Source organism: Streptomyces sp. NPDC054887, from assembly GCF_053610585.1.
In genome coordinates, this window is sequence record NZ_JBSGYQ010000018.1 from 1 (window position 1) to 56581 (window position 56581).

The 56581-nt window shown below is 69.1% G+C and carries 50 protein-coding genes and 4 pseudogenes (1 of these 54 cut by a window edge); 35 read left to right on the plus strand and 19 right to left on the minus strand.

Annotated elements, in window-relative coordinates:
- From ACWGH0_RS12890 to ACWGH0_RS12950, 13 genes and pseudogenes are all read left to right on the plus strand, one after another.
- The coding region (locus ACWGH0_RS12890; RefSeq protein WP_453404210.1) for a hypothetical protein at positions 1 to 256 on the plus strand (256 nt) is incomplete at its 5' end.
- A 48-nt stretch (positions 257 to 304) separates the two neighbouring features.
- Positions 305 to 1564 carry an NAD(P)/FAD-dependent oxidoreductase gene (locus ACWGH0_RS12895; RefSeq protein WP_453404211.1) on the plus strand — a complete coding sequence of 420 codons (1260 nt, stop codon included), beginning with the start codon at positions 305 to 307 and terminating at the stop codon, positions 1562 to 1564.
- Positions 1558 to 2318, plus strand: a pseudogene (locus ACWGH0_RS12900) (DUF1365 domain-containing protein). Before ACWGH0_RS12895 ends, ACWGH0_RS12900 begins: the two are co-directional and overlap by 7 nt.
- Positions 2315 to 3619 (plus strand): class I SAM-dependent methyltransferase, encoded by a 1305-nt coding sequence (locus tag ACWGH0_RS12905; RefSeq protein ID WP_453404212.1) that lies wholly within the window; start codon positions 2315 to 2317, stop codon positions 3617 to 3619. The pseudogene ACWGH0_RS12900 and the gene ACWGH0_RS12905 overlap by 4 nt, the downstream one beginning before the upstream one ends.
- Positions 3616 to 4911 carry a class I SAM-dependent methyltransferase gene (locus ACWGH0_RS12910; RefSeq protein WP_453404213.1) on the plus strand — a complete coding sequence of 432 codons (1296 nt, stop codon included), beginning with the start codon at positions 3616 to 3618 and terminating at the stop codon, positions 4909 to 4911. Before ACWGH0_RS12905 ends, ACWGH0_RS12910 begins: the two co-directional genes overlap by 4 nt.
- Complete coding sequence (locus tag ACWGH0_RS12915) at positions 4908 to 5738, plus strand: DUF1295 domain-containing protein (protein ID WP_453404214.1); 831 nt, start codon at positions 4908 to 4910, stop codon at positions 5736 to 5738. Before ACWGH0_RS12910 ends, ACWGH0_RS12915 begins: the two co-directional genes overlap by 4 nt.
- Entirely contained in the window at positions 5735 to 6490 is a 756-nt protein-coding gene (locus ACWGH0_RS12920) for an alpha/beta hydrolase (protein WP_453404215.1), read from the plus strand. Before ACWGH0_RS12915 ends, ACWGH0_RS12920 begins: the two co-directional genes overlap by 4 nt.
- Positions 6491 to 6739: 249 nt before the next feature.
- Positions 6740 to 7249, plus strand: a complete 510-nt coding sequence (locus ACWGH0_RS12925; protein ID WP_453404216.1) for an SRPBCC family protein — start codon at positions 6740 to 6742, stop codon at positions 7247 to 7249.
- Between the two features lie 797 nt (positions 7250 to 8046).
- Entirely contained in the window at positions 8047 to 9612 is a 1566-nt protein-coding gene (locus tag ACWGH0_RS12930) for a DUF4331 domain-containing protein (protein WP_453404217.1), read from the plus strand.
- Between the two features lie 359 nt (positions 9613 to 9971).
- Complete coding sequence (locus tag ACWGH0_RS12935; protein ID WP_453404218.1) at positions 9972 to 11063, plus strand: tetratricopeptide repeat protein; 1092 nt, start codon at positions 9972 to 9974, stop codon at positions 11061 to 11063.
- A gap of 32 nt (positions 11064 to 11095) precedes the next feature.
- Positions 11096 to 12751: a nickel transporter gene (locus ACWGH0_RS12940; protein WP_453404219.1), complete on the plus strand. Its 1656-nt coding sequence runs from the start codon at positions 11096 to 11098 to the stop codon at positions 12749 to 12751.
- A 179-nt stretch (positions 12752 to 12930) separates the two neighbouring features.
- Positions 12931 to 13458: a cupredoxin domain-containing protein gene (locus ACWGH0_RS12945; protein WP_453404220.1), complete on the plus strand. Its 528-nt coding sequence runs from the start codon at positions 12931 to 12933 to the stop codon at positions 13456 to 13458.
- A 139-nt stretch (positions 13459 to 13597) separates the two neighbouring features.
- On the plus strand, positions 13598 to 13954 hold the full coding sequence (locus tag ACWGH0_RS12950; RefSeq protein WP_453404221.1) for a hypothetical protein: 357 nt from the start codon (positions 13598 to 13600) through the stop codon (positions 13952 to 13954).
- 221 nt (positions 13955 to 14175) lie between these two features.
- Here ACWGH0_RS12950 and ACWGH0_RS12955 read toward each other — a convergent pair whose 3' ends face one another.
- Positions 14176 to 14823, minus strand: coding sequence for a fasciclin domain-containing protein (locus tag ACWGH0_RS12955; RefSeq protein ID WP_453404222.1), 648 nt, complete (start codon positions 14821 to 14823; stop codon positions 14176 to 14178).
- A gap of 75 nt (positions 14824 to 14898) precedes the next feature.
- The gene (locus ACWGH0_RS12960) at positions 14899 to 16476 is read right to left on the minus strand and encodes a molybdopterin-dependent oxidoreductase (RefSeq protein WP_453404223.1); all 1578 of its coding nucleotides are present in this window, start codon (positions 16474 to 16476) and stop codon (positions 14899 to 14901) included.
- 924 nt (positions 16477 to 17400) lie between these two features.
- On the opposite strand from ACWGH0_RS12960, the pseudogene ACWGH0_RS12965 reads away from it, so the two are divergent.
- A pseudogene (locus ACWGH0_RS12965) lies at positions 17401 to 18072 on the plus strand (hypothetical protein); the annotation flags it as partial.
- Between the two features lie 404 nt (positions 18073 to 18476).
- Here the strand turns inward: ACWGH0_RS12965 and ACWGH0_RS12970 are convergent.
- From ACWGH0_RS12970 to ACWGH0_RS12980, 3 genes and pseudogenes are all read right to left on the minus strand, one after another.
- Positions 18477 to 18612, minus strand: a pseudogene (locus tag ACWGH0_RS12970) (IS5/IS1182 family transposase); the annotation flags it as partial.
- Positions 18613 to 18667: 55 nt separating this feature from the next.
- The gene (locus tag ACWGH0_RS12975) at positions 18668 to 19567 is read right to left on the minus strand and encodes an alpha/beta hydrolase fold domain-containing protein (protein WP_453404224.1); all 900 of its coding nucleotides are present in this window, start codon (positions 19565 to 19567) and stop codon (positions 18668 to 18670) included.
- Positions 19564 to 20121, minus strand: coding sequence for a quercetin 2,3-dioxygenase (locus ACWGH0_RS12980; protein WP_453404225.1), 558 nt, complete (start codon positions 20119 to 20121; stop codon positions 19564 to 19566). The genes ACWGH0_RS12975 and ACWGH0_RS12980 overlap by 4 nt, the downstream gene beginning before the upstream one ends.
- A gap of 754 nt (positions 20122 to 20875) precedes the next feature.
- On the opposite strand from ACWGH0_RS12980, the gene ACWGH0_RS12985 reads away from it, so the two are divergent.
- The 4 genes from ACWGH0_RS12985 to ACWGH0_RS13000 all read left to right on the plus strand — a co-directional run bounded on the left by ACWGH0_RS12985 (position 20876) and on the right by ACWGH0_RS13000 (position 25578).
- Positions 20876 to 21553 (plus strand): IclR family transcriptional regulator, encoded by a 678-nt coding sequence (locus tag ACWGH0_RS12985; RefSeq protein ID WP_453404226.1) that lies wholly within the window; start codon positions 20876 to 20878, stop codon positions 21551 to 21553.
- Between the two features lie 338 nt (positions 21554 to 21891).
- Positions 21892 to 23247, plus strand: coding sequence for an MFS transporter (locus ACWGH0_RS12990; protein ID WP_453404227.1), 1356 nt, complete (start codon positions 21892 to 21894; stop codon positions 23245 to 23247).
- Positions 23248 to 23271: 24 nt separating this feature from the next.
- Positions 23272 to 24336 (plus strand): Rieske 2Fe-2S domain-containing protein, encoded by a 1065-nt coding sequence (locus ACWGH0_RS12995; protein ID WP_453404228.1) that lies wholly within the window; start codon positions 23272 to 23274, stop codon positions 24334 to 24336.
- Between the two features lie 270 nt (positions 24337 to 24606).
- Complete coding sequence (locus ACWGH0_RS13000; RefSeq protein ID WP_453404229.1) at positions 24607 to 25578, plus strand: PDR/VanB family oxidoreductase; 972 nt, start codon at positions 24607 to 24609, stop codon at positions 25576 to 25578.
- A gap of 68 nt (positions 25579 to 25646) precedes the next feature.
- Here the strand turns inward: ACWGH0_RS13000 and ACWGH0_RS13005 are convergent, their stop codons facing one another.
- Together ACWGH0_RS13005 and ACWGH0_RS13010 are read right to left on the minus strand one after the other, a co-directional pair.
- Positions 25647 to 25901, minus strand: a complete 255-nt coding sequence (locus tag ACWGH0_RS13005; protein WP_453404230.1) for a DUF1427 family protein — start codon at positions 25899 to 25901, stop codon at positions 25647 to 25649.
- A complete protein-coding gene (locus tag ACWGH0_RS13010; RefSeq protein WP_120720850.1) occupies positions 25898 to 26044 on the minus strand; it encodes a DUF1427 family protein in 147 nt (48 codons plus the stop codon). The genes ACWGH0_RS13005 and ACWGH0_RS13010 overlap by 4 nt, the downstream gene beginning before the upstream one ends.
- 573 nt (positions 26045 to 26617) lie before the next feature.
- Between ACWGH0_RS13010 and ACWGH0_RS13015 the strand changes: the two genes are divergently transcribed.
- The 3 genes from ACWGH0_RS13015 (at position 26618) to ACWGH0_RS13025 (ending at position 31253) form a co-directional block, all read left to right on the plus strand.
- On the plus strand, positions 26618 to 27772 hold the full coding sequence (locus tag ACWGH0_RS13015) for an acyltransferase family protein (protein WP_453404231.1): 1155 nt from the start codon (positions 26618 to 26620) through the stop codon (positions 27770 to 27772).
- 426 nt (positions 27773 to 28198) lie between these two features.
- Entirely contained in the window at positions 28199 to 30178 is a 1980-nt protein-coding gene (locus tag ACWGH0_RS13020; RefSeq protein ID WP_453404232.1) for an amino acid transporter, read from the plus strand.
- Positions 30179 to 30269: 91 nt separating this feature from the next.
- A complete protein-coding gene (locus ACWGH0_RS13025; RefSeq protein ID WP_453404233.1) occupies positions 30270 to 31253 on the plus strand; it encodes a tetratricopeptide repeat protein in 984 nt (327 codons plus the stop codon).
- A gap of 88 nt (positions 31254 to 31341) precedes the next feature.
- Here ACWGH0_RS13025 and ACWGH0_RS13030 read toward each other — a convergent pair whose 3' ends face one another.
- From ACWGH0_RS13030 to ACWGH0_RS13040, 3 genes are all read right to left on the minus strand, one after another.
- A complete protein-coding gene (locus ACWGH0_RS13030; RefSeq protein ID WP_453404234.1) occupies positions 31342 to 32763 on the minus strand; it encodes a CynX/NimT family MFS transporter in 1422 nt (473 codons plus the stop codon).
- 26 nt (positions 32764 to 32789) lie between these two features.
- Entirely contained in the window at positions 32790 to 33761 is a 972-nt protein-coding gene (locus tag ACWGH0_RS13035; protein WP_453404235.1) for a hypothetical protein, read from the minus strand.
- 404 nt (positions 33762 to 34165) lie between these two features.
- Positions 34166 to 34759: a cysteine hydrolase family protein gene (locus ACWGH0_RS13040; protein WP_453404236.1), complete on the minus strand. Its 594-nt coding sequence runs from the start codon at positions 34757 to 34759 to the stop codon at positions 34166 to 34168.
- Positions 34760 to 35060: 301 nt separating this feature from the next.
- Between ACWGH0_RS13040 and ACWGH0_RS13045 the strand changes: the two genes are divergently transcribed.
- Positions 35061 to 36050 (plus strand): GlxA family transcriptional regulator, encoded by a 990-nt coding sequence (locus tag ACWGH0_RS13045; protein WP_453404237.1) that lies wholly within the window; start codon positions 35061 to 35063, stop codon positions 36048 to 36050.
- Positions 36051 to 36240: 190 nt separating this feature from the next.
- Here ACWGH0_RS13045 and ACWGH0_RS13050 read toward each other — a convergent pair whose 3' ends face one another.
- Both ACWGH0_RS13050 and ACWGH0_RS13055 read right to left on the minus strand, forming a co-directional pair.
- Complete coding sequence (locus ACWGH0_RS13050) at positions 36241 to 37455, minus strand: cation:proton antiporter (RefSeq protein ID WP_453404238.1); 1215 nt, start codon at positions 37453 to 37455, stop codon at positions 36241 to 36243.
- 621 nt (positions 37456 to 38076) lie between these two features.
- Positions 38077 to 39759, minus strand: a complete 1683-nt coding sequence (locus tag ACWGH0_RS13055; RefSeq protein WP_453404239.1) for a tetratricopeptide repeat protein — start codon at positions 39757 to 39759, stop codon at positions 38077 to 38079.
- 358 nt (positions 39760 to 40117) lie between these two features.
- On the opposite strand from ACWGH0_RS13055, the gene ACWGH0_RS13060 reads away from it, so the two are divergent.
- From ACWGH0_RS13060 to ACWGH0_RS13070, 3 genes are all read left to right on the plus strand, one after another.
- A complete protein-coding gene (locus tag ACWGH0_RS13060; protein WP_453404240.1) occupies positions 40118 to 40660 on the plus strand; it encodes a GNAT family N-acetyltransferase in 543 nt (180 codons plus the stop codon).
- 371 nt (positions 40661 to 41031) lie between these two features.
- Positions 41032 to 41457 carry a hypothetical protein gene (locus ACWGH0_RS13065; RefSeq protein WP_453404241.1) on the plus strand — a complete coding sequence of 142 codons (426 nt, stop codon included), beginning with the start codon at positions 41032 to 41034 and terminating at the stop codon, positions 41455 to 41457.
- Positions 41458 to 41877: 420 nt separating this feature from the next.
- Positions 41878 to 42219 carry a HopJ type III effector protein gene (locus ACWGH0_RS13070; RefSeq protein WP_453404242.1) on the plus strand — a complete coding sequence of 114 codons (342 nt, stop codon included), beginning with the start codon at positions 41878 to 41880 and terminating at the stop codon, positions 42217 to 42219.
- 365 nt (positions 42220 to 42584) lie between these two features.
- Here the strand turns inward: ACWGH0_RS13070 and ACWGH0_RS13075 are convergent, their stop codons facing one another.
- From ACWGH0_RS13075 to ACWGH0_RS13090, 4 genes are all read right to left on the minus strand, one after another.
- Complete coding sequence (locus ACWGH0_RS13075; protein WP_453404243.1) at positions 42585 to 43388, minus strand: phosphatidate cytidylyltransferase; 804 nt, start codon at positions 43386 to 43388, stop codon at positions 42585 to 42587.
- A complete protein-coding gene (locus ACWGH0_RS13080) occupies positions 43385 to 45142 on the minus strand; it encodes an aminotransferase class I/II-fold pyridoxal phosphate-dependent enzyme (RefSeq protein WP_453404244.1) in 1758 nt (585 codons plus the stop codon). The genes ACWGH0_RS13075 and ACWGH0_RS13080 overlap by 4 nt, the downstream gene beginning before the upstream one ends.
- Before the next feature lie 704 nt (positions 45143 to 45846).
- Positions 45847 to 46704, minus strand: a complete 858-nt coding sequence (locus ACWGH0_RS13085) for an alpha/beta fold hydrolase (RefSeq protein ID WP_453404245.1) — start codon at positions 46702 to 46704, stop codon at positions 45847 to 45849.
- Entirely contained in the window at positions 46701 to 47324 is a 624-nt protein-coding gene (locus ACWGH0_RS13090) for a TetR/AcrR family transcriptional regulator (protein WP_453404246.1), read from the minus strand. Before ACWGH0_RS13090 ends, ACWGH0_RS13085 begins: the two co-directional genes overlap by 4 nt.
- Positions 47325 to 47383: 59 nt before the next feature.
- Between ACWGH0_RS13090 and ACWGH0_RS13095 the strand changes: the two genes are divergently transcribed.
- From ACWGH0_RS13095 to ACWGH0_RS13105, 3 genes are all read left to right on the plus strand, one after another.
- Positions 47384 to 47620: a hypothetical protein gene (locus ACWGH0_RS13095; RefSeq protein WP_453404247.1), complete on the plus strand. Its 237-nt coding sequence runs from the start codon at positions 47384 to 47386 to the stop codon at positions 47618 to 47620.
- A 557-nt stretch (positions 47621 to 48177) separates the two neighbouring features.
- Positions 48178 to 48552 carry a hypothetical protein gene (locus ACWGH0_RS13100; RefSeq protein ID WP_453404248.1) on the plus strand — a complete coding sequence of 125 codons (375 nt, stop codon included), beginning with the start codon at positions 48178 to 48180 and terminating at the stop codon, positions 48550 to 48552.
- 180 nt (positions 48553 to 48732) lie between these two features.
- Entirely contained in the window at positions 48733 to 49098 is a 366-nt protein-coding gene (locus tag ACWGH0_RS13105; RefSeq protein WP_453404306.1) for an ArsR/SmtB family transcription factor, read from the plus strand.
- A 73-nt stretch (positions 49099 to 49171) separates the two neighbouring features.
- Here ACWGH0_RS13105 and ACWGH0_RS13110 read toward each other — a convergent pair whose 3' ends face one another.
- On the minus strand, positions 49172 to 49465 hold the full coding sequence (locus ACWGH0_RS13110) for a hypothetical protein (protein WP_453404249.1): 294 nt from the start codon (positions 49463 to 49465) through the stop codon (positions 49172 to 49174).
- Positions 49466 to 50209: 744 nt separating this feature from the next.
- Here ACWGH0_RS13110 and ACWGH0_RS13115 point away from each other — a divergent pair.
- The 5 genes from ACWGH0_RS13115 to ACWGH0_RS13135 are packed head-to-tail and all read left to right on the plus strand — an operon-like array spanning position 50210 to position 54749.
- Positions 50210 to 50320 (plus strand): keywimysin-related RiPP, encoded by a 111-nt coding sequence (locus ACWGH0_RS13115; protein WP_453404250.1) that lies wholly within the window; start codon positions 50210 to 50212, stop codon positions 50318 to 50320.
- A 25-nt stretch (positions 50321 to 50345) separates the two neighbouring features.
- Positions 50346 to 52205 carry a lasso peptide isopeptide bond-forming cyclase gene (locus tag ACWGH0_RS13120; RefSeq protein WP_453404251.1) on the plus strand — a complete coding sequence of 620 codons (1860 nt, stop codon included), beginning with the start codon at positions 50346 to 50348 and terminating at the stop codon, positions 52203 to 52205.
- A gap of 29 nt (positions 52206 to 52234) precedes the next feature.
- Positions 52235 to 52489 (plus strand): lasso peptide biosynthesis PqqD family chaperone, encoded by a 255-nt coding sequence (locus ACWGH0_RS13125; protein WP_453404252.1) that lies wholly within the window; start codon positions 52235 to 52237, stop codon positions 52487 to 52489.
- Entirely contained in the window at positions 52486 to 52923 is a 438-nt protein-coding gene (locus tag ACWGH0_RS13130) for a lasso peptide biosynthesis B2 protein (RefSeq protein ID WP_453404253.1), read from the plus strand. Before ACWGH0_RS13125 ends, ACWGH0_RS13130 begins: the two co-directional genes overlap by 4 nt.
- Positions 52920 to 54749 carry an ABC transporter ATP-binding protein gene (locus ACWGH0_RS13135; RefSeq protein ID WP_453404254.1) on the plus strand — a complete coding sequence of 610 codons (1830 nt, stop codon included), beginning with the start codon at positions 52920 to 52922 and terminating at the stop codon, positions 54747 to 54749. Before ACWGH0_RS13130 ends, ACWGH0_RS13135 begins: the two co-directional genes overlap by 4 nt.
- 268 nt (positions 54750 to 55017) lie before the next feature.
- On the opposite strand, the gene ACWGH0_RS13140 is transcribed toward ACWGH0_RS13135, so the two are convergent.
- Positions 55018 to 55332, minus strand: a complete 315-nt coding sequence (locus ACWGH0_RS13140; protein ID WP_453404255.1) for a hypothetical protein — start codon at positions 55330 to 55332, stop codon at positions 55018 to 55020.
- Between the two features lie 51 nt (positions 55333 to 55383).
- On the minus strand, positions 55384 to 55869 hold the full coding sequence (locus ACWGH0_RS13145) for a hypothetical protein (protein ID WP_453404256.1): 486 nt from the start codon (positions 55867 to 55869) through the stop codon (positions 55384 to 55386).
- Between the two features lie 180 nt (positions 55870 to 56049).
- Between ACWGH0_RS13145 and ACWGH0_RS13150 the strand changes: the two are divergent.
- Positions 56050 to 56379, plus strand: a pseudogene (locus tag ACWGH0_RS13150) (hypothetical protein); the annotation flags it as partial.
- Positions 56380 to 56396: 17 nt separating this feature from the next.
- Positions 56397 to 56581, plus strand: the 5' portion of a protein-coding gene (locus tag ACWGH0_RS13155) for a YdcF family protein (RefSeq protein WP_453404257.1). 481 nt of this gene lie beyond the right edge of the window; only the first 185 of its 666 coding nucleotides appear in the window; its start codon is at positions 56397 to 56399; the stop codon falls past the right edge of the window.

Genomic DNA, 56581 nt, shown 5'->3' on the forward strand with positions numbered 1-56581 from the left:
GGCTGGTCCCTGCGCAGGCAGGGACCAGCCGGCGGGCGCCTGCTGCCTTGTGGCGAGCGGCGGACGCGGCCTGTTCATCGTGGACACGCTCGCCACTCGCCGGGGCGACGACCACTCCGGCGCCGGGCACACGGTGCGGGCCGCATCGGACGTCAAGCCGCACACCGGCGCCCCTTCCGCGCCCGAGTGGCACGTCACAGCGGCGAACCCGATCCAGGACCGATCCGATCCACCCGGTGCCGCGAACAGGTGCTGACCCGGCCGCAGTCGGTGACGCGACACACACAACGAACGACGGAGAACCATGCAGCGGCGGAACATAGCAGTGGTGGGCTCAGGCGTAGCCGGCCTGACCGCGGCGTACATTTTGCAGAAAACCTGTGACGTGACTTTGTACGAGGCGGACACCAGGCTCGGTGGCCACGCGCACACGCACGAGCTGCGCTCGCGGGACGGCCGGCCGCTCCGCGTCGACAGCGGCTTCATCGTGCAGAACGAACGGACTTACCCGCTGCTGCTCCGCCTGTTCGCCGAGCTCGGGGTCACCACCCAGGACTCCGACATGAGCATGTCCGTGCGCTGCCAGGGCTGCGGCCTCGAATACGCCGGAGCGCGCGGCCTGGCCGGTCTGCTCGCCGGACGCAACGCGGTGCGCGGGAGCTTTCTCAGGCTGCTCGCGCAGGTACCCGTCTTCCACAGGCAGGCCCGCCGCGTCCTCGCCTCGGGCAGCGAACCGGCTCACACCCTGGGCCAGTTCCTCGACGACGGCGCCTACACGGCCTACTTCGTCTCCCACTTCGTCGTACCGCTCGTATCGGCGGTCTGGTCCTGCCCGCCCGAGACTGCGATGCAGTACCCCGCCCACTACCTGTTCCGCTTCCTCGAACACCATGGCCTCCTGTCCGTCACGGGCTCCCCGCAGTGGAAGACGGTGACCGGCGGGTCCGTGGAATACGTGGACCGGATCGCCAAACAGCTCACCACCGTGCGCACCGGCACCCCCGTACGAGGTGTGCGGCGCTTCGCGGACCGTGCACGGGTGACCACTGATGACGGCGACGCCCAGGACTACGCCGCCGTGGTGATCGCCGTCCACCCCGATCAGGCGGTGCGGCTGCTCACCGACCCGACGAACGACGAGCAGCGGCTGCTCGGAGCGTTCCGCTACTCCCGCAATCCGACGGTGCTGCATACCGACACCGCACTGCTGCCCCGTTCCACCGCCGCACGGGCGTCGTGGAACTACTTCATGCCGTCCTGCGACTCGCCTGCTGACGCCGTGCAGGTCAGCTACGACATGAACCGACTGCAGCACCTGGGCGCCGGCAACGACCACCTCGTCACCCTCAACGGAGACGGGCGGGTCGATCCGGCGAAGGTGGTGGCACGCATGGTGTACGAGCACCCCGTCTTCACGCCCGAGTCCATCACCGCGCAGCAGGGCCTGGCGCGGCTGAACACGGACGTGACCGCGTTCGCCGGGGCTTACCACGGCTGGGGGTTCCACGAGGACGGCTGCCGCTCGGGGGCCGAAGCCGCAGCCGCCCTGGGGGCGCGGTGGTGACGGCGACGTCCGGTTCGGCAGTCCTGCCAGTGGTGCCCGCACTCTACGACTGCGTCGTCTCCCACGCTCGCACCGCGCCCTTCAGCCACAGCTTCACTCACCACACGTACATGTGGCTGGTGGACCTGGACCGCATGCCAGTGCTGCCGCGCCTGCTTCGTCCTCTCGCCTGTTTCGATCCACGCGACCATTTCGCTGGGTCGGCCACCTCCATCCGTGACGGGCTCGGTGCCTACCTGGCTGAGGAAGGGGTGTGCTTGGACGGAGGCCGGGTGCTGATGCTCGCGCACGCGCGCGTGCTCGGGTACGTCTTCAACCCGATCACCGTGTATTGGTGCCACGACCGCACCGGCGCTCTCGTCTGCGTGGTCACCGAAGTGCACAACACCTACGGGCAGCGACACTGCTACCTGCTGCGGACCGACGAAGCCGGCAGAGCCGAGGTGTCGAAGGACTTCTACGTCTCGCCGTTCTTCCCCGTCGACGGCTCCTACCGCATGCGCCTGCCCCTCCCGGGCCGGCACCTCGACCTCACCGTCCAGCTGCGCCGCGGCCCCGCGCGCCCGTTCACCGCGAGTGTCCGCGGAACACACCGGACGGCGACGACCCGGCGGCTGCTGGGGGCCTCCCTGCGCCGCCCCTGGTCCACCGCCGCCGTCTTCGCCGGCATCCGCCGGCACGGCCTGCACCTGCTCCTGCGCGGACTTCCCGTACAACCCCGCCCCCTCTCCGGACGCAAGAAGGCGTGAAGTGACAGCTCCGACCACCCGTGACATCAACCGCGTCGCTCTGCCGGCGCAGCGGACCAAGCCGATCGAGACGAGCGACGGCACTCCTTGGCCGGACATCACCCGCCTGCCGCACACTTCACGTGCGCGGACCGCCGCCGCCCGCCTGATCCTGAACAGCGCCTTCGAGCGACTGCCGCTCAGGGTCCGCCTGGGGCATCAGCCCGTCCCCTCCGGAAGCGGGCCACTGCTGCACATCAAGGATCCCGACGCGTTCTTCCGGCGCATCGGCGCCGACGGGTTGATCGGGTTCGGCGAGTCGTACATGGCGGGGGAGTGGACCGCGGACGATCTCGTCGACGTCCTCACCGTTCTCGCAGCGCACGTCGACGACCTGGTGCCCGGACCTCTTCGGCGGTTGCGCCGCCTGTGGGCCCGGCGCCGTCCAGCCGACCAGGGCAACAGTCTTGCCGGGGCCCGTGACAACATCCGCCGCCACTACGACCTGTCGAACGACCTGTTCGCCCTGTTCCTCGACCCGACGATGTCGTACTCCTCAGCGCTCTTCCCCGCTCTTCCGGCGACGAGCGAGAGCTTCGCCGCGGCCCAGCACCGCAAGATCGACCGGCTGCTCGACCTGGCGGGCGTAGGCCCGGGAACCCGCCTGCTGGAGATCGGTACGGGGTGGGGCGAACTGGCGCTGCGCGCCGCGGAGCGCGGCGCCCGGGTGACGACCGTGACGCTCTCCGCCGAACAACAACGCCTGGCCCAGGACCGCATCCGGGAGGCGGGGGTGGCTGAGCGGGTGACCGTGGATCTGCGCGACTACCGCCAGGTGCGAGGCACCTTCGACGCGGTGGTGAGCGTGGAGATGATCGAGGCGGTCGGCGCCGACTACTGGCCCGTCTACTTCGCCACCCTGCGCGAGCGCCTGGCCCCGGGGGGCCGGATAGCGCTGCAGGCGATCACGATGCCCCACCAGCGGATGCTGAACACGGCCCGTACCCACACCTGGATCAGCAAGTACATCTTCCCCGGCGGCCTCATCCCCTCGATGACGGCCATCAGCCGAGAATCCGGGCAGGCCGGCCTGCGTATCGCCGCGGACCACGGTTACGGCGAGCACTACGCGGAAACGCTGCGGCTGTGGCGCGAACGCTTCCAGCAGCAGACCGAGCATGTGCAGGCCCTCGGCTTCGACGCCGTCTTCCGCCGCATGTGGGAGCTGTACCTGGCGTACTCGGAAGCCGGCTTCCGTGCCGGCTACCTGGACGTCCGGCAACTGATGCTGACCGAGAGCACGACCACCCGGGGAGAAGCCCGATGACGTCCGTCGCCAACCGTCTGTTCCCGCTCCTCGGGCGGTACTTTCCCGGCCCCGTGCCGGTACGGCTGAGGGCCTGGGACGGCAGTGAGGCAGGCCCGCCGCATGGCCCTCTGATCGTCCTGCGCTCCCGCCTGGCCCTGCGCCGACTGCTGTGGCGACCGGACGAACTCGGGCTCGCCGAGGCCTACATCGCCGGGGACATCGACGTGCGGGGAGATCTGGCGGACGGCCTGAGCGCGGTATGGCAGCAGGTACGCGAACAAGGGCGCCGGATCCCCAGGCCCCGCCCCACGGACCTGGCCGAAGTCGCCGCGACCGCGCTGCGCCTGGGAGTCGTCGGCCCCCGCCCGCCCGCTCCGGGAGCGCCGCGAGCCCGGCTGCGGGGCCGGCTGCACAGCGCGGCACGCGACCGGGCCGCCATCAGCCACCACTACGACCTGTCCAACGACTTCTACGCGATGCTGCTGGACGACTCGATGGCGTACTCCTGCGCCTACTGGACCCGTCCGGACGACCCGGACTACCACCTGGCCGACGCCCAGCACGACAAGCTCGACCTGATCTGCCGCAAGCTGGGGCTCAGCGCGGGTATGCGGCTGCTGGACGTGGGCTGCGGGTGGGGAGCACTGGCCCTGCACGCCGCGCGCGCGTACAAGGTGCAGGTCACCGCGGTGACGCTGTCGCGTGAGCAGCGCGACTTCGTCGCCGCACGGATCGACGAACAGGGCCTCTCCGGCCTGGTGGAGGTGGAGCTGCGCCACTACCGGGACATCGAGGGCGGCGGCTACGACGCCGTCAGCGCGATCGAGATGGGCGAGCACGTCGGCGACGCCGAGTACCCGGCGTTCGCCGCGCGTCTGCACAGCCTGCTACGACCGCGCGGCCGCCTGCTGATCCAGCAGATGTCCCGCGGCACACACACCCCGGGAGGCGGGGCGTTCATCGAGACCTACATCGCGCCCGACATGCACATGCGCCCCGTCGGCCGCACGATCGACCTCCTCGAAGCAGCAGGGCTCGAGGTCCGTTCAGTGCAGGGGCTGCGCGAGCATTACGCCACAACCATCGCCGCCTGGCACCGCACCCTCGAAGCCCGCTGGGACGACATCGTGGCCATGGTCGGCGAGCCGACCGCCCGCGTCTGGCGCCTGTACCTCGTCGGCAGCGGACTGGCGTTCACCGAACGCCGCATGGGCGTCGACCAGATCCTCGCCGTCCGCCCCACACGCGACGGCGACGCCGGCATGCCCGCCCACGGGTACACCGAATACGCGCCGCGGGCGTCGTCATGAGCGGATACCCGTGGTCGGCCTTCACGGAGAACCTGGCACCCGCCGCCGGCGCCGCGCTCGCCGTCATGCTCATCACCTTCGCCCTGGCCGCCGCCAAGGGAACACACCGGCTCGTCGACGTTGCCTGGGGCATCGCCTTCACCTCGGTGGCCGGTGTCTCGTACGTCCTGTCCGCGGACCACGGTGACGACACGAGACGCCTGCTCATCACCGTGGCGACCGCCGTATGGGGTGTGCGGCTCGCCGCCCACATCGCCTGGCGCGGACGCGGCCACGGTGAGGACCCGCGTTACGACCGGATGCTGGCCAAAGCCCCGGGCAACCGCGATCTGTACGCCTTCCGCAAGGTGTACCTGCTCCAGGCAGCGCTGGTGTGGTTCGTCTCCCTGCCTGTCCAGGCCGCCCAGTACGTGCCCGGGCCGATCGGGGCACTGACCGTCCTCGGCGCGCTGATGTGGGCGGTCGGCCTCGTCTTCGAAGCGGTCGGCGACTTCCAGCTCGCCCGCTACAAGGCCGACCCCGCTCACAGCGGACGCATCATGGACCGGGGCCTGTGGAGCTGGACACGCCACCCGAACTACTTCGGCGACTTCCTCGTCTGGTGGGGCCTGTTCCTCATGGCCTGCGGCACCTGGCAGGCTGCGGCCATCTCATTCGTCTCGCCCGTGGTGATGACACTCCTCCTGACCAAAGGCAGCGGCAAACGACTTCTGGAGGAGCACATGGCCGACCGGCCGGGGTACGCCGAGTACGCGGCACGCACCAGCGGATTCCTCCCGCGCCCGCCGCGCCGGTCCGACCACCACGAACAGCGAGGCGCACGATGAACACTCCAGGAGCCCCCCACCGCGAGCGACGCCGCACTGGCCACCACTCCCTTCGACTACGGGTCGCGCCGCCCGCCTCCACGGGAGCGGTCCTGCTTCTGCACGGTGGCCGCTCGGACGCCCTGACGCCGCCTCCCCTGCTCAATCTGCCGAGCGCGCGCATGCGGCCCTTCGGCACCGCGATTCTCAAAGCGACAGCCGGACACGAGGTGATCCTGGCCTCCGTTCGCTACCGCTTTCGGGGTTGGAACGGATCGCGCAGCGATCCCGTCCACGACGCGCAGGAGGCCCTCGACGAGCTGAAACTGCTGAACCCGCTCAAGCCGGTCGTCCTGGTCGGCCATTCGATGGGCGCGCGAGCTGCGCTGCGCGTGGCCGGACACTCCCACGTCAGCGGCGTCGTGGCCCTCGCACCATGGTGCCCGCCGGGCGAACCCGTCGGACACTTGCAGAACAAGCGGCTGATCGTCCTGCACGACGAAGAGGACCGCGTCACCCATGCCCGCGACTCCTGGGAGTTCGTGCGCAGCGCCCGGCGCGCCGGAGCACAGGCGTGCGGCATCACCATGCCCCGCGGTGGCCACGCCATGCTGCGCGACGCGGGCACCTGGCACCGGCTCACAGCGGCCCTGACCGCGGGCATCCTCGGGGCACAGTCCCTGCCGTCCTGCTTGACCAAGACGTCGGCCGGCGACAGTCCGGTCCTCAGTGCGCACCGCGTTATCAAGGACATCCAAGGTACGGGAGGTTGACCAAGGCGTGACCTGTGCCCGCACCTGTGCTCGGTCGAGCAGCGTGCCGGTTTCTCCGTCGCGGTTCAGGGAACCACCGCCTACTCGCGAGCCGCCCACGGTCGGCAGACGGCGTTCCCTCAACACGCGGTAAGGCCCTAGAGCGGCGCACCCAACGGGCAGCTCCACCAGCACACAGCAGCCGGCGAGAGGGCACCGCCGATGTCGCGGAAACCGGGCTGTACCTTCTGTACCGAGGATTGGAGTTCCATGGCTCGCACGTTCAGCGTCTCCGACAGCGTCATCATCGAGGCCACCCCTTCAACGGTCTATCAACACGTCTGCAATCCGGCATTGATGGGCCGCTGGAGCCCGGAGAATCTCGGTGCCACTCTCAGGGACGAGCAGGGACCGGCTCGCGTCGGCATGGTCTTCGACGGCCACAACAAGCGCGGCTCGCTCCGCTGGACCACCCGATGCACGGTGACCGCGGCCGAGCAGGATGAGCTCTTCCGGTTCCGGGTCCACGCCATCGGCCTGAAACAACCGCGGCTGCGAGGTCCCATCGCCACATGGGAGTACCGGTTCGAGCCGAGCCCCGGGGGCACCAAGGTGACGGAGACGTGGACCGACGACCGTCGCTCCTGGCCCGACTTCGTGGCGAACTTGTTCGACAAGGCCGCAACACGTGGCTCCACCTTCGCGGACTTCCAGCGCACCAACATCCGCATCACCCTGCGCAACCTCAAAGCGGCGCTGGAAGCCGCCCCGACTGGGTGATCGCGTTCGATCCGTTCACAGGCCCTCAACCTCGGAGCGCACCTGCCGGACGGAACCCTTGTGTGGAAGCACACTTCCTCTTCGTAATCCGCTTCCCCGCCTCCGGAGTGCTTCCTCGGCTCATGGCGGATGTGCAATCCATGTGAGAACGCGCTCCGAAACGTGCTGCTTCTCTTGGGCGTTACACGCGAAGAGGTGTCGGACGTTCTCCTGAAGCCGCCGGATGTGCTTCCTCACCGGTTTCCCAGCGCTGCAGCGACTCGTTGAGGGGCACCTGCACCATGCTCCTGTCCTCCACTTCCGGTCCGCAATTCTGCGGAACGTACAGCGGAATGACTACATGGCATTCTTCTTGAACGACAAATGGGGCAGGATTCTCGTGCAGTCCGGCGTTTCGCGGTCTTGGTCTCCTTATTGTGAGTGGATCGAAATGAGCTGGGGTGGCTCCCAAGTGGCCTAACGGTGGCGTGTCGTGTCGCCGTAAATTGCATGCCCAACGGTCGCGTAATGAGTGCCTCGACCTGCGGTTGCACTGAGAACCGCTGTTACCGGCGCCACCCGAACGGGTAGATGCTGCCCACGACATTCCGTTTCTCGTGATTTCATGCCGCTTGCGCATTGATGCGCGGTGATGCGCACGACCGGCGAGGGCCTTGTCCTCGTGGAAGCCGCCCGGACACGTTCTGATGTCCCGCCCGCTGGGTCGATCGATTCACCGCCGTTCGCCCTGTGATGAACCCACGCTGCCCGCCTCGCCATGTCGGCACCGGGCGGGTTCGCAGCCGAGAGGACCAGGTATGACGTCCCTTACCCGCAAGCCCCGCAAGCGGCGCGCCCTCGACCAGTCACTGGTCGTTCTGGGGGCCGGCGCACTGGCCACGGGACTGGCCGCGATGACACTCGCACCAGGGACCAGCGCCGCCTCCAGTCACCGCGAAGCTCCGCTGATCGCGGGGGACCCGCGGGCGGACAACACGGACGTGTACGCGTACACGAGCCCGGACCGCCCTGACACGGTGACACTGGTCGCCAACTGGATCCCGTTCGAAGAGCCCAACGGCGGCCCGAACTTCTACCCCTTCGCGGACGACGCCCGTTACCACATCGAGATCGACAACACGGGCGACGGGCGCGCCGACGTCACGTACACCTGGCGGTTCAAGAACAGGATCCGCGACGCCGCTGATCAGTTCCTGTACAACACCGGGCCGGTCACCTCGCTCAACGACCCGGACCTGAACTTCCGGCAGTTCTACGACCTGACGGTCACCACTTCGCGCGGCACGTCCACGCTGTTGCGCAACGTGCCTGCGGCACCCTCACGCACCGGTGAGGCGTCGATGCCCGACTACGCGAGCCTGCGTGCGCAGGCCGTGCGCAACCTGCCCCGAGGCGGGAAGGCGTTCGCCGGGCAGGCGGAAGACCCGTTCTTCGCCGACCTGCGGGTCTTCGACCTCCTTTACGGCGGAGACCTGTCCAAGCGTGGCCAGGACACGCTGGCCGGCTACAACGTCAACTCCGTGGCGCTGCAGATCCCCAAGCGGCACTTGGCCCTGCGCGGCAACACGGCGCGCAACCCGGTCATCGGGGTGTGGTCGACGACGGAACGCCGCGGGGTCAACGTCACCGACAGCCGCAACAAGAAGACGAACAGCGGCTGGCGCCAGGTGTCGCGCCTGGGCAACCCTCTGGTCAACGAAGTCGTCGTCCCGCTGAAGTTCAAGGACGCCTTCAACAGCATCTCCCCGGACCAGGACCGCACCGTGCAGCCGGTCGTGGACAAGGTCTACGACCCGATCCTGCCGAAGCTCATCGAGAAGGTGTACGGCATCCCGGCGCCCCCGGCGCCGCGTGACGACCTCGCCGAGATCTACCTGACCGGGATCTGCGAGGCGTGCGGCCCGATCAAGGCCGACCTCAACGCCCACCGCCTGAACAAGGACGCGCCTCGCCGCAGGATCGTGCCGGCCGAGGAACTGCGCCTGAACATGGCAGTGCCGCCGAGCGGCAATCCGCAGCGACTGGGCGTCCTCGCCGGCGACCTGGCGGGCTTCCCCAACGGCCGTCGTCTCGCCGACGACGTCATCGACATCTCCCTCCAGGCTGTCGAGGGCGCCGCGCAGACCGGCGAGCTCGTCCAGGCGCTGGCCGAGGGCGACAAGGTCGACACCAATGAGGTGCCGTTCGGGAGCCGGTTCCCCTACCTGGCGCTGCCGCACACCAAGAACGTCAACAGCGGCGGGGGCGACGGCCTCCAGCAGACTGCGAAGAACACCTCGCACGCGTCCGTGATCGGCGCGGCGGGCGTGCTGATGCTCGGTACCGGTGGGTTCCGCCTCTGGCGACGCCGCACCACCAGCTGACCGACCTTGCCTGACCTGGTGGGCGGGGGAGCGACACCCTTCGCCCACCAGGGCCTCCGTTCCCGAACAGCGAACGTTCATCATCCGACTGGGGAGAATGCGTGCCATGCCCGACCGCTGACCCCGCAAGCGCGCATCGCGGCCGCAGACGCCTGCGTAATACGGCGGTCGCCCTCGCCCTGGGTGCGGCGATGTTCACGGCCGGGGCCGTTGGCCTCTCGCCGGACCGTCCCTCACCCGCCTCCTCCTCTGCCTCCCAAGGCCGACCCGGCACAGCAGCGGGGAGGGGGTCCATCGAGGCGCTTCAGCAGCACGTGCAAAGACTGCCCCGGGATCCGACCGGGTGGGCCGGTCTCGGCATGGCCTACGTCCAACAGGCCCGTGCGACCGCGGACCCCGCCACCTACGCCCGGGCGCAGTCCGCGCTGCAACAGTCGCTGAAGCTCCAGCCGGCCGACAACTATCAGGCCCACACCGGCATGGGTGCTCTTCAGGCCGCCCGCCACGACTTCGCCAGCGCTCTTGACTGGGCCAAGAAGGCCACAGCCAGCAACCCCTCGAGCCCTGCGGCCCACGGTGTGCTCGCCGACGCCTACACCCAGCTCGGTCAGTACGAAGCCTCCTACCGCGCCGTGCAGCGCATGACCGATCTCAGGCCGGACGCCGCCTCACTCGCCCGCGCCTCCTACGCATGGGAACTGCGCGGAGAGACGCACCGGGCGCGCGAGTTGATGAGCAGGTCTCTCAAGGCGGCCTCAGCCACGGCGGACAAGTCCTTCGCCCGCACGCACCTCGCACTCCTCGCCCTGGAAACAGGAGATCCGACCACAGCACTGCGGGAAGCGGAAACCGGGCTTCGCGCGGCGCCCCGCGACTCCGCGCTTCTGGAAGCGCGCGCCCGAGCCCACACCGCTCTGGGCAACACGCGCCAAGCCGTTGACGACTACACCGCCGCCATCGCGATTGCACCCCTGCCGCACTACCTCCTCGGGCTCGGCGAACTCCAGCAATCACGGGGCCGCCATGAAGAGGCCGAAGCGCAGTACGAGCTGCTGCGCGCCCACGACAGGCTTCGCACCGCCAGTGGGGCCCCTGCGGATGTGGACGCGGTCCTCTTCGAGGCCGATCACGGCAGTCCGCGCCGAGCCGTCGCCATGGCCGCAGCCGCGTGTCGCACCAGACCCTTCATCGCCGTGCACGACGCCTACGCCTGGGCCCTCCACAAGGCCGGGCGCCATGCGCAAGCCCTCGAACACGCCAACCAGGCCCTTGCCCTGGGCACGCACAGCGCTCTGTTCCACTACCACCGAGCGAAGATCCACCAAGCTCTCGGCGATACGAGCGCCGCCCACCGGGATCTGAAGCGCGCGCTGGCCATCGACCCGCACTTCCACCCGCTGCACGCGCCCGACGCGCACACCACGCTCCGCAGAAACGGCGCCACCCGATGAACCTGACCCTTTGCCGCGTCCTTACCGGCGCCATGACGACGCTGCTTCTCAGCAGCGCCGCGCTCGCCACTGCCCCAACCGCCACCGCACATCCCCTGGGAAACTTCACGGTCAACTACTCCACCGGGCTGACCCTTCATCCCGAACGCGTCGACGCCGCAGTGGTCGTCGACCGGGCCGAGATCGCCGCAGCCCAGGAAAACCGACTTGTCGACGTCGACCACAACAACAGCATCAGCGCGACCGAAGCCCGAACGTATGCGCACCGCAGCTGCGCCCAGCTCGCCGGCCAACTGCAGGTCACCGTCGGCGAAGGCCGCCCGCTCACCTGGAACCGGTCCGGCGCCACCCTGACCCACCACCCCGGTGAAGCAGGGCTCAAGACCAGCAGGCTGTTCTGCACCCTGACAGCCAGGGCCGATCTGCGAGCTGCCTCCGACCTCAAGGCACGCACCTCGTACGACAGCAGACGAATCGGCTGGCGCGAGATGACAGCCCGCGGTCAGGGCATCGCCCTCACCGTTTCCGACATCCCCGCCCGCTCGGTGACCGACCAACTGCGCCGCTACCCTCAGGACCCGTTGGCAGCCCCGCTCGACCAGCGCACAGCCAGCTTGCGCATCAAACCCGGCCAGGGAAGCGCGGCCTCCGCCGTACAGGAGTCACTGGCCGGTACCGGCCCGCTGGGGACCGCTCTGGGAAAGGTCTCCGATGCCTTCGACTCGGTCGTCGGATCGCGTGAGCTGACCATGCCCGTCGGAATGCTGGCACTCTTGCTCGCAGTAGTGCTGGGGGCCTCCCACGCCGCTCTGCCCGGCCACGGCAAAACGATCATGGCGGCCTACCTCGCCGGGCGCAGAGGGACCCCCAGGGACGCCGTCACAGTCGGAGTCACCGTCACCCTCACTCATACGGCAGGCGTCCTGGTCCTCGGTCTCGCCCTGCCTCTCGCCACCCATCTGGCCGGCGAGAGGGTCCTGACCTGGCTCGGACTGGCCAGCGGCTTCCTCGTCACGGCAATCGGCCTGTGGCTGCTGCACTCCGCACTGCTCAACCGACCCACCCATCACCACCATCACCACCACGGCCATCACCACGCGCACGGCCACGGCCACGGCCACGAGGACCACGGCCACGGACATGATCACAGCGACCATCCGCACCTCAGTGACGGTCGTCATCCTGACGATGCGGATGCCCGCGTGTCGGCCGTGGCTACGGCCCCTGCACACCGGCATACCCATGGGGGAGTGGACGGCGACAGCTCCGTAAGCCTGCTGATCAAGGACGACGCCCACCCCGCACACCCGCACCCGGACCCCGCCCGCGCGTCCCGCCCGCCCGGGAGCGCGACCCGCGGTGGTCTGATCGGCATGGGGATCGCAGGAGGGCTGGTCCCAAGCCCCTCTGCGCTCGTCGTCCTCCTCGGAGCCATCGCCCTGGGCCGCACGGCTTTCGGGATTCTCCTGGTCCTCGCCTACGGCCTGGGCATGGCCGCCACCCTCACCCTGGCCGGCCTGCTGCTCGTACGGCTGCGCGACCGCATTGAGGTGGGCATGCGTACCTCGTCGGCGACCCGGTGGGCGCCGCTCAAGCGACTGGCACGCGTCGGCCCGATCGCGACGTCCACCCTCGTCCTGATCGTCGGCATCGGACTCACGGCCCGCGCGGCCGTCGGCCCGTGGTGAGCCCCCCCGGCGCGGTACCGCGACCTTGGCGTGTTGCCCGGCACGCATACCCGGGTGTTCACCCGGTGAATGCGCCGTCTGGGCCATTCGGACCGTCACAAGGGGTGCCTCCGAGCTTCCTGCTGAAGCCTGGGACCAGACGCCAGCGCCGTCCGGCACGGTGAAGGAGGCAGGACGCGATGGAAGCAGAACGCAGCATCATGGACGCGGCAGCCGAGACAAGCTTCCTGACCCTCTTGATCCGGGGCCAGGACCGGACGCTTACACGCAGCGGACCCCACCCGACAGCGAAACAGCCCTCCGGGAGACAACCCATGCTTTCGCGCCCCCGCAGACCGCGGGCAGCGGTAGCTGCCGCTGCCCTGTGCCTGCTGGCCACCACCGGTTGTTCAGACAGCAAAGGGTCACCGGAGTCCCCTACTTCCGCCGCGTCCGTCTCCCCCTCCCTCCCGAAGGAAGCACGGATCACGATCAAGGATTTCACGTTCAAGCCCGCCGACCTGGCCGTCAGGCCCGGCGCGAAAGTCACAGTGGTCAATGAGGACTCCTCCCCTCACACGGTGACCGCCACGGGCAGCAAGGCCTTCGACACCGGCGACATCGCCGCTGGTAAGACGCTGACCTTCACCGCACCCTCGAAGAGCGGGAAATACGCCTACATCTGCACCATCCACCCGTCCATGAAGGGCTCCCTCACCGTGCGATGACCTCGCCACCGACGGCCCTCGCCGGGGAAGGGAAAACCAGAAGACCATGCCGTTCGATCGCTCCGACTCCTCACCTGACCGACCAGCTCACCGGCCCCTAAGGGCAGCAGCGCGTGTCCTGGCGGCAGTCGGACTGGCTGTGGACGCCTACATCCACGCCCACCTGGCAGACCGCTACGACGCGGTCAGCGCGACAATCAGCCAAGGCACACTCTTCCGGATCGAGGCAGCGCTCGCCGCACTCGCAGCCCTGCTCGTCCTGGCGTGGCGCCGCGCACCGGCTGACGCTTTCGCCTGGCTGGTAGCCGCAGGAGGGCTGGCCGCCGTGCTGGTCTACCGTTACGTGGACGTCGGCGAACTCGGGCCGCTGCCCAATATGTACGAGCCGATCTGGTTCGGAGACAAAACGATCGTCGTGATCGCCCAGGCCCTGACCATCGCCGCCACCACAGTGCTCCTGCTCACCGACCGGCGCCGTCGGCGCCGGTTCGCCTGAAGTAGCGGCCGATGATGCCTCCATGATTGCGGCTGGTGGGCGCCGCCGCCGTGCTCGGCTGCTGCGAGTACTGCGAGTGCAATACCGATGTGTCGCTCGGCGACTCGCTGGAGCGCGCGAGGAGACCGCTGCAACGGCCCCCAGCCGGGGCCGTGCAACGGTCTCCTCGCACGATAGGTCGTGCTGTGCCAGTGGGGTCCCGATGGGACCGGGACTGTCGCCTACTTGGGCATGAGGACCGTGTCGACGATGTAGACGGTGGCGTTGGCGGTGGGGACGTTGCCGCAGACGACGTTCGAGGTGTCGTTGACCTTGTAGGACTCGCCCGAGCCGGAGGTGGTCAGCTTGCTCTTCTGCAGCGTTTCGTAGGACCCGTTCTCGAGCTGCTTGGGGGTGAGCTTCTCGCCGACGACGTGGTAGGTGAGGATCTTGGTGAGGGTGGCCTTGTCGGCCAAGACCTTGTCGAGGTCGGCCTTCGGGATCTTGGCGAACGCGTCGTTGGTGGGGGCGAACACCGTGATGTTCTCGGCGTTGTTGAGGGTGTCGACCAGGCCGGCCTTCTTGACCGCGGTGACCAGGGTGGACAGGGCGGGGTTGTTCGACGCGGCCGTGGCCACCGGGTCCTTCGCCATGCCGTCGAAGCTGCCAGCGCCGTCCTTGGGAACCGATGCGCATCCGGGGCCGAACGGCTTGTCCGTCATCGCGGTGTCGTCAGCGGGGGTCGACTCCTTAGGGGCGGAGGCGGCTGCTGAGGAGCCGCTGTCCGACGCGGAGTCGGAGCTGTTGTCAGAACACGCGGTCAGGGCCAGGGGCAGAGCCGCGGCAGCGGCGACGGCGACGGCGGCGCGACGGAAGCGAAGGGTGTTCACGATGTCTCCTTGGGTGATCAGACAGTTATTGCAGGCAAGAGCAGGGGCGAAGAGGTTGCTGTAGGCGGGTGGCGGTCAGTCGACGGTGACGACGACCGAGTGCCAGCCGCTGGCGCCGTCGGGGACGGTGCGGGTGCGCTTCTCGCTCTGCACGGCGCCGGTGCGGTCGGTGGCGCGCACGGTGAGGGTGTGGCCGCCGGGGGTGGCTTTCCAGGGAAAGGACCACTGGCGCCACGTGTCGACGGTGTGCTGCGCGGCGAGGTCGGCGGGCTGCCAGGGACCGTCGTCGACACGGACCTCGACCCGCTCGATGCCCCGGTGCTGGGCCCACGCCACGCCGGCGACCATGACGGTGCCGGCCTTGGGGCGGGCGAAGGGCTTGGGGGTGTCGATGCGGGACTGGGTCTTGATCGGTGCCCTGCGGGCCCACTTGCGCTTGACCCAGTACGGGTCGTAGTCGTCGAACGTAGTGAGTTCGATGTCCTCGATCCACTTGCACGCCGAGACGTACCCGTACAGGCCGGGGACGACCATCCGTACGGGAAACCCGTGCACGAAGGACAGCGGCTCGCCGTTCATGCCGACCGCGAGCATCGCGTCACGACCGTCCATGACGTCGTCCACCGGTGTGCCGAGCGTCATGCCGTCCACCGAGCGGGCGATCAGCTGATCGGCAGGGCCGCCCCGGGAGGGCGGCTTCACACCCGCCTCGCGCAGCAGGTCCGCCAGCCGTACGCCGATCCACCGCGCACTGCCCACGTACGGGCCACCCACCTCGTTGGACACACACGTCAGGGTGATGTCGCGCTCGATCAACTCCCGTTCCAGCAGGTCCTGGAACGTCACCGTCAGCGGACGCTTGACGCCCTTGCCGTGGATCCGCAGCTTCCAGCTGTTGGCGTCGACCTTCGGTACCACCAGGGCGGTGTCGACCCGGTAGAACGTCTTGCTGGGTGTAGTGAAAGAACTGACACCCGGAACGCGCAACTGGGCACCGGCCGGGACAGGTGCCGCCGCTGAAGCAGGCTTGGGAAGCAGTACTCCGGAACGCGATGCCACCGCGTCCTGGCCGCGACGGCCGTTCAGCGTCCGGCCCAGAGCGCCCGCACCGGTGGACGCGACCGCGGCTGCCGAGGCGGCGAGAAGGAACCCCCGCCGGTCCCAGCTGCTGTCCCTGGCCTCTACGGCTGCCGGCTCTTGCTGGGTCCTCAGCCTCCCGATCAACATGTACAGGAGAACAGCACCGACCAGCGCACCCACGAGCGACGGCAGACCGTCCACGATGCCGGACGAGTCGGGGCGGCTCACGGCCGCCGCAGCACCAACCACCCCGAAGAGCAGCACACCCGCCGAACCGATACGCCGGTATCGAAGCGCCACCATGCCCAGAACGAGCCCGAGAGCGGCGAGCGTTGCGAGGATGCCCAACTGCAGGACGAGCTTGTCGTCCTCGCCGAAGTTCCGGATCGCCCAGTCCTTCACCGGTGCCGGCGTTCGGTCGATCGCCGCACCCCCCACCGCGGTGACGGGCCCCGCCTCGGGCCGCACCGCCGCCGATACGAGCTCAGCGACGGCGAGCGCAGCGTAACCGGAGAGCAGGCCGCTGAGCGCAGCGAGCCCCCCACGGGCCAAGGTCGTACCGGAGATCCTCACGCCCCCATTCGGAACCGTCCCCCCACCGGATTGGTCCCTCGTCCAAGAAAGGTGAAAACTTCACCCGGCTGGGCTCCGCCGTCACCGTCACCGTCACCGAAAAGCAAGTAAGGGTCTTGACCTGCAAAAACAACAGGTCGCTGTCCCGGCAATAGGCCGCCGTACCAAGGAACCGATCCAGTGAGGGGCCCCGCTGCGCGGCTGGAGACTCTCAGTCCACCGAAGCTCGTCAGGCGTCAGGCATGCTGCTGGAACAGGCGGTTGCACCACGGCCAGGAGGTTGGAAGCCCTGCACTGAGGGCCAGCTCGAGCCTCTGTGAGCCGGTCGGCGCAGCCGAGCGCACGGTCCCAGGCCCGGCGACCCCGGCGCGGCCGGCCACGTCGACTCGACCACCGGGCCCGGCGCGTTTCAAGGGCTTCCCTCCCTGCGCCCGGGTGACGGATCTCCATACGCCGAAACGACCGCAGCAACGTCGTATCCACCGTCCAGGCCCCGCGGCAGTAAGACAAGAACTCGCTGCCCGACAGCCAGGTCTAGGCACCACAGACCCCCCGGCACTGCGCCTGGTCACCGGCGGAGGCTCTGACGACCGCCGGCGGGGCGAGTACGGCCACAACCGCGTCGCCTACGCCACACTCAAGGGCGCCGACTGACCGAGCCCACCACCGCCACGTAATGCCGGCGGAGCTCAACGCCCTCCAGGAGATGACTGGGCCGTACCACCCCCGTCGCGCTGGGCCCTTGCGTACGAGGGAGCGGCCGAGCCCCCGGGCGCTCCAGAACCCACTTCGGCGGTCTGGTCAAACCGGGGCGCGCGACCAATCCACATCGGATACCGCGACGAATAGAGGGCGAACGGGAAAAATACCCACAATGGAGCCGGTCTCCGGCCGGTGAACCTCCCCGGAAGGGGATGCATCGCAATGACAGTCAAGCGCTCAGCCCGTTTCACAGCCCTCATGGCACTGCCCGCAGCCTTCACCCTCGCCCTGGCCACACCAGTGCTGGCCCACGACGGGCGCGACAGTGGTTCCCAGGCCAAGCACGCCCGGGACTACCGGGTCGATCTGCGGCAGCTCAACGACTCAGGCGCCGGCGGCACCGCGCTGCTCAGCCTTCAGGGCCGGCAGCTCACGGTGAAGATCAACGCCCAGGGCCTGGTCCCCGGCCAGCCGCACGCCCAGCACATCCACGGTTCGACATCGGGGCACAACTTCCACTGCCCCGACGCCGGTGCGGACAAGAACGGTGATGGCATCGTCACGACTACCGAGGGCCTGCCCGCCTACGGCGATATCAACATCTCCTTGACCACCAAGGGCGACACAACCAAGGCCAGCGGATTGGCAGTCGACCGGATGCCGGTCGCGGACAGCAACGGCAACCTGTCCTACTCGCGCACGATCACGGTCTCCAAGGCCGTGGCGGACAACATCACCAACCTGCACGTGGTGCAGCACGGTATCGACCCCAACGGCAACGGGAAGTACGACTTCGGCAAGGGCAAGAGCGAACTCGACCCGAAGCTGCCCCAGGAAGCCACCGCCCCCGCCAGCTGCGGCATGCTGCAAGGCTCCACGGGCTCTGCGCCGATGACTCACGGCTGACCAGCAGGGCAAGAGCGGGGCACATCCGGCTGACCCGGCAACACCGCACGGCCGGCGTCGACACGACGCCGGCCGTGCGGTACGTCGCCATAGGCATGGGCAGGCACCGTGCCCCGGGCCAGTACGGAAGGGTGGTTGACCGCTGCGGCCGGCCCCTGTGGTGGCTCGCCAGGGTGTGCTGAGACGGCGGCACATGCCGTGATGCGGCAGGACGGGGGATGAGGCTCGACCAGCTGCGGACCGACATGCGCTTCGACGGGTGGCACGACGAAAGCCGACTTGAGCACTTTCTGACCAGCCTGGGCAAGGGGCAACCGCCATGCTCCTCCGCTGCACCCACTGCGGAGCCCACCTCGCCTACGCTGACGCGTCGTGAACTCCCATCAGAAGCTGTTCACCGAGTCGATAGCGCAGCGGGACCAGCCCAGCTCGCGACCGGACTTGAGCTCGTCGCGTACCAGGCGGTGCACCTTCGCGGGCCTTCCACTCCGTGAACCGCCGGTGAGCACTGCCCCCGACGCCCACCCCACAGCGGAGGTCACTGATCGCTGACACCGCCGGCCCAGGTGCGGGGCACCCGGGATCACAGCCTCCGGTCAGCCACGATACGACGGGCGAAGGCCAGGGTGAGGGTGAAGATCTCCTCCACCTGGGCATCGGGAAGCCCGTGCCAGCCGTGGTCGGCGCCGGGCACTGTCTGCAACTCCACGGGTGCCTGGGCGCCCTCCAGTGCCGTGGCGAGGGACTGGCTGTGTGAGCAGTGCACCATGGTGTCCTGCTCGCCGTGGACGAGGAGGAACGGTGGTGCGCCGGAATGGACGTGGGCGAGAGGGCTGGCTGCCCGGGCGCGCTCCGGGGCGGCTGACGGGGCCGCGCCGAGCATGAGTGCCTCGGGGGTGGCGGCGTTCTCCGGGGCGAAGCGGCCTCGTGTGGAGGTCAGGTCGCTCGGTGCGTACCAGATCACGGCGCCCGCCAGTGGCGGATCGGCGTGGGTCAGGGCGAGAAGCGAGGCCAGGTGTCCGCCGGCGGACTCTCCCCACGCCACTGTGCGCGCGGTGTCGATGCCGAGTTCTGCGGAGCGCAGGGTGAGCCAGCGCAGTGCGGCGCGCAGATCGTCCAGCGGGGCGGGGAAGGTGGCTTCACCGCTGAGTCGGTAGTCGACGCAGGCGACGGCGATACCGGCGGCCGCGATGCGTGCGAAGGGTCCGGGACTCCAGTGGCGCGTGCGCATCCCCATGTCGTCGCGCCGGCCGCGCCGCCAGGCGCCGCCGTGCACGAACAGCACCAGCGGAAGAGGCTCCTCCTGGACGGCCCCCGGCAACCACAGGTCGAGTTCCAGCGGACGGCTGCCCTCGACATCGGCGTAGGGGACGCCGCGCAGTTCTCGTACGCCGGCGTCGTGCGACGTGGCTGGCGGGAGAGGAGCGTGGTCGGGGTGGGGCGCGGCGATCAGTTCCCGCAGGGAGGGTTCGGTTGCCGTCATCGGGTCCGCCACTGGTGGTCGGGCAGGAACCGTACGTCGTACTGCTCGGGGACAGTGGCAAACTTGTGGGGTGCGGGGACGACCGGCTGGTGCGGCAGGCCGAGTTGCTCGGCAGGTGCGCCGAAGTTCTCGAAGAACCGCTCGAAGGTGCCTCCGGGGCCGGCGGCGACGCCGACCACCTGGCTGTGGTGGCGCTCCATGCGGTAGGCGTGGCGGCAGTTCTTGGGTACGAAGCCGAAGTCACCGGGCGTGAGCAGCTTTTCCTGCTGGTCGCCCTCGGTGTCCTCGACGAACAGCCGGACCGCGCCCTGGGTGATGTAGAAGACCTCGTGGGTGTCGGTGTGCAGGTGGGCCGGGATGAGGTCGCCCTTGGGGCCTTCGACGGTGAAGAAGTTGAAGGTGTTCTCGGTCTGCTCGCCCCCGGCGTAGATGGTGATCAGGTCGCCGAACAGATGGGCGCGGTCTCCCTCTCCTCTCTCGATGAAGTAGGGCTTCCCGGGGTCCGCGGGTATCCGGGATGCCTGCCGGTAGCGGGTGGCGTACTCGATGGTCATGTGTCCTCCGGTGATGGGACTCTGCCAAGCATGTCAGGTAGCCTGACATGGAAGAGTGCCGGTAATCAAGCGTTGGTACGAGCCCGGCCTCATGGTGAGAAAGAGGTGCAGTCCACCCACCGCAACCTGCCCCAGACGTAGTGGCGGCTCGGCGCACGGTCGATGGGCCGTGCGTGATCCGTTGTTCACCTGTCCGAGACCCTTGGCTCCCTACGGACATGCGGACGCCGAGGCCGGGCCGTACCAAATGCGTCCAGGGCGCGGTATGACTGGCCGTCACGTCACCACTGCCGCGCGATCACGACGCCCTCACCCCTTCCAGAACGGGGACCGTGTGCCCCCGGCCCGTGCGGTGGACCGTCCCGTCGGCAGGGCCGCTGCGGCCCTCCAGTCGTGCTCCGCGCTGCTCGCCTTCTGCGGCGAGGCCGCGACAGAGGCGTTTCGACGTCTCGACGTGGCCGCGACCTTCTTGCACACTGACCGCCACGGCGTCGGACGAGTCGCCCACGGGTCGTCCGTCCGCCGCGGGCGCGGCCGCGCGACGGCCGGTCGTAACGCACAGTCGGGAATGGGTGAGGGCGCCTTGGAAGACTCGCTCGTACACGAGCCGCAGCATGCCGATGGGGAGCCATCACCGGCGGCGGACGAAGGAGGCACCCCGGCGACCCGCCGCCGGAGCTCCCAGTCGGCCACCGGGCCCGTGCTGGGCCGCGCCCTCCAGATTCTCGGGGCGTTTAGCGCGAGCTGCCCGGAGATGACGTTGAGCGAGCTGTCCCGGCGGTCGGGGCTGCCGGTGTCGACTGTGCACCGGATGCTCGGTGAGCTCATCGCCTGGGGAGCGCTGGAGCGCGGTGACCAGGGTTGCTATCGCGTCGGCCTGCGGCTGTGGGAAGTCGCCTCCCTCGCGCCGCGCGGACAGGGCCTGCGCGAGCGGGCGTTGCCGTTCCTGGAAGACCTCTCCCAGATCACCCGGGAGAACGTTCAGCTCGCGGTCCGCGAGGGTACCGAGGTGGTCTTCGTCGAGCGCATCGCGGGGTCCGGTGCGGTGCCCGTGCTGACGCGCGTGGGCGGGCGCTTCGCCCTCACGGCCACCGGCGTCGGGCTGGTACTGCTCGCGCACGCCCCCACCGAGGTGCAGGAACAGGCGCTCGCCGGCCCCCTCGAACGCTTCACGCCACGCACGGTCACCGATCCGCGGGAGCTGCGTCGCATGCTCGCCGAGGCCCGCACCCACGGCTATGCGGTGAGCGACCGCCAAGTCACGATGGACGCCTTGTCGGTCGCCGCCCCGGTGCACGGCAGCGACGGTACGGTGATGGCCGCCGTCTCACTGGTGGTACGCCACGGCAGCACCTCCGCGCACGCGCTGGCCCGGCTCGTCTGTACCAGCGCCCGCGCGATCTCCCGCGCCATGATCACGCCGCAGGTCTGAACCCCGCAGTCCTGCGCCCGCACCTCCGTACCCACCCACGCCGCGTCGCGGGCCAAGCCCCTGCGGCCAGGCCCTGAGTCCGTCCGCCACGGCGGCGCGGCCGGCATTCCGCGAACGTTTCCCGGCATCCGGAAAGACCCCTGGTGACCCGGGGGCGCCGCCCCCACGATGGTCCGCACCGGTCGACGCCCCTCGGTCCGCCGGGGCCGCACCGCCCGCCTACGTCCTCCGGGGTGGGGGCCCCAGCGGAGCGGAGGGCGTCGACGACCATCACGCAGTCGACAACGGAGTGCTGCCATGGTTCTGCCACCCTTTTCTCCCCTTTCCGGAACCGTCCGGTGACCGGCCCCTCTCTGCGCGCCGCCCTCGACGAGGGGCCGATGAGCCGCTTCCAATGGGGCGCGATCGCGGTGTGCGTCCTGCTCAACATGCTCGACGGCTTCGACGTACTCGTCATGGCCTTCACGGGAAAAGCCGTGTCGGCGGAGTGGGAACTCAGCTCGTCCGAGCTCGGGCTGCTGCTCAGCGCGGGCCTCGTCGGCATGGCACTGGGCGCGATGTTCGTCGCCCCGTGGGCCGAATGGATCGGCCGCCGCCCGGTCATCCTCGGCTGCTTGGCGGTGGCCGCCACCGGGATGCTGCTCTCCTCGGTCAGCCAGTCACCCGTCCAGCTCGGACTGCTGCGGGTGCTCACCGGAGTCGGCATCGGAGGCGTCCTGGCGGCCAGCAACGTCATCGCCGGCGAGTACGCCTCCCGCCGCTGGCGCGGGCTCGCTGTCAGCCTCAATTCCACCGGCTACGCGGTCGGCGCCACCGTGGGCGGGCTGCTCGCGGTCGGCATGATCGGGCAGTTCGGCTGGCGCTCGGTCTTCCTGACCGGCGGCCTGGCCACCGCTGTCGCCGTCCCGCTGGCCTACTTCTGCCTGCCCGAGTCCGTGGACTTCCTGGCCTCCCGCAGGCCGAAGGGCGCCCTGGAGAGGATGAACGCCCTGGCGCGGCGCATGGGCCAACCGCCGCTGGAGCGCCTGCCCGAGCCCACCGCCGTACCGTCCGGAGTCGGGGCCGGATTCCGCGAACTGCTCTCACCCGCGCTGCGCCGTGCGACGCTGCTGCTCTGGTCCGCCTTCTTCCTCGTCATGGCCGGCTTCTACTTCGTGACCAGCTGGACGCCGACCCTGCTGGTCGAGGCCGGCCTGTCCGGCACCCAGGGCCTCACCGGCGGGACACTGCTCAACCTCGGCGGCATCTTCGGCGCGGCCGCGCTCGGGGTCCTCGCCGCCCGCTTCGCGCTCCGCTCCGTACTCATGGCCTACCTCATCGCCACAGCCGTGATGCTGTCGGCCTTCATCGCCTCCACGTCCTCGCTGGGGGCCGCCTTCGTCCTCGGGGCGGTGATCGGCCTGTTCGCCAACGGCTGCGTGGCCGGTCTGTACGCCCTCACCCCGGCCACGTACGGCCCGGGGATCCGCGCCACCGGACTCGGCAGCGCCCTCGCGGTCGGCCGCATCGGAGCGATCCTCGCCCCTACCGTCGCCGGCGGCATGCTCGACGCCGGCTGGAGCCCGCAGAACCTCTACCTGGCCGTCAGCCTGATCTTCCTCGCCACCGCGGCCATCCTCCTGCTGCTGCGCCCCGCCACGGCAGCGCATACGGAGCCCGCCGCCGCCACTCCGGCCGCCGGCACCACGCACTGAACGCCACACTCGAAGGAAACGATCATGACTGCATTCGTACGCGACCAGTGGTACGTCGCCGCCTATGTGCACGAGGTCGGGCGCGAACTGCTCGGACGCACCGTACTCGGCGAGCCGATCCTGCTGTACCGCACGGAGGACGGCCGAGCGGTGGCGATGTCGGAGCGCTGTGTGCACCGGCGCTTCCCGCTGTCGCAGGCACCGAGCCGGCTGGACGGCGACCGGGTGGTGTGCGGCTACCACGGATTCACCTACGGCACCGACGGCGGCTGCGTCTCCGTGCCGGGCCAGCAGCGCATCCCGCGCACCGCACGGCTCAAGACCTACCCGCTCGTCGAGCAGGACTCCTTCGTGTGGGTCTGGATCGGCGACCGCGAGCCGGGGGACAACCTGCCGCCCCGCGCCCCGTGGATGGACTCGCCCGACTACACCGTCGTGTCGGGAATGGAGCCGATCGACGCCGACTACGGGCTGCTCGTCGACAACCTCATGGACCTGTCGCACGAGACATACCTGCACGGCGGCTACATCGGCACGCCCGAGGTGGCCGAAACGCCCATCACCACCGAGGTCGACGACGCGGCCGGCATCGTCCACGTCAGCCGCCACATGGACGACGCCGAATGCCCTCCGTTCTACGCGAAGTCGACGGGCATCGAGGGCCGGATCACCCGCTGGCAGGACATCGAGTACCACGCGCCCTGCCTCTACCTGCTCCACTCGCGCATCGCGCCCGCCGGCGCACCCGGCCCGAACCCGGACGGCAGCGACCCGCACGCCTTCCACGTCGAAGTCGTCTACGGCATCACCCCGTCGACGGAGAAGACGACGTACGACTTCTGGGCCGTGGCCCGCGACTTCGCCCTCGACGACCAGGGGGTCACCGACTTCCTGCGCGGCAACAACCACACGGTGGTCATGCAGGACGTCGTGGCCCTCAACGTGCTGCAGAAGTCCCTGGACACCGAGCCGGCCGGCTACCAGGAGCTGAGCATCAACATCGACACGGGCGGACTCGCCGCCCGGCGCATCCTCGCCCGCCTGGCCCGGGAGGGGGCCGCGACGCAGGCCCGGACGGTGGCCGGATGACGCCGCTCCACCCACCCGTCCTGTCCGGCGAGAACGTCCACCGCATCCACTGGGTGCTCGGTACCGACCGGCTGCTGGCCGTCTGCCACTGCGGTGCGCGGCGGGAGTTCGAGGACCCGGTGGAGCTGTGGGACTGGCTCCAGGGCCATCCAGAGGGCCACCGTCCCGGCCCTGCCCCGGAGCCCGCTCCCGCGTCCACCCCCCGGTCCCGGCACGCGGTTTCGCCTGAAGCCGCGCCCGGTCCCGCCCCCGGTCCGAAAGAGAACCACCATGACGATCACGAGCCCGCAACGCACCGAGGTCGAGCTCGATCTGACCCTGGTGCGCAAGGAGCCCCTCGCCGAGGGCGTCGTCCGGCTCAGCCTCGCCCACCCCTTCGGCGAGCGGCTGCCGGCATGGAGCCCCGGCGCCCACGTCGACCTGGTGCTGGGCCCGGATCTGGTACGGCAGTACTCGCTGTGCGGCGACCCGTGGGACACCTCCCTCCTCCAGGTGGCCGTGCTGCGCGAGCCGCGGAGCCGGGGCGGCTCCCTCGCCGTGCACGACACGCTGGCCGAGGGAGACACCGTCCGGGTGCGCGGCCCCCGAAACCACTTTCCGCTGGTCGACGCACCCCACTACCTGTTCATCGCCGGCGGCATCGGCATCACCCCGCTCCTGCCGATGATCGCCGCCGCCGAGCGGCGGGGCGCCGACTGGCGGCTGGTGTACGGCGGGCGCAGTCGCGCCACCATGGCCTTCGCCGGGCAGCTCGCGGAGCACCATCCCCGCCGGGTGGCACTGCACCCCCAGGACGAGACCGGCCTTCTCGACCTGGACGGGCTGCTCGGCAGCCCTGCCCCCGGCACCCTCGTCTACTGCTGCGGTCCCGAGCCCCTGCTCGACGCGGTGGAGCGGCGGTGTGCCGCCTGGCCGGAGGGCACGCTGCACATGGAGCGGTTCACGCCCAAGTCACGGGAGGACGAAGCCCCTTCGGCCTCCTTCGAGGTGGAACTCTCCCGAAGCGGCATCACGGTGACCGTCCCCCCGGACAAGACCGTCCTCCAGACGGTCGAGGAGGCCGGCGTGCAGATCCTGTCCTCGTGCCAGGAGGGCACCTGCGGCACCTGCGAGACGCCGGTCGTCGAAGGGGTGGTGGACCACCGCGACTCCCTCCTCACTCCCGCCGAACAGGCCCGCAACGACACGATGTTCATCTGCGTCTCGCGCGCCGCCTGCCCGCGCCTCGTGCTGGACCTGTGACCCATCAGCATTGACGGGAGTCCACCGCACGATCCGGAGACGGCGGCCCCGTGGACCGGCTGCCGTCGTTACGGCGTAGGCGTACGTCCCGGGGCGGCACGCCGGGCGGCGGAACGGCGGCGTCGTACCCACCGTGCGCGGAGGGCCGTGGCGACCCGCTCGCCGAGGAGGATGCCCGCCAGTCCGCACAGGCTCAACAGGGGCGGCGCCGGTGCGGCGACGCCCAGTGCCCAGAAGACCGCGCCCATCACCGTTCCGGCGAGGAGTGAGACCGCCGCCCGCCGCGCGAATGCCGCCGCACGGGCCCTGCGCGGGGCGGTCACAGGGCTCCCAGGGCGGCCTGGCTCAGCAGCATGCCGAGCAGGCCGCAGAGCGCGACGGGCGGGGGAGCGGGGGCTTTCACTCGCAGTGCCACGTACAGAACCCCGACCACCATCCCGGCCAACAGCACCTTCACGTATGCCATCAGAACCAGCTCCCATCTGGTGGTTGGGCAGACCGCACGTCGCATAGCCGCGCCACGGCTTTTCGTAGCGCTCGCCCTCCAGCGGCTCCTAGGGCTTCTGTCAGGGTACCTGACACCATGTGCGGTGCGGCGCGCTGTGCCCTTGCCGCCCGGAGTGGCCGCGCCCCTCGATTCCGCCTGAATGCCGAGCGCCCCGCCGGCCAGCCACTGGAGCAGTGTGCGGGCTCGACGCCTACGGGAGCACGCCCCGGGGTGCAGTTCATGTGCCCGCCGCAAAGAGCGGCTGCGTCGAAGCCGTCGACGACACGGGCGCGATCCTGGACGCCGCGGCCGCGGCCAACCAGACCCGGTTGCTCGTACGCGATGGCGAGAGGTTCCTTGGCTCGGTGCACGCCCCCCTGTCCGTGCAAAGAAGGAGAGGCTGCGCCAGCCAAGGTGGAACCCAGTGAGCGACGGGTGTGACACACGCCATAAGGCTCCCGCGGTATCTCACCCCCGACGGGGTAAGCGCGCGATGGCAAAGTGCCAGGGCGACGTTCCAGGGCACCGACAGACGACACGAGGGTGCCTCAGATGTCACACGCTCCTCACGGACGCACAGCCCCGTACCCACCGTTCCGTGAGCCGCAGTTCCAAACCCCCCATGCACGGCCCGTCACGGCTACGCCCCGGCCCGGCGCCGCGAAGCAGCGGGACGCGTTCTTCGACAACGCGAAGTACCTGCTGATCGTGCTCGTGGGCGTGGCGCACATGTGGGAACCCGTGATGGACGGCAGTCGCGCGACCCGTGCGCTGTACCTCGTCGTCTACACCTTCCACATGCCGGCGTTCATCGTCATCTCCGGATACTTCTCGCGCGGTTTCGACATGAGCGCCAAGAAGATCCAGCGCCTGATCACCGGCGTTGCCGTGCCATACGTGATCTTCGAGACCGCCTACACCCTCTTCAGATGGTGGGCCGACGATTCCGACCAGCCGATCAGCCTGCTCGACCCCTGGTACCTGAACTGGTTCCTCATCGTCCTGTTCGTCTGGCGCCTGACCACCCCGGTCTGGCAGTCACTGCGCCATCCTCTGCCCGTCGCGCTCGGCCTCGCCGTACTCGCTTCCGTGACGCCCAACATCGGAGACGACCTCAACCTCCAACGCGTGCTGCAGTTCGCTCCGTACTTCGTGCTCGGCCTGCTGCTGAAGCCGGAGCACTTCCGGATGGTGCGCAGGCGTGAGGTCAGGCTGTTGGCCCTTCCCGTCGTACTGTGCACCGTCCTCTTCGCGTACTGGGTGGCACCCCGCCTTGAGCTCGGGTGGTTCTACCACAGCAGTGCCACTCAGGAGAGGGGGGTGCCGTGGTGGGTCGGGGCCGTCATGACGTTCGCCCTCTTCGGCTGTTCGCTTGTTCTGACGGCCTGCTTCCTGGCCTGGGTCCCCGGCCGCACGATGTGGTTCACGGTGCTGGGCGCGGGCACGCTGGGCGGCTACCTACTCCACGGCTTCGTGGTGAAGGGAGCGGTCTACGCGGGGGTGTTCGAGACGTACTCCTGGCTTTCCACCCCACTTGGATCGGTTCTGCTGACCATGGCGATGGCCGCCATGGTGACCCTGTTGTGCACGCCGTTCGTGTTGCGTCTGTTCCGCTGGGCAATGGAACCCAAGATGAACTGGGCATTCCGCCGCGACCCGGTCGACAACGCCCAACAGCGAGAACAGGCATCCCGCGACACTCGCTGAGCCCTCACCGCGTGGTGATCCGCAGGATGCGTGCATGTTCCCGTCCGGATCACAGCGGGTCCACCCTCCGGCGGAGGACCAGTGTCGCTGAGTGCAACGGCAGGCATTAGGGATGCGTAAAAGTTTCCAAGGCCGGGAGCTGCCAGGAAGCCCCCTGCGGTGCCTTCCGGGCGCGAGGCCGTGCAGGCCCGTAGGGAGGACCCCGCTGTTGTGCTGCGCCTCTGTACGTGGGTTCTTGAGGTGCTGGCACCGGTAGCCGGGGTGGCAGACAGTGCCGCGGCACAAGGTCAGGGCGGGTACCTGGAGCGACTGTGCGCGGAGCGGTACCGCGTCGTTGGCAGGCCCATACTCGGTGATCGTCGGGAGTCCCTGGCTCGTAGCCGTTGTGCGCGTGCGCTGAAGAAGTCGGAAGGGTTGATGGGGGATATGAGCGAAGCGGATCAGGCCGGGATGCCGGAGGTGGTGGAAAGCCCCGCCTTGCCGGCTCAGCCGTCAGGTGGCCTGGCGCGGTGGATGCTGCGGCACCAGGTACAACCCGTGGGGCCGGCCGCGGGTGAGGGGCACACCGCGCCGCACGCGTGGTGGAAGGTGATGTGCCTGACCGGTGTCGACTACTTCTCCAGCCTCGCCTACGTGCCGGCGATCGCCGCGCTCGCCGCAGGGGCGGTCTCCCCTCTGGCGACACTGCTGATCGTGGCTCTGACCCTGCTGGGCATGCTGCCGATGTACCGGCGGGTGGCGAAGGAGAGCCCGCACGGCGCCGGGTCGGTGGCGATGCTGGAGGACCTGCTGCCGTTCTGGTGGGGCAAGCTGTTCGTGCTGGTCCTGCTCGGCTTCGTCGCCACCTCGTGGATCATCACCATCACCCTGTCCACGGCCGACGCCTCCGTACACGTTGTCGAGAATCCCTTCTTCCCCGAGGTGCTCCATGGCCATGAAGTGGCCCTCACCGTAGGGTTGCTGCTGATCCTGGGAGGAGTGTTCCTTCTGGGGTTCAGTGAGGCCGTCAAGGTCGCCATCCCCCTCGTAGTGGTCTTCTTGGTGCTCAACGCCGTCGTCATCGTCGTCGGCCTGGCCCACGTGATCAGCACCCCGTCGGCATTCACTGCCTGGACCGACGCCCTCGGTCGAACCGGCGGCTTCGGGGATCTGGCAGCGCCGGCTCTGCTGGCGTTTCCGCTGCTGGTGCTGGGCCTCTCGGGGTTCGAGACCGGCGTGAGCATGATGCCGCTCGTCGCCGCCGACGGCACCGACCCCCGACAGCGGCTGCGCTCCCGCATCCGCAATACCCGCAGGCTGCTGACCACCGCCGCCCTCATCATGAGCGTCTACCTGCTGGCCGCCAGTTTTACGACCACCGTGCTCATCCCTGCGGAGGAGTTCGAGCCGGGCGGTGCGGCCAACGGACGCGCCTTGGCATGGCTGGCCCACGAGCACGTCGGCGAGGCGTTCGGCACCCTCTACGACATCAGCACCATCCTGATCCTCTGGTTCGCCGGCGCGTCCGCGATGGCAGGGCTCGTCAACATCGTTCCCCGCTACCTGCCCGACTACGGCATGGCCCCCGAATGGGGACGCGCGGTACGCCCCGTCGTCATCGTCTACACCGCTGTATCCATCGCCATTACCATCGCCTTCAACGCCGACGTCGACAAACAAGCCGGCGCCTACGCCACCGGCATCCTGGCCATGATGGTCTCCGGCGCCTTCGCCGTGACCGTCTCGGTGATCCGCCGCCGTCGGCGTATGGCGGGCGCCGGGTTCGCGGTGCTCACCGCGATTCTGCTCTACGCCTTGATGGCCAACATCATCGACAAGCCCGACGGCATCGCGATCTCGGGGGTGTTCATCGCCGGCATCATCGCCGTCTCCCTCATCTCCCGCGTCTCGCGCACCACCGAACTACGCGCCGACCGCATCGTCTTCGACGAGACCGCACGCCGGTTCATCACAGACACCCTCAGCCACGATCAGTCCATCAACATCATCGCGAACCGCCGCCAGGCAGGCGACGCCGCCGAGTACGCCGGCAAGGAGGACGAACAGCGGCACACCAACCCCGTCCCCGGGCGCGCCGACGTTCTCTTCCTGGAGATCGACGTGGTCGACCCCTCCGACTTCAGCGAAGCCCTGACCGTGCGCGGCGTCGAAGTCGACGGCTACCGGATCCTGCGCGCCGACGCCCCCGCGGCGCCGAACGCCATCGCCACGATCCTGCTCGCTCTGCGCGACGCCACGGGTGTGCAACCGCACTGCTACTTCGCCTGGGCCGAAGGCAGCCCCCTGGTCCACATGTTCCGCTACTTCCTCCTCGGCCGCGGCGACACCGCCCCCGTCACCCGCGAGATCATCCGCAAACACGAACCCGACCCCGACCGCCGCCCCGGCATCCACGTCGGCGGCTGACCTCCACCCGTACACAGCAACGCACCAGGCTCGTCACCGCCGTCCAAGCGGAAGTGCTCACAGAACCTTTGGCCATGGGTATTCTCGGGCGATGTCGAATCAGTCAGTGGCGGCGGGAGTCGGTCTCGCCGATGTGATGGCGCACTGCGGCGGGAGCCCGGTGGGCGCCGTGGAGCTATTGGTGGGGGCAATAGCCTCGGCGCCGGCGGCTCCGGAGCCCTATGCGGCCCTCGCCGAGTTGTGGATGGACCGACGCTCGGACCTGAAGGAGAGTCTCGAAGGGGACGGCTCCTTGAGCGCTGTGCTGGCGCAGGCGTACTTCCTGTTCCTTGCTGGGGACATGGACGACGCGGTGATGGCCCTTGGTTCGGTCACGGGTGTGCGACCCGACGTGGCATGGGGCGCCGCACCCTGGTTCGGCGATGCGCGCTTTCTCGGCGCGGTGAGTGCCGAGGCGCTGGCCGAGGCGTGTCTGCGGACGTTGGACTACGGCCACGATCTGGACACCGACGAGATGCGGGAGCGGTTCACGCCCTGGTTCCATGCCCTCGACGTGGTGTCCGAACGGAGTCCCGTACCGGAGTCGCTGGCCGCCATGGCCCGGTTGCCCCGGGCCTGCGGCCGGTACGAACTGTCCTTCACTCTCTGCGACCGCGCCGATGCCGTCGATCGGGTCATGTGGACGGCGGTCGCACGGGCGGCCACCTGGCGCGTGATGGGTGACCTGGATCAGGCTGCTGCGGCCTTCGAGTGCGCCGTGCTCCTGGACTCCGCCAACTGGTCCCTCTACCTGGACCTGGCGGACGTGCGTGCCGAACAGGGCGACTTCGCCGAGGCCGCCGCCCTCGTCGAACAGGGCCTGGAATACGAACCTCACGAAGTTTCCCTGCGCGCGGCGGGCGCCGCCTACCGCACGCGCCTTTCCGGCTCGTCCGACGACCTGAGGGCCCTGATCGCCCTGGCGCCGGATCTCGCGAACACCACCTACCGGAATCTGCTGATCGACTACGCATGTGCAGGGCCGAGGCTGCCTCGGAGACTCGTTGCCGAGGCCCACCGCCTCCGTAAGGACTAGAAAGGGCTCTCGCGCCAACTGGTGCCGGTCAGGGGGGTCTCCCGGCTTCCCGTCCCCTGATCCGCCGGACAGTGCCTTTGTGTGTGGATCACGAGCGTTGTTGACTGTTGTGTGTCTTGTCCGTGGTGAACACCTCCGGTGTTGCGGAGCGGTCTGGCGCTGCACCGCACACACTCACGTCGACAGAGCCGGCGGGTGGGCGTGGGGCTGGGATGTGGGCTCGTTGGGCTGGGATTCTTACCTGCGCCCGGCCGGTGGGGAGGTGCCCCGGGCGGGCGGAGTGGAGCCCGGCTACTGCCTCGGGGATGAGGAGCAGGAGAAGGAGGAGAAGGGGGATCTTCCAGCTGCCGGTGAGATCGCGCAGGAGGCCGAGGGCGAGGGGGCCGAGGCTGGCAAGGAGGTAGCCGAAGGTCTGGGCCATGCCGGAGAGCCGGGCGGCGGTCAGGGCGTCGGGGGAGCGCAGGGGCAGCAGGACCATGGCCAGGGGGAAGGCGCTGCCGGTGGCGAGGCCGAGGAGGGGGATCCACAACCAGCCGAGCTGCGGGGCTGCCAGGAGTCCGGAGAGTCCGCCGGCCATGAGGATGACCGTGGCCAGCACGAGAGGCCGCTGGTCATGCATGCGGGCGGCGAGGACGGGGACGGCGAAGCCGAGGGGGATACCGATGAGGAGCATGGCAGAGGCCATCAGTCCGGCTTCGGCCTGGGGGATGCCGTGGTCCCGCACGATCTCGGGCAGCCAGGCGGTCAGGGCGTAGAACAGGAGTGAGACGAGTCCGAGGAAGATGGTGAGGGACCAGGCCAGGGGGGAGCGCAGGAGAGACTCGCCGGAGGTGTTCGGCGGGGTGGTGAGCGGGGTGATGGGGGCGGGTCTGGCGTGGCGGCCCTTCTTGGGCCGGCCGAGGAGGGCGAGCGGCCCCCAGGCTAGGGCGGCGAGCAGGGAGGGGAGTGCCCAGGCGGCGAGCGAGATGCGCCAGCCCAGGGTGTTCTCGAGGGGGACGGCGAGGGCTGTGGCGAGGGCGCCGGTGGTGGCCATCAGCATCATCGCGAGGCCCGTGCGGGAGCCGGTCTTGTGAGGGAAGTGGTGTTTGATCACGGCGGGCATGAGGACGTTGCCCAGGGCGATGCCGCTTCCGGCGAGGACGGTTCCCGTGTAGAGGGTGAGGGGGGATGTCCCGAGACGTAACAGGATGCCCGCGGTGAGGAGGGTGAGGGCCCCGGTGATGGTCTTCTCGGTGCCCAGGCGGTGGGCCAGGGGCGGGGCCAGGGAGGCGAAGACGCCCAGGCACAGTACGGGCAGGGTGGTCAGGATGCTGACGCCCAGGGCGCTGAGCTGGAATTGGGTTTTCAGTGTGTCGAGGATGGGGGCGACGCCGGTGATCGCGGCCCGCAGGTTGACGGCGAGGAGTACGAGGCCGGTGAGGGCCCAGATGCCGGCTGCCCGGTTGACGCGTGTGGAAGAGATGATGAATTCCCCGTAGAAAAAGCGATGCCCCCCTCCCGTGGTGTGCACGGAAGGGGAGCCGGACTGCGTGAGGCTCAGGCTTGCGCGGTATGGCCAAGCGGGCAGGCGCCCTGAGTCGCGGTTAAAGAGGCCGCCGTGGCCGAGGCCGGTGGCGTCTGGCCGAGCTGGACGAGGATTTCCTGCGACAGCAGGTCCTCTTTGCCCTTGAGGGCGTCGGCCACTCGCTGGTCGGTGGAGAACACCATCTCGGCGGCGATGTTGTCCTGGACGATCCGGGCGAGGTTGTCCAACGCCAGAGTCACCGAGTCGGCGGGGAATTCGGCGGTGACGATGTCCAGGAGGTGGGTGTCGACCGTGTCCGGGTTCAGGTACTGCTTGAGGATGATCGAGTTCTGGTTGAGGACCGACGTCGTCCAGATCGACAGGACGACGACGTACAGCTCCTTCCATCCGGCCTCGCCGACCTTGGCCTGCCAGCGCGTCATGATGTCCTTGACGCCCTGGATCTGGACCCGTGAGGCGAACTCCATGTTGACGCGGATGTCGCCGTAGACGCTGCCGGAGTAGTCCTCGAACTGCTGCATGCTGAACGACCGTGTGCGGGTGCTCGCCGTGATGAATGCGGAAGCGCCCTCCAGGATCGCCGCGCAGGAGGCTTGTAGCCGGGCGGGCAGCTCGGCTTCCTCCAGGCGGCGCCGGGCGGTGTCGATGGTCTGGCCGAACTCCTGCAGGGGGAGGACCCAGTTCTCGGACTCGGGGCCGTGGAAGGCGACCATTTCCAGGTCGCGGGCGAACATGTCGCCGGCCTTGAGGTGGTGTGACGGCACCCGCTTGCCGAGGTACGGGGCGAGGATGGAGAACATCCCGAGGGGGATGTGGGCGATCGACTTCGCCAGCTCGAATATCTCCGGCACGGGGTGTTCGGCGATGGTCACCCCGTTGTGGACGAGGTAGTACTTGCCGCCCCGGTAGTCGTTCTGCACGATGATCACGGGGGTGAGCCGCTTGATCAGCTCACTTTTCAGCGTCGCGTAGTTGCTGCGCATCCCCACGTTGACGGCGCGGATCGCGTCCCGCGCCGCTTTGACGTCTTCCGGTCGTGCGGCGGTTGTTGCCGCAGACGCCGTGTTGCCCATCGCCCCCGTGAGGAGCGCCGCACCGCCGATTGCGGCAGCGCTGCCAATAACTTCCCTGCGTGTAGCCACATTCTCGCTTTCGTCACGTTGGGCTCGGTGTGCCCCGAACCCCTCGATACGTGACGGTAGTGAGCGGGCTGGTGTGGTGAGAATTGGCGAAAGAGACCGACTTTCACAGGGCGATAGGTAAAAAAACCTGATTTACTCCACAATCGGAATCTAATCCGCCGTTTTTCGGACAACAGAAACCCCTGTAGGACGGCCGGCGTCGGGGGGAGACGCCGACTGCCCCACAGGGGAGCAGGGAGGCAGGACTACTTGAGGGCGGCGGTGTTCTTGACGACCACGCCGTACCGGTCGGCGATCGTGGCGAGGGCGCCGTTGTGCATCTGCTGGGCGGGCACGTCACCCGCGGCGGTCTTGACCCCCCGTGTGGCCGAAGCCTCCGCGACGACGGTGGTGTGGTAGCCCTTGAGGGAGGCGTCCGCGGCGGTGTACTGCACACACATGTTGGTCATGAACCCGGCGACGATCACGTTCTTCTTGCCGGTCTTCTTCAGGACGTCCTCGAAGTTCGTACCGAGGAATGCGCTGGGCGCCTCCGCCTTGGTCACCACCGTCTCGCCGTCCACCGGGGCGACATCGTCATGGATGCGCCCGATCTCGGCCTTGACGTCGTACGGCGTCCCCTTGCCGCCGTCGTTCTGGACGTGGATGACCGGGGCGCCGGCCGTGCGGGCAGCCTCAAGCAGCTTCTTGCCCTCCGCGAGGGCCTCCTTCCAGCCCTGCAGCTCCAAGTCGCCCTGCGTGTAAGTGTTCTGATAGTCGACCAGCACAACGGTCGAGTCGGCCAGGGCGGGGACGGAGTTGTCCAGGCTGAACATCTCGCGCAGGGTCGTGGAGGTCACAGCAGTTCCTTTCAAGGGAGTCGGCGCGCTGGCCTGACTCTGGGATGCCGGGGCGGCGTTGTTGTTGTCGTCCTGGCCTCCGCAGGCGGAGAGGAAGGCCATGCTCGTAGCGACACCGACAGCGGCGAGGCGCAGTGACACCGAACGGCTCATGAGGAAACTCAACTCTCTGTCTACGGCTGGCGGAAGACGCCGGAGGCGGAAGATCCCCGGCTCCGCCCGACGCTACCCACTGGCCGGAGTGTCGGCCAGGACGCCTAACATGCAGATCCGGACATCCCCATCAGGGAGAGGAAATCCCGTGAGCCCCGTATCCCGCCGCGTCGTCATCGTCCTCTTCGAGGGCGTCGACCTCCTCGACGTCACCGGCCCGCCCGAAGTCTTCGCCCTTCTTCAGCGCGAGACCGACGGAGCGCCCGGATACGACGTCGTCCTGGCTGCCGAGACCCTGGACCCCGTCACGACATCCGCCGGGGTGCGCGTCCTGCCCGACGCCACCTTCGAGGACGCCGCGAAACACACCATCGACACACTGCTGGTCCCCGGCTCCGTCGAAGTCGACGACGCCCACCGCGTCCATGCCCTCGCCGACCCGGACGTGGTCTCCTGGGTCAAAACCCTCGCCGACCGCAGCCGCCGGATCACCTCCGTCTGCGTCGGCGCCCACATCCTCGCGGCCGCCGGACTCCTCGACGGCAAACGCGCCACCACTCATTGGTCCACCGCCGCCCAGCTCGCCAGCGATCACCCCGCCGTCGAAGTCGACGCCGATCCCATATTCATCCGCGACGGCAACGTATGGACCGGCGCCGGAATCAGCTCCTGCCTCGACCTCGCCCTGGCCCTGGTCGCCGAGGACTTCGGCGAAGCCACCGCCCTGCGCGTCGCCCGGCAACTCGTGATGTACCTCAAACGCCCCAGCGGACAGAGCCAGTTCTCCGTCCCCCTCGAACCCGCCTCGGCCACCCGCCGTATGGAAGACCTCCGCCTGTACGTCACCCAGCATCTCGACAGCCCCCTCACCGTCACCGACCTTGCCCAGGCCGCACACATCAGCGAACGCCAGATCACCCGCACCTTCCGGTCCGAACTCGGCCTCACCCCGGCCGCCTACGTTGAATCCGCCCGCGTCGAACGCGCCCGCAACCTCCTCGAATCCACCGATTCCACCCTGGCCGCCATCGCCTCGGCCTGCGGCTTCGGCACCACCGACACCCTCATCCGGGCCTTCCGTCGAAAACTCAACACCACGCCCACCGACTACCGGGCCCGGTTCCGCATCACCCCGTAGGGCGCGACCTTCCGGCGTCCGTTCACACACGCGCGTTCGCCCACACCGGCGCAGATCGGCCGGGGGCCAGCGACGCGAGGTGGTGATCCCCCCCAGGCAGCGATGTTGGCGGAGGCGAGGGCACGCACCGGATGCCCCACGCCTTCAGCGACAGGGTGGTGGAGGCTATGCGGCTCGGCAGGTTGGCGCGTCAGGTCGCCTGTCTCCCGTCGGTCCGCTGTCTGCGGGCGTAGGCGCGGCCGATCGGTTCGGCGCTCAGGCCGTGCAGCACGATGCTGAGCATGACGGTCAGCACCATCACGCGGGCCACGAAATCGGCGCTGTGAGCGGGCATCTCGACGGCCGCGAGGAGCCCGAAGACGACCGACGTCACACCTCTGGGCCCGAGCCACCCGAGGAACAGCTTGTCGGACCGTGTCAACCCCGTCCCTGAGAGCACGAGCAGCACGGGGATCATGCGCGCCAGAGTGACGGCGACGAGCGCGTACAGGACGATCGACAGGTGGAACCCGTCCCCGAACACCTCGTTCACGGTCTGGCCGAACAGGAACCAGAGCCCGAGGGACATCAGGGCGACCAGGTCGTCCGTCATCTGTACCGCGTCCTGCGGCAGGTGGCGCATGGCGGGGGCGATGCAGACGCCGGCGACGAAGGACGCGACGAAGCCGTTTCCCCCGAGGGCCGACGAAAGCGAGTAGGCGGCCACAGGAACGGTCAGGACGCCGAGCCGCGTCGCCGCGCGCTGCGTCCAGCCGCTCGCCCACGACCGGCGCAGCAGCCACCCCGCCACGTACCCGATGACCGCCCCCGCGCCGACGGCCCAGGCCGCGGCTTCGACCGCGCCCAGCAGCGCCTCCATGTAATCGGCGCTCCGCGTGCAGGACTCGACAGCGGCGGCCATGCACAGGAGGAACACCGGTGAGACGATGCCGTCGTTCAGACCCCCTTCGACGTTGAGGACCTCCCGGAGCCGCGCCGGGATCCTCTTGTCCCGTACGACGGCCGCGGTGGGGGCAAGGTCCAGAGGGACGACCACCGTCGCCAGGACCGCCAGGACCCAGCCGGGCTGGTCGGGGAAGAAGGCGTACGCCGTGAGAAAGGCGAAGCCCAGGGTCAGCGGCAGCGCACCACCGAGCAGGCGCGCGACGATGCCCTTCTCCCTGCGGATGACGCCCCCGGGCACCTCGGTGGCGTCGACGAAGAGCAGCAGCGCCAGCACGACCTCCACGGCGTGCTCGAAGCCGGCGGTGTCGATCTCGAAGCGCAGCGGAGGATCCGGCCCGGCGGTCATGGCGACGCCCGCGGCCATCATGGCGATGGGAGCCGTGATGCTCCAGCGCGCCAGCCGGTGCGAGAGGACGGCCCAGACGAACAGGATGCCCGCGATTACGGTGACGGCGAGCATCGCATCCTGCGCTTTCCGGCTGGGCGGCTTTCCCGAGGTACGGAGTTGAGAGCGCGACACCGGGCCGTGCGCAGTTGCCGAGCCCGTCGCACGACTCCTTGGCGAGTGCGGCGCCGCGGGTAACTCCGCCTGAGGTCGATGCCGCCTTCAAGGGTGTCGGGTTGGTTGGTCATGTCGCTCCGCTGCGCCTGGAGCCGCCGCCCCCGGCGACTCGTGTCGTTCTCCCGGGGAGCGTAGGGCTGCGCACGCGGCAGCGTTCCCCGCCGCGCCGAGCCGTTGGTGTGGCGCGGCGGCACGGGGCCGGGAATCCGATTCTCTTCGCTCAATCGGCGGATTTCTGCGTCCGTCACCTCGGTCGCAGCGGGTGGCGGCGCAGGAGGGCGACTACGGCACGATGGTGCGGTGAACGAGGAGCCGTTGGAGGAGTGGGCGCGGCGACGACTGGGGCATTGGTGGGAGTCATGGACAGCCTGCACGCAGGGAAGGCCCTGCTGTACCCGCCACAGCCGGTCGAGTAGAGGCCCGCCGGGTGGGACCGCCCGCCGCTGGGCAAAACGGCGAGGGGGCACCGCCGTACGGCACCGACAGAGGAGGGCAGGGGAGAGGCGCCCGAGTGCGGGGTCAGGAAGGGGGCACGCGGTATATGAACGAGGGGTAAGGATCCGTCGTCGCCGCATGCCACGCCCGTTTGATCTGCGCAGGGGCCGCGTCCCGGGCGTGGGCGAAGGCGGTGAGACAGGCTGCGTGGACTGCGGTCCGGTCGGTGCGCCGTGTGAGGTCCAGTAGTTGGCGCAGGGCGGTAACGGCGTCGTCGCAGCGGTCTGCGGCGAGGTGGGCTACGGCCGTAGCGAGCAGGGTGTCGGCGAGGTCCGTGAGGATGTTGGCGAGGAGAGCGGTGTGGGAGTTGGAGTCCGCCTCCATCAGGTCCCGCAAGAGGGTCTCGGCCTCGTAGTAGCAAGCAAGGGCGCGCTCGTCGTCCCCGCCACTGCGAAGAGCCCGGGCCAGGATGCCCAGACGCTGGGCGGTGACGGCTTGGTAGCGGTCCCGGTCGGCTTCGGCGAGGCGTCGGGTGAGGGCCAGACTTTCCTGGGCGTGGGCGACGGTGTGATCCAGGATGTTTGCCTTCCGCTTACGAATGGCGAGGTTGGCCAATGTCCTGGCCAGATCCGGTTCGTACTCCTGCGGGTCGAGGCCGGCGGCTCGGCGGTACAGGGCGACACTTCGCTCGGTGGCGTCGACGGCTTGGCGGTTGGCGCCCTGCTGCCAGTGGCGAAATGCCAACTCGTCCAGCGCGGACGCGAGCCGTGGCTCGTAGACAACAGGATCGGTGACGGCGAGCCGCTCGCAAAGTGCCGACAGCTCCTTCAGATCGTCGAGTTGCGGAGGATCAGGCCGCTCCTTCGAGATAGGAGACCCCGAGGGGGAAGTGGCCGGGGCGCCGCCCAGGTAGGCGCGGCTTTCCAAAGCCAGGACGAGCAGAGGCTCCCCGCTCTCGGGTGCCTGCCGCACCAACGTCCGGCACAGGCTCACCGCCTGGCCGGACATCTCCCGGGCGCGCTCCAGGTCGCCGGTCGCCGCGTGGCACCAGGCCAGGTCGGTCAACAACTGGGACCGCAGGTGAAGAATCTCCGGGTAGTACGACGGCTTCATGGTGTCGGACCACCAAAGGGCGTCGTTTCCGGCTTCGAGAGCTTCCTCGAACCGGCCCAGAGCGCGCAACCCGCTGGTCACCTCGCACAACATCCGTACCTTCACCCGTGCGGCGCGCAGCATGACTTCCCACAGGGACATCCCACGCAGAAGTTCCGCGCAGTCCATGTAGCGGGCCACAGACTCCCGGACGCGGCCCATGCGGCCGAGCACCCACGCCTGGACGCGCAGCGCATCGGCGAGGCTGCCCAGTGACTTGTCCCTGCCCTTGGGCACCGCGTCCCGGTAGGCCGACACACATTCCCGGCTCTTCACCAAAGCCTCGTCGAGACGTCCTGTCTCCGCGAGGACAAGGGTCTGCACGCGCAGCAGGTACGCGGTCCGCGTCCGGGACATGCGCGCGCCGACCACGTCCAGGCATTGGCCGGATGCGACGAGCGCTTCCTCGTACCGGTCGGTCAGATAGAGCGCGTTGGCGTACAGCATCAGGGCACTGGCCAGACCATCACGGTGCTGTAGGCGGCTGCCCCGCGCGAGGAGAGCGCGGTACATCCCGACGGCCTCCTCGCTCCAGGAGAGACGCCGCACCGTCGGCCGCTGCCAGAGCAGGAACAGCCCGGGGGTGAGGCATCGCAGGAGCGCGGCTCCGTGCAACGGCCCTCCCAGGCCGACATGGCCCCGCGCAAGCACCCTCGTCAGTGGAAGCAGAACGCGCACAGTCCCCATCGGCTTTCCCTTCGCAGAGATGCATGGGATGACTGCCGACACCGCGCCTTGGTTGTACGGAAAGCAGCACTCGTGGGCCGCTGGAGCCCGGAGAACCTCGGTGCCACGCAAGAACGGCTTGCTGGCAAGGCGTTCAGTGCGAACGGCTCCCCGTCGCCGTGCACGACGGAGGCTCTGGCGGAGACCTCAGGCGCAGGGGTCTGATGAACCCCTGCAGTATGTCGTGGGCCTCCGCCTCTCCTGGGTATCCTGCCTCGTTCTGAACAGGCCACGGAGGTCCACCATTATGAGCAGCACGACGTCGTCCTTGCCCGAGCGGCTTGAGCTGTCGGGGGAGGGGCTCGTCCTCCGCGACTGGACGGAAGCGGACCTGCCCGTGATGCCGGAGCTGTTCGACCACCCCGACATCGCCTACTGGACACCGATCGTCTCACCGTTCGACAGAGCCGCTGCCCGTGCACGGCTGGACCGGGACCGGCAGATGCGTAAAGCGGGCACGACCATCCTGCTCGCCATCACCGTCGACGGTGGCGCACCGCTCGGCGAGGTAATGCTGCGGCGCGCACCCGAGGGCACGGAAATCGGCTACGCGGTCGGCCCGGCGCACCGCGGCCAGGGGCTGGCAGCGCGGGCGGTGCGGGTGATGGCCGCGTACGCCTTCGAGCAGCTGGGCGCGGAACAGGTGATTCTGGAGCTGGAGGCAGAGAATGCCGCCAGTGTTGCCGTGGCCACCGCCGCGGGCTTCTCGCTGCTCGACGTGCCGCTGATCACGGGGGAGGAGAAGGGACGGCCTTACGCCTTGCGGACGTGGGGCCTTGGCCGTTCCTGACCCGCAGACTCCGCGACGAGAACCTGCCCGAATCCATTGCTTGCGCCAGATACGGCGGCCGGCATTGGCAAGCACCTTTGCTCGAAGGGGCGAGAGGCCTGTGCCAGACACGGGAGGGCGCCGATCCCCTGAGCTGCTGCCGCGCTCGATGGTGAAAGCGAGCTATCGCCGCTACGGAGAGGCCTCCCTGTACGACGAGGCGCTCGACGTCGGGGGTGCGAGGGACCGGCGCTTGAGGCCGTCCGACGGCAGGAGGCCGAGCCGGGCCTGTCGTACCGTAGCCCTTAAGCGGTGCCTTAAGAGGTAGGCCGCAGGTGGCCGACCGGCCCAGGATGTGAAGCGGCAACCGGCTCATCCATCCTGGAGGTCGGATGAAGACTCGTCTCGCCACTGCGCTCTGCGGCGTCGCACTCACCGCAGGAACGCTGCTGAACGCGCCCGCCGCCACAGCCCAGGCGTCCGCCTACCCGACCAGCACATTCGACGTCACCCTCGGGAACACCTATACGAGGGGCACCATCACTTGGTATGCCCGTTCCGTCACCGTGACGGGCGAGCACAAGTCTGTGGACGGGTTCAGCTGCCGGGGCACGTCAGTGTTCACCCTCACCAGCGCCAACGTCGAACTCGACCGAAACTACAGCGCAAATGTGTGTGGCACGAGCGCGAAGTTCACTGTCCCTGTCGAAGCGGATGTCCCTGGTGGTGCAGCCGTTGTCCGTATCTGCCTCGATGACGGGAGTTTCGATGCCGGGAACATTACGTACCTCCTGTGCAAGCGGTACGGGCGCCCCTGAGCGCCGGCGCGCGCTGCGACGGCCCGTCGCCACCACAGTCCCGCTGCCAAGGCCTCGCAACAGCTGCCACTGGGACTGCATACGCTCCAGCGGGGGCAATGCGCACTGTGGTCTGTCATGAAGGTCGTCAGCCTGCCCCGCACTGACGCCACCGCCCGGTGTCGCCTGACCACCGCAGGCGGCCGAACCGTCTGCGACACCGGGCGCGAACGGCAAACTGCTGCTGATCAGCACCGTTCTCGCGGCCAATCGCCCGGGCCGCAACCGCCTCTCGGCGGGTTGCGCAGACGCGCAGCGTGACCTGCCGAGACGTCGCTCGTTCGGACGTGGGCGCCCAATCCTTACCGGATGTCTGCAAGGGGTATCGTCGTCCGGTCACGGATGGCAATCGGATCGTCCGTTCAGCGCAGAGGAACCAACATGACTGATCTGAACTCGCTGCGGGCAAGCCTTGCGTCAGGTGAGCACGAGTTCGCCGACACCTTGGCCTTCGTCGCCGCGCATTACGAGTATCAGCCGCAGGCGTTCCGCAACGGGGAACTGGAAAATGCCGCAGGTGAGAACGAGGGTTCCTGCAAGACGCTGGGACTGGCCCTGCTGGAAGGGCTGAGCGATGCGGAGGCGCTGTTGGCCTTCGGTGAGCACTATCGCAGTGTGCTGGCGACGCCGAACGGCACTGATCACGTTAACATCCGCAACCTCATGGCCCATGGCCTGGCAGGGGTGAGCTTCGCCGGGCAACCGCTGGCCCGCAAGAGCTGAACAGCCAGGTCCGGGCGAGCATCGAGGCAGCCGCCGCCGCTCCCGGTCCCCGATGAGCGAGTCCACCGCTTCGTCGGCCAATGCGCCGACACGCGCGACCTCGTCGGAGACCTGGTCGCGACCACCGGCGTACCGAGGCCGCGTCAGCAGCCCTTCTCACGGCCGGCGAGCTGTTGCGTCAGTCGTACTGGCGGAGCTGTCTTGGCGCGGGCCTGCCGAACTCCGGAACGAACGTGGGCACGGCATACAGCGGCTTGGCTGGCGACTGGGCGCGGGACAGCTGCAGACATCGGAACGTGAACGGCCTACCAGGTAGAAAGCTCGACGACGCGTCGCCATCTCATCCACCTGGACCGCGCTCCCGATCACCCCAGCACGACGACCACGACCAACGCCCCCACGAGTGAGTCGATCCGGTCGAGCAGCCCTCCGGCTCCCGCCAGCCACTGGCCCGAGTCCTTGGCCCCGGCGCCGCGTTTGACGAGGGACTCCACCAGGTCGCCCGCCGGCCCGCCCACGGCCACCGCGGCCACAGCTGGCCAGCTCCACGCCGAGAGCAGCGCGAGTACGGCAAGGCCCGCCGCCGCGCCGCACAGCGTCCCGCTCCACCGCTTGGCCGGGGAGAGCGGCGACAACCGGGGCCCGCCCAGCCGCGGGCCGGCGAAGTACGCCACCACGTCGGCGATGGACACCGCGGCGAAGAGTGCCAGCCCAAGTTCCCCCAGCGGCACCAACGTGGCCAGCACGCCCAGCCACACCAAGCCGAGCAGACCAGTGCCGAGCCGTCGCAGGCCGTCCTCGGAGTCACTGGTTGCCAGCGGAAGGGCGACCAGGGCGAGGGCTCCGACGGCGGCCACCCGCCAGACGTGCTCCGGTGCCAGCGCGGCGGCGACGATCAATCCCGTCACGGCCGTGGCGAGCACCGTCCGGTCGGTGCGAGGCAGCCGGGTCAGCGCGCCGAACTCCAGCACCGCGACCACCGCAACGGTTATGGAGAGCAGGGCGATCCCGGGGCGTCCCCACCAGAACGCGGCGGTCACCACCGGCACGCCCACCGCCCACGCACACCACCGGACAAGCAACTCCCGCCGCCGCGACGCCACCACCGCCACACCGCTCACCAGCAGCGCGCCGCCCAACCAAGGTGCCAGCGCGGCAACCGAGGTCACCTTGCCGCCCCGACGGCCGGCAACACGAGGGAGCTCGCGCACAGGTCACTGAGAGCGGCGCGGTAGGCGGTCACGATGCGCGCGTTCTCGCCGGTGTCGCGGACCGCGACGCGCACGGTCCGGCCCTCGTACGACGACGACAGCGGCGAGAGGTCCCGCAGGTACACGTCGTGGCTCCGGCACTCCGCGACCAAGGACGCGGCGCTCGGGCCGCCCGGCGGCAGCGTGAGTGTGAGGAAGTTGGCCACGGAATCCCCGACCGTGACCGACGCGTCCACCGCGGCCAGGTCAGCGGCGAGCTCGCGGCGCAGCTCGTGCGTGCGCCGCAGCACGCTGGTGTAGTACGCCGGGTCGCGCAGGGCCGCCACTGCGGCGAGCTGAGCCGGCAGCCCGATCGCCCACGGCGGCGTCCACCGGCGCAGCTCCGCGGCCACACCCGGCTCGGCCACCACGTATGCGGCCCGCACACCGGAGAGAGCGTACGTCTTGGACATCGAGGTGCAGACCACCACGCGCGTGTCCCGCGCGGCGAACGGGGCGAGGGACTCGGCGGGATCGACGTAGCCGAGGTACGCCTCGTCGATCCACCAGCGGGTCCGGGCCGGGGCGGCGCTGATCACCGCGCGCAGCTCGGCGGCCGGTGCGTGGCGGCCGGTCGGGTTGTTCGGGTTGACCACCACCACGAGGTCGTACGACCCGTCGGCGACGACCGCCGACAACCTGGCCGGATCGATGCGCCAACCCTCCTCGCGCCGCAGCCGAAGCCGGTCGACGCGGCAGCCGATCACTCGCTCCGTAACGTGGGCGTATTCGCCGTACCCGGGGTCCATCAGCAGGACCCGGCTCGTCGATGACAGCCACCGGCCGAAGGCACGGAAGATCAGGTCGGAGGAGCCCGCGCCGACCGCGAGCGTCTCCGGGGGCAGGCCGCGGACCGCGGCGAGCTCCGCGAGCAGGCCCTCCGCACCGGTCGGGGGAGAGGTGCGGGAGACCCACCCGGCGTCTTCGCTGAGTACCGCCCGCGCTTCGGGAGCCGGCGGGAACCAGGCGTCGAGGACGTCGGCCGCGACCACTTGGTGACGCCGTTCGAGCGTGCGGAAGTCCGAGCCGATCGCGGTGAACGAGGCCCCGCCGTGTTCACAGCCATCCGGCCGGGGCGCGAACGGCACGTCCAGTTGCCAGTCCACGCCGACCGCCAACCGGGTCAGCGTCGCCGCATGCCGCGCCGCCGTACCCCGCGTCAGCTCCGCCACCTCCCCGGTGAGCACTTCGAAGTCGACCGCCCCGCTGCGTACGGTACGACCGACGGGACGCAGACCCGCCGCCCGGTACATAACCACCAGGTCGGCGCGGCCCATCGCCACCACCCGCCGCCCGCCCCGGGACGCGATCCAGCGCAGCGCCGCGTACATCAACAGCGCGCCTGCCGCGCCGGTCCGCTCGTCGGGTTCGACGGTGAGCAGCCGCACCTCGAAGACGTCGCTCTCGTCAAGGAGCGGAAGCTCCGCCCGTGTCAGGTACTTGTCCAGCGCGTACCGGCCCGCCCACGGAGGCGTCACGCTCACGAAGCCGACACGGTCGGCACACCGCGCCGCGACCAAGTAGACGTTGTCGCCGTCCAGCCCGTCGACCAGCCGCCCCTCGGCATTGGGCAGGTGCTGGCCCAGCTCCTCCGCGTAGACGCGGTGCCGCAGCGCATGAATCCAGGACAGGTCGCCGGTGGTGGCGGAACGCAGGCTGAGGAGACGGCTCATCGGAACCTCTTCGTACGGGGACAAGGCGGTCCAGTGTGGCCGCGACCGGCTCGCGGGCAGCAGGGGCAGACAGCTCGGGCGGTCTGAGTATGCGTACTCAGGCGGGTTCGGTCGCCAGTGTCCAGAATGCCGCGATCCCGTGTCCTGTTGCCCCGACCGTCGCGGTCATTGGATCGAGCTCCCGGCTGTCGCAGGTGCCCTTCTCCCGGGGGCCGTTCGGCGCCGTAACGGCGGTGCCGTCACCACAGCGGGCGGGCGGGCGGTCGCGAGCGACCTCCATCGGTGACCGGTGCTGTGGCGCGGCAGGTTACGGTCGAAGCCGCTGGCCAGGACATTGACCTCCTTGCCAATGTCCATCGATGAAGCCCAACTGGTTGATGTGCACGACCAGAAGGCCCGTGCGCGTGCGGCTGACAGCTCCAAGGACATGCTCCTGCGTATGAAACGAGCAGGAACGCGTGCACTGGTGCTTGCGTTGTTGGCCGCGATCGTGTGCGCCGGTTGTACGGCGAAGACCCGACCGAGTCCAGGGGGCGACAGGCCAGACCTCGGGATCTCAGGCAGGGATGCGTGCTCTCAGCCGTACCCTCCCGCTGTCACTGTCGGAGAGGCCGACAATGCCTCACCGTGACCGCTCCGGCGCGTGACCCTTCACGGGCGCGCAACTGCGCGGCACGCAGACAGGCAGCACCGGCGGACGTGGCTCATCCGATCCCCTCCAGGAACGGCACCATCGAATCGATGAAGTGCTCGTTCCGATCGCCGGCCACCATGTGGCCCGCGTCGGCCACTTCGACGCGCTGCGCATGGGGAACCCTGTCACAGAACTGCTCGGCGATGTCTGCGCGTACCACGTCGCTGAGCCCGCCGCGGACGAGCAGAATCGGCACGTCGGCGTGAAGGGCGGCGTCGAGGAGACGCTCCGCCATGCCGGGCGGATCCATCCGGTCCTCGAAACTGTCCAGCAGGCGTGGGTCCCAGTGCCAGATCCAGCGCTCGCCGTGGCGTCGCAGGTTGCGCCGTATCCTCTCGGGGTCGTCCGGACCTGGGCGGTGCGGCAGGTAGGCGGACACCGCCTCGGCTGCTTCCCCCACGCTGGCGAATCCGTCCGGCCGACGGCGCATGAACTCGACGATGCGGCGCGCCCCGCGGGGATCCGGTCGATGGGCGACGTCGACCAGCACCAGGGCGCGAATCGTTGCCCTGGGTGTCTCCCCAGCGGCGAGCAGCGCACTCAGACCACCGAGCGAGGCACCGACGAGCACCGGCCGGTCGCCGCATGCGGTGACGAGCGCCCGGACGTCGGCGGCGAACAGGTCGAGGTCGTAGCCACCGTCGGCCGACCATTCGCTGCCGCCGTGCCCGCGCAGGTCCGGGGCGATGACCTGCCACCCCAGTGTGGCCAGTCGAGGGCCGGTGCGGTCCCAGGCGTGTCGCGTCTGGCCGCCGCCGTGCAGCAGGATCAGAGGTTGTGAGGACGCCTCGCCCCACACATCCGCCGCGAGCTTGATCCCGCCGTGGCCCACGAGGTCTTGGCGCCGTGGCATCGCACCGGCCGTCATGCCGAGTCCCGGGTTCGCAATGGCGCCAGCAGTTGGTCGCGGTAGGGATCCTCAGCCGCTGCGGCGAGCGCAACATCCAGCGCGAGCAGTGCACGTGCGAGGAACCGGTCATCATCGATCAATGCGGCAACCCATTGATGCAGCGCCCCGACGCACGAGGTGCCGACCAGGGCGGCCAGCCGATCAGTGTCGATGTCGGCGCGCAGGACGCCCTGGGTTTGTGCGTCCCTCATTGCTTGGCGAAGTTGGGTGAGCGGACTGCGGTCGAGTACCAGGCCGCTCTTTTCCCACTCACGCACCATGCGACGCGACACGACCGGGTCGTCCACGAACAGTTGAACGGTCGACCTGACGATCTCGCGCGGGTCCCCGGCTGCCGACACCGCCAGGCGGCGATCGAGCTCGTCCATGAACCCGGCGGCCAGCGCCTCCCAGATCTTGTCGCGCGGCCCGATCAAGTTGTACACGGTGGCCGGGGCGACCTGCGCTCGCGCGGCGATCCTCTCCGTACTGATCACCGACTCCGGATTGTCTCGCAGCAGTTCGCGAGCCGCGTCGAGGATGCGTATCCGTCGCTGCACCTTCTGCTGCTCACGCAGCCCGCCTTCGACCTTCGGCATACGCATACACCTCCTCACCGTTTTTAGAGAGCAATCTAAAATTAGAGAGGCCTCTGGAAATGTCAAGCGTTGAGGTGACGGACCGCTGGAGGCCAGCCAAGGGCAGCCCTCGCGCGGACGCCGTCCTGACCACACCTGGGGCCGGGTCGCCGGTGCTGTTCGAGGAGGTCTACAACGGCACCGAGAACCGGAACAGCCCCGACCCCAGCCCGCGCCTCTGCCTCGGTCGACCCCAGCGCGCGCAGTCGCCCCGGCGCGGTGGACTCGTCGCCGATCCGACAGGCCGCCACCGCTGACTCACTCAGCTGCGCCAATGCTGCCCGCGCCCGATCTATCTGACGTCTAGTCAGCGTCGCAGCTACAACGTACGGACATCACCAGCGCAGCGGCCTCGGTGAAGTCGGCTCCACCGGCGGGGAGCCCGACCGGCTCTCGGATCACCTCGGCAGCCCGTTTGGCCCGTTACGACTGGACCTGACCGCACGGGCGCTGACGGGCGGCAATGGCAGGCCAATGCAGCTGCACCTGCTCTTGGGAACACGCAGGTGACGGTGGCGCCACAAGGAGGCGTCGTGCCGGCCGTTGGTTCCGCCGTCGACGGCCGGACCAGACGGCCGTCCGCCGCCTTTGCGACGGCGGCGCCCTGGGCCCACCGCGGCCCCGACGCAGCCCTGGTCTCCACTGCAGCCGCTGCTCCCGGCCTCGCCCCGGGCGCCTGTGTGGACATTCGGTGCAATCTTCCATTCTCCCCGCGTCGCCCCGCACGCTCGGTAGCGTGATGCTTACAAGTCGTGCGGTGGCAGCGGGAGTTGCGCGCCGGGCGTTGGCTGTAGAAGCAAGGGAGCAGGCGTCGATGGCGAACGTGGAGGTCTCCTTGAAGGAGACGATGACCTCGATTGAGGGCGCGGTGGGGGCTGCATTGGTGGACTACACCAGTGGTATGGCGCTGGGAACCCTTGGCGGTGGGAAGGATTTCGACCTTACGGTCGCCGCCGCAGGCAACACCGATGTGATCCGTGCGAAGGTCCGCACCATGGAGATGCTGGGCCTGAAGGATGAGATCGAGGACGTGCTCATCACGCTCGGCAGCCAGTACCACCTGATCCGGCTGCTCAGCGGAAGGGGCAACAGCGGCCTGTTCCTGTACGTCGTGCTGGACAAGGCTAAGTCCAACCTGGCCATGGCCCGGCATCAGCTCAAGCGCATCGAGTCCGACCTAGAGCTGTAGCCGCGGCATTTTAGTGCCCACGTGTGTCCATGAGTTGAAGATTTCTTCAATCCGGCATATCTGAAACAGGTAATACGCGGGCATGCGTGGGCCCGCCGCAAGAAGGTATGGGTGGCCGACCGGTTGGACTCTGCTCGGCCCCGGGCAAGGTTTGAAGCAACAGCAGGAGCATCCATGGGAATGCAGGTACCCCTCTACCAGGCGAAGGCCGAGTTCTTCCGCATGCTCGGACACCCCGTCCGCATCCGTGTCCTGGAGCTCCTGCAGAGCGGTCCCGTACCCGTACGCGACCTTCTCGCTGCAATCGATGTCGAACCGTCCAACCTCTCTCAGCAACTGGCGGTCCTGCGCCGTTCCGGCATCGTCATCTCCATCCGCGACGGAGCGACCGTCAGCTACGCACTCGCCGGCGGCGACGTAGCCGACCTCCTGCGCGCGGCCCGCCGCATCCTGACCGAACTTCTCGCCGGTCAGAGCGAACTGCTGGCCGAACTGAGGCAAGTGGAACCGCAGGCAGGCTGCACGGGCAGAAGTACCGGCCGCTGACTCTGGCACGAGAAGTCCGCCCGGTATCGGCGGTTCTCGAGCTGTCGGTCAGTCGCAGGGTGGGCCCGGGGCATCAGGGCTGCCAGGTTTCGGGGGAGTACTTCTTCATTGTTGCTTGCGCGATGGTAGCCGCGTTGAGTCCGTTGGAACCGGACTTGAGGCGTTGAAGGTTGTAGCAGTATTCGATGCTGCCCTCGGTGTCGGAGGTGAACAGTAAAGTGCCTTCCCGGTCCTGGTCGGGGTTGCCGTAGGTATGCGGGGTGGCCGGTGGGGACGGTGACCATCTGGCCGGCGGTGACGCAGCGGATGTCGTGCCTGGAGCTGAAGGCGGCGGCGCCGGACAAAGCCCGGGTGTGGCAGTGGTCATGTCCACCCCTCATCCGCGGTCGGTCTGCCCCGTGCCCGGCGCGGAGTGGGAGGTACGCCTCCCGTTCCAATGCTTGCGCACTTCGCTGCGCAGGACCGCCCCGCCGGTGAAGGGGCCTTACTTACCGTCCGCGAGCCGCCCACAATGCCCCCTTGACCAGTGCACGGGAAGGGTGGCGTGAGGTGGCTGTTCGGTACGCTCCAGGCCTGCGGGACGCCGAAGAAGGCAGGAAATTCAGCATTTTGCTGTGATTGCCCTCGACAGGGGGTACCGGAGACTGCTTTCGGCACACAGTGAACCCTGAGTGGTCCTCAGTAATGGCGGGTGCATTCGGTCATTGGAGCAGGACAGTCCTGGGTGGACGCGCGCAGACAAGGTCCCAGTGCGCCCCGGCATCTCGGTTCGGCTCGCGTCGGCGCGGCGTACTAACCACGTCTACTGCGCCCCTTAGACGGCACCTGGAAGCATTTCTTCATTCTTGCACGATACAGCCGGTGTAAGTTCCGCATTTTAATTACCCGCATGACCTGCACTGTCGCGATCTGGCTGCATTCACACTGTACAGATCATCCGATGTTCTTTAGCGGCCTTGTCGTGGCACCGGCTCATGCCGGTAGCTATTGCCTGCAACCGCGTTCTCGCTCAGGGCTCCCGATGAGCCCTTGGGCAGGGCGGTGGTGAACCGGCGCCCTGTTCACCGCCGGCCAGGAAGGCGGCCGTGATACCTGTACGTGAGGAGAAGGCATGAAGAAGGCATACGAGGCACCGACACTCGCCCGGCTCGGGACGTTCCGGAAGAAGACCGGGCTCCTGGGAGGCTCTGGCAACGACCGGCTGATCCTGAGCAAGAACTGACGCGGACGGTTCTTGACTCGACGTCATGACTGAACTGCACGAGAGTGCGGGGGCGGGCCCCGGCGACGCACACTTCGCTGTCTTCACCGACTGCGAGGATGCGGCCGCCGTGGCCCGCTCCCTCTCCCTCCCCGGAACACGCATCCTGAAGCACGCCTCTGACCGGCCGTGGCTGATGGGTCAGTGGCACGACCAGGAGATCGTCGTCGCCCGTGCCGGCCATACGGCCCTCGCCGTCATCGGTTGCTGCCCGATCGACCCCGCAGAGCTCGAGCGCCATGCCGGGCGGCTGCGCGATCTCACTGAACTCGACAAGCTGGCCCACTCCCTTCCCGGCAGCTTCCACCTGGTCGCCACGCTCGACGGTCGGCTCAGGGTGCAGGGCACCGCCTCGGGACTCCGGCTGGTCTTCCATGCCCCCGTTGCGGGAATCCACGTGGCCGCCTCGCGCGCCGACGTACTCGCCGCCGCGCTCGGCGCCACCCCTGACGAGGAGCAGCTCGCCGTCCGGCTACTGTGGCCAACGCCCCATCCGCTCGCCGTGGCGCCCATGTGGCGGGGCATCAGCTCCGTCTCCCCGGACGACGCGCTGATCGTGGCGGCTGACGGCCGGAGCGTTCGCCACTCGAGCTGGTGGACACCGCCGGAGCCAGTACGTTCGCTCGACGACGGCGCGCCCCTCGTCCGCGAAGCCCTGGCCGCAGCAGTGGATGCCCGTACTCGGCAAGGCGGCGTGGTCAGCTGCGACTTGTCCGGCGGTCTTGACTCCACTTCCCTTTGCTTCCTTGCCGATCGGTCGTCGGCCCGAGTGGTGGCCAGCACCTGGCCGGGGCGCGACCCCGCGGACACTGATCTGTACTGGGCCGAACAAGCGGCCCGGTCCATGCCGGACGTCGAGCACGTCGTATGGGACGCTGATGCCTCGCCGCTGGTCTACACCGATCTGCTTGGCATCGACGATCTGCTCGACGAGCCGACCATCGGCGTCATGGACCGCTCACGAGTCCTGCACCACCTGCCCGGCCTGGCCGGGAGGGGCAGCCGCGTCCACATGACCGGCATCGGCGGCGACCACGTGGCCTGGTGCTCGGAGGCGTACTACCACCGCTTGGCGCGCACCCGCCCGCTGTTCGCCCTGCGGCAACTGCGCGGGTTCAGGGCCCTGTGGCAGTGGCCCCTCGGTGGCACAGTGCGCGCCCTGGCCGACTCCCGGTCCTACGGGCAGTGGCTGGCCGACTCCAGCAACACGCTGAGAGACCCCCTGCCCGCCACCGTCAGTACCAGCCTCGGCTGGGGTATGCCCCCTCGCCTCTTCAGCTGGGTGACGCCCGACGCCGAGCGACTGGTCCGCAAGGCACTCGGCGAGGCGGCCGCACACGCGGTTCCGCTGCATCCGGACCGCGGCCTGCACACCGACCTCGAACAGATCCGTTCCTGCACCCGCATCATCCGCCAGTGGGACCGTATGGCCGCCCGGGCCGGCCTGCCGATGGCGTCGCCGTTCCTCGACGACCGCGTCATCGAGGCGTGCCTCGCGGTTCGGCCGAGCGAGCGGGTCACGCCGTGGCAGTACAAGCCTCTCCTGACCAAGGCCATGAGCGGGATCGTGCCCGAAGCGTGTTTGCGACGCACCAACAAGGCCGCCGCTTCCATGGACGCCGCCAACGGATTGCGCGAACACCGCGCCGACTTGTTCGCGCTGTGGGAGGGCTCCCGGCTGGAACAGCTCGGCCTGGTTGACGCGGACGCCCTTCGCCGGCTCGCCCAGCGGCCGGCCACGCCCGAACTGCGTGACGCCGTCCTCTACTCGACCATCGCCGCCGAAGTGTGGCTGCGCGGTCTGGACCGAGCCGGCGGCCCCAAAGCGCCCGCGACCTCACCATGACAGCAGCTCCCCAACAGGAAGGCACACGCATGGCATTGCAGTTCGGCACCGACGTACGCACGGCACAGACCGACTATGGCACCGTCCTCCTGGATGAGCGCGCCGGAGAGTACTGGGAGCTGAATCCCACCGCCACCCTGGTCGTCAACATCCTGCTGGCGGGTGGTGACGAAGCCGACGCGGTCGCCGCACTCTCCAGCGAGTTCGACGTCGACCTCACCCAAGCTACGCAGGACGTCGAGGCCCTGGTGCAAGAACTGCGCACGTCCGGGCTGGCCGGATGACGACGCCGAGCGCCCTTGCACGCCCGAGCGGCATCCCCTTCGCACGGCGCATGGCCGCACGTGTCGTCCTGCTTCCCGCCGTCGCACTCTCGCTCCTGCCACCCCGCCGGATCCGCGCCGTACTCGAAGTCGCACGTCGCGGGGCCCGCCCGGCCACTGCCGCACAGGCCAAGAACGCGCGGGACGCGATGTGCGCCGTGAGCCTGCGCTGCGCAGGCCCCAGAGGCTGCCTGCCCCGTTCCCTGGGCGCTGCGCTGCTGTGCCGGTTCGGCGGTACTTGGCCGACGTGGTGCACCGGGGTACGCGTCGTACCCCCCTTCACCGCGCACGCCTGGATCGAAGCCGACGGGCACCCGGTCGACGAAGGGGTGCCCGACGACTACTTCACCCGTCTGATCGCCGTCGCCCCCGCGGGCCGGCCGACGGGCCGATGACCGACAGTCACGTCGCGAACAGCGAGGCAGCACCGACGGGTGGCGACCGCTCCACCCGGGCCGCGGTCGCCACCATGTACCGGCTCACCACCGGGCACCGTGCTTCCGTCGGCGCAGCCACCGTGCTGACGCTGGTCGGCTCCGCCCTCGGCCTTGCGCAACCGCTCGTCGCCAAACACGTCGTGGATGCGAGCGGACGCGGACAGATGCCGTGGCCGCTGCTGCTGCTCCTGTCGGTGCTGTTCGTCACCGAGGCGGCGACCGGGGCGGTGGGGCGTTTCGTGCTGGAGCGGATGGGTGAGGGCGTCGTACGAGGACTGCGCCACAGCATGGTGGCGCGGCTACTCCGCCTGGAGATGAGGGAGTACGACCGCCACCGCAGCGGCGATCTGATCTCCCGGGTCACAGCGGACACCACCCTGCTCAGAGAAGTCGTGTCGCAAGCGCTCGTCGATCTTGTGACCGGGGCACTCGTCGCAGCCGGCGCAATCGTTCTCATGCTGTGGATCGATCCGCTGCTGCTGCTCCTGGTCGCCCTGACCGTGGCCACCGCCGCCCTGGTCGTCGCCTCACTGCTCAAGGGCATCCGCGCCGCCTCCGAGCGCATGCAGACGTCGGTCGGCGCGATCGCGGCCGACCTGGAACGCGCACTCGGAGCACTGCCCATGGTCCGAGTCCACCGAGCCGAGGACCGCGAAGCGGACCGTATCGGCGAGCGGGTCGAAGCGGCCTACACCGCCGGCGTGCGCACCGCGAGACTCGCCTCCGTGATGAGCCCGGCTGTCGAACTGGCCGTCCAGGGCTCCTTCCTCATCGTCCTGGTCATCGGCGGCCTGCGGGTCAACGGCCAGGGCAACTCCCTCGGCGACCTGGTGGCCTTCCTGCTGTATGCCTCCTACCTCGTGCTGCCGCTGTCGTCGGTCTTCCGCGCGGTCGGCCTCATCCAGCGCGGTATGGGCGCCTACCAGCGCATCGAGCACGCTCTGTCCTTGCCGGCCGAGCCCTCACCCACCCGGACGCCGACGACCCGGACACGTGCACGGAATCCCGACCAACGAGGCGGGCACCAGGAGCGAGCCGCGCTCGCCCTGAAAGACCTGAGCTTCGGCTACACGCCGGACCGGCCCGTACTGCGCGGTGTTTCCTTCTCCGTCCCTCACCGGGGCCAGACAGCCCTGGTCGGCCGGTCGGGTGCAGGCAAGAGCACTGTCTTCGCGCTGGTCGCCCGGTTCTACGAGCCCGACTCCGGGACCCTGCTGTTCGACGGCCGGCCGTCCACCGAACTGAGCCGCGGCGCCTGCCGCGAACGCATCGCCGTCGTCGATCAGAGCACACATGTCGTCCACGGAACGCTCCGCGACAACATCACCTACGCCGCACCCGACGCCACTGACTCCGAAGTGCGGCGCGTCGTCGAACTTGCGCAACTGGAAGAAGTCGCGCGGCGGCTGCCAGGTGGCCTGTCGGGCATCCTCGGCGAGCGCGGTGGCACCCTCTCGGCCGGCGAACGCCAGCGGGTCGCGCTGGCCCGGGCCCTGCTCGCCCGCCCCGCGATTCTCCTGCTCGACGAGCCCACCTCCCATCTCGACACTGTCAACGAGACCGCGCTCACCACCGTCATGAAGGATGCCGCCCAGGAATGCGCCCTGCTGGTCATCGCCCACCGGCTCTCGACGGTCCAGCACTCCGACCAGATCGTCGTACTCGAAAACGGCCGCACCGCCGCCTGTGGGCGTCACGAGGAACTGCTCACCATCAGCCCCGCCTACCGCCAACTGGCCGCCGGACAAATGCTGCGCCCCGCCAACACCGCGCCCCTACCGTGACAACCGCCCGCCCCACCATGCCCAACCCGGTGCGACCGAGGGCGACCCACCGGGAAGTCGATCACCCTGGACCGGGCCGCTGCGGTCGGGCGTTCGGCCACGGGGGTGAGCGCCCCACCTCCTAGCGGTTCCGGGAGCGAAGGGCTGCCATTGCGGTGGGTTGTCATACTGCTGACGAGCTTGATCGGCGGGGTGGCAGTCGGCCGCGCGGAGGGGTTGGGGGCCGGCGTGACGGTCGCGATTGGGCTGGCAGGGTTCCTTCACCTGGTCATGCGCTCATAGGCCGTCCCCGCCGGCTGCAGTCGGCTGCGCAGCACCGTGGGCCCACTGATAAAAGGCAGGTCGTCTCCCCGGCGGCCCGGGATTCCAGGTAGTCCAGGGCGGTGTCGTGGTCGGTGAACAGTTCGCGGGGGAGCCTGTCGACGGCGGCCGTGTGCTCGACCTCGCGACGTGCGGTGGCGGCGATGGACTTCGGCTTGGGCAGCAGATGCGTGATCAGGAAGGCGGCGATCTTCTCGTCGAGGCGAACTGGGTGGTGATCTTGGTGAAGTAGGCATGGCCTGGCGCGATCGAAGGTTTCCATGGCGATGTCCCTCTCCGGTGGTGAGTCGGGCGGTGCACGGGGCTGGGTGGTTCAGGCGGTGCGGGAGGTCCTGCGAGCGAAGCCGAACAGCAGCCGGCCGCGGGCGAGGGCGGCGTCGAGGTAGGCGTCGACGCGGGGTGCGTCGGCGGACTGGTCGAGCGGGTCCAGCCCGAGGACCAGGGCGGCCCGACCGTGGTCGTGGACCAGTCGGGCCCACTGCGGGTGGGCGGGCAGTTTCAGGCCCCAGCGAGCGCCGGGGAACCTCAGCAGGATGTGTGAGCCGACGGTCGCCAGGGTTCCGAGAGTGTCGGGGGCCGGGTCCTCGGCCCGGGCGAGACCGCCGAGGGTCTCGGCGAGGTGCCGCATGCGGGTCTCGATCGCGTCGGGGGCGTCGTGGCTGGTGCGGCCGAGGCGGTGGGCGAGCAGGAGGTGAGCAACCTGCTGTCCGTCCGGGGCGATGCCGGGCCAGGTCCAGGCGCCCAGCGAGGCCAGCAGTCCGGCGTCCGGGCCGGTCGCGGGGGCGGTGTGGGTCAGCACGTCCGGGCTCCCTGAACGGCTCGGGTGGTCGTGGCTGGCGGGGCGGTGGGGAAGTGAGACCAGACGACCTTCCCGAACGGCCGGCGGGGATGGATGCCCCAGCGGTCGGCGAGGGCGGTGACGATCATCAGTCCTCGGCCGGTCTCGTCCGCCGCCGGGTCCGGGCAGGCGGGCTCGGGCTTCGAGGACCTCGCCGAACCGGAAGACTGGTCGGTGGCCCACCAGAAGATCGCCCTGGCTCACCGAGGTGCCGGCGATCTCTCCGCGGCTCTGCACTTCATCACCGTCGCCCGCGGCACCGCCACCACCGACGCCCCGATGCAGCGGGTCCGTCTGGACACTGCCCACGGACACATCCTGCTGAGCGACCCCGCGACCCGCGATGATGGCCTTCACGTCCTCGACAAGGCCGCGACCATGGCCGCCCGTTTCGGGCTGTCCCACCAGCTGGCCAGCATCGAGAACATCAAGGCCATGAGCACGGGGCCGTCCGGCCCCGCCAGCCGGTGACCAGGGAGAGATCAAGCGTGGGCGACAAGCAGCAGACCATCACCGAGGACCAGTGGCGCCGGACCAAGCTGATCTGGGACTACCACCTCATGGGCCACCAGCTGCGGCCCGCCAATGTGGCGATCGGCCTGGGCAGCCACGACCTCGGCGTCGCCGCAGCCGCGGCCGACCTCTATCACCGCGGACTGTTTCCGACGCTGGT

Excerpts from the sequence above, each read along its gene's own strand:
- ACWGH0_RS12895 (WP_453404211.1), top strand. The coding sequence starts at position 305 with ATGCAGCGGCGGAACATAGCAGTGGTGGGCTCAGGCGTAGCCGGCCTG.
- ACWGH0_RS12910 (WP_453404213.1), top strand. The coding sequence starts at position 3,616 with ATGACGTCCGTCGCCAACCGTCTGTTCCCGCTCCTCGGGCGGTACTTT.
- ACWGH0_RS12915 (WP_453404214.1), top strand. The coding sequence starts at position 4,908 with ATGAGCGGATACCCGTGGTCGGCCTTCACGGAGAACCTGGCACCCGCC.
- ACWGH0_RS12920 (WP_453404215.1), top strand. The coding sequence starts at position 5,735 with ATGAACACTCCAGGAGCCCCCCACCGCGAGCGACGCCGCACTGGCCAC.
- ACWGH0_RS12925 (WP_453404216.1), top strand. The coding sequence starts at position 6,740 with ATGGCTCGCACGTTCAGCGTCTCCGACAGCGTCATCATCGAGGCCACC.
- ACWGH0_RS12930 (WP_453404217.1), top strand. The coding sequence starts at position 8,047 with ATGACGTCCCTTACCCGCAAGCCCCGCAAGCGGCGCGCCCTCGACCAG.
- ACWGH0_RS12935 (WP_453404218.1), top strand. The coding sequence starts at position 9,972 with ATGGCCTACGTCCAACAGGCCCGTGCGACCGCGGACCCCGCCACCTAC.
- ACWGH0_RS12940 (WP_453404219.1), top strand. The coding sequence starts at position 11,096 with ATGACGACGCTGCTTCTCAGCAGCGCCGCGCTCGCCACTGCCCCAACC.
- ACWGH0_RS12945 (WP_453404220.1), top strand. The coding sequence starts at position 12,931 with ATGGAAGCAGAACGCAGCATCATGGACGCGGCAGCCGAGACAAGCTTC.
- ACWGH0_RS12975 (WP_453404224.1), bottom strand. The coding sequence starts at position 19,567 with ATGACGGCAACCGAACCCTCCCTGCGGGAACTGATCGCCGCGCCCCAC.
- ACWGH0_RS12980 (WP_453404225.1), bottom strand. The coding sequence starts at position 20,121 with ATGACCATCGAGTACGCCACCCGCTACCGGCAGGCATCCCGGATACCC.
- ACWGH0_RS12985 (WP_453404226.1), top strand. The coding sequence starts at position 20,876 with ATGACGTTGAGCGAGCTGTCCCGGCGGTCGGGGCTGCCGGTGTCGACT.
- ACWGH0_RS12995 (WP_453404228.1), top strand. The coding sequence starts at position 23,272 with ATGACTGCATTCGTACGCGACCAGTGGTACGTCGCCGCCTATGTGCAC.
- ACWGH0_RS13000 (WP_453404229.1), top strand. The coding sequence starts at position 24,607 with ATGACGATCACGAGCCCGCAACGCACCGAGGTCGAGCTCGATCTGACC.
- ACWGH0_RS13010 (WP_120720850.1), bottom strand. The coding sequence starts at position 26,044 with ATGGCATACGTGAAGGTGCTGTTGGCCGGGATGGTGGTCGGGGTTCTG.
- ACWGH0_RS13015 (WP_453404231.1), top strand. The coding sequence starts at position 26,618 with ATGTCACACGCTCCTCACGGACGCACAGCCCCGTACCCACCGTTCCGT.
- ACWGH0_RS13020 (WP_453404232.1), top strand. The coding sequence starts at position 28,199 with ATGAGCGAAGCGGATCAGGCCGGGATGCCGGAGGTGGTGGAAAGCCCC.
- ACWGH0_RS13025 (WP_453404233.1), top strand. The coding sequence starts at position 30,270 with ATGTCGAATCAGTCAGTGGCGGCGGGAGTCGGTCTCGCCGATGTGATG.
- ACWGH0_RS13035 (WP_453404235.1), bottom strand. The coding sequence starts at position 33,761 with ATGCGCAGCAACTACGCGACGCTGAAAAGTGAGCTGATCAAGCGGCTC.
- ACWGH0_RS13050 (WP_453404238.1), bottom strand. The coding sequence starts at position 37,455 with ATGCTCGCCGTCACCGTAATCGCGGGCATCCTGTTCGTCTGGGCCGTC.
- ACWGH0_RS13060 (WP_453404240.1), top strand. The coding sequence starts at position 40,118 with ATGAGCAGCACGACGTCGTCCTTGCCCGAGCGGCTTGAGCTGTCGGGG.
- ACWGH0_RS13065 (WP_453404241.1), top strand. The coding sequence starts at position 41,032 with ATGAAGACTCGTCTCGCCACTGCGCTCTGCGGCGTCGCACTCACCGCA.
- ACWGH0_RS13070 (WP_453404242.1), top strand. The coding sequence starts at position 41,878 with ATGACTGATCTGAACTCGCTGCGGGCAAGCCTTGCGTCAGGTGAGCAC.
- ACWGH0_RS13080 (WP_453404244.1), bottom strand. The coding sequence starts at position 45,142 with ATGAGCCGTCTCCTCAGCCTGCGTTCCGCCACCACCGGCGACCTGTCC.
- ACWGH0_RS13085 (WP_453404245.1), bottom strand. The coding sequence starts at position 46,704 with ATGACGGCCGGTGCGATGCCACGGCGCCAAGACCTCGTGGGCCACGGC.
- ACWGH0_RS13090 (WP_453404246.1), bottom strand. The coding sequence starts at position 47,324 with ATGCCGAAGGTCGAAGGCGGGCTGCGTGAGCAGCAGAAGGTGCAGCGA.
- ACWGH0_RS13095 (WP_453404247.1), top strand. The coding sequence starts at position 47,384 with ATGTCAAGCGTTGAGGTGACGGACCGCTGGAGGCCAGCCAAGGGCAGC.
- ACWGH0_RS13100 (WP_453404248.1), top strand. The coding sequence starts at position 48,178 with ATGGCGAACGTGGAGGTCTCCTTGAAGGAGACGATGACCTCGATTGAG.
- ACWGH0_RS13105 (WP_453404306.1), top strand. The coding sequence starts at position 48,733 with ATGCAGGTACCCCTCTACCAGGCGAAGGCCGAGTTCTTCCGCATGCTC.
- ACWGH0_RS13110 (WP_453404249.1), bottom strand. The coding sequence starts at position 49,465 with ATGACCACTGCCACACCCGGGCTTTGTCCGGCGCCGCCGCCTTCAGCT.
- ACWGH0_RS13115 (WP_453404250.1), top strand. The coding sequence starts at position 50,210 with ATGAAGAAGGCATACGAGGCACCGACACTCGCCCGGCTCGGGACGTTC.
- ACWGH0_RS13120 (WP_453404251.1), top strand. The coding sequence starts at position 50,346 with ATGACTGAACTGCACGAGAGTGCGGGGGCGGGCCCCGGCGACGCACAC.
- ACWGH0_RS13125 (WP_453404252.1), top strand. The coding sequence starts at position 52,235 with ATGGCATTGCAGTTCGGCACCGACGTACGCACGGCACAGACCGACTAT.
- ACWGH0_RS13130 (WP_453404253.1), top strand. The coding sequence starts at position 52,486 with ATGACGACGCCGAGCGCCCTTGCACGCCCGAGCGGCATCCCCTTCGCA.
- ACWGH0_RS13135 (WP_453404254.1), top strand. The coding sequence starts at position 52,920 with ATGACCGACAGTCACGTCGCGAACAGCGAGGCAGCACCGACGGGTGGC.
- ACWGH0_RS13140 (WP_453404255.1), bottom strand. The coding sequence starts at position 55,332 with ATGGAAACCTTCGATCGCGCCAGGCCATGCCTACTTCACCAAGATCAC.